Raw genomic sequence first — 57,671 nt, 5'->3', positions numbered from 1 at the left:
ATTTTAGAACATTTCCTTTAATGCCAGGCCAGTCAACGTCGATTAATGGCGTATGATCAGAACTTTGCTCTAGAAAACGCGGTGAGCTGGCAACAGTAATTAAACCTAAGACCTTCTCTGAATAAGTTAATGCCATTTCAGTTGCAACAAGGCCCCCTAATGACCAGCCTAAATATATCGCCGGCTGTTCAATAACCTTATCTAATTGTTTAACAATATTAGCGATTGAGTAAGGAGAAATACTATTATCTACATTGTCACCAAACCCAGGCAAATCAACGGTAATAATATGAAAACCTCTTTGAAGGTCTTTAGTTAACTGAGTGATAAGTGGTTGCCAAATAGCTGAATTTAATCCCCAACCATGAATCATCACCACAGGAATGCTCTTGGTATCAGCAACATTAATTGAAGGAAAATGATGGGTGGAAAAATGTAAAGTATCTGCCATGCTAATATCTTAAAGGGATGAATATTCGACTACATTTTACAAAATGGTTGACCACAATGGAATGGCAAACAAAAATTCAATCATATTTTCAAAAATTACGAAAGTTACTTGGGCAATGTGATCTGTGCGGCAATAATACCCATAGACGGCAACTAATATGTGATGCTTGTTTTCAAGATCTACCTTTGTTTAATCAAGACATTATCCAAGGTGATTTACTTAACTGGCCAGCAGTGAACCGTGCTTTACCCAATATTGCTTTTGATCAACTGTTTTGTTTATCACCTTATTTGCCACCATTTAGTCATTGGTTAATTGCATTTAAATATAAACAACGATTTGAATTAGCCGATATTTTTTCTACGTTATTAAGTGAACGTTGGCAGGCAACAAGTTTTTCTCCACAGCGCTGTCATATTGACTTGGTGTTAAGCGTACCTTTGCATATCACTAAATGGCAAGTTAGAGGCTACAATCAAGCTCACTTAATTGCTAAACCCTTTGCCAAGATGTTGAACTTGCCTTATCAGGCCTTAGCCTTAAAGCGCATTAAAGAAAATACTAGCCAAGTTGGCAAGACTGGAAAGCAACGCCGGCAGAATTTAGCGAATAATTTTGAATTAACGCAAAAGCTGGATAAAGAAGTGAAACATGTAATATTAATTGATGATGTAGTAACAACGGGGAGTACTGCTAGCGAGATAAGTAAACTTTTAAAAAAATCAGGGGTAAAAACCGTCACTTTAGTAACGGTTTGTTTAACTTTACCTAGTGGTTAATTAGTCGTTGGAGCATTAAAAGCTTTCGCAAAAAATAAGCTGTTAGCAAGTAACTTAGCACTACCTAACCAATATCCTCGAAAAGCCAAAACATCACTGCTGGCAATAACCCGACCTTGACCATAATTATGAGCGACTATTGCGGCATTATGAGCAAGACGATTGACTAAGTTTTTGTCGGTATAACCACTTAATAATGGCTTAGCGCTATATTTTGCTAAGGTAATAAATGGCTGCTGACCGGTTTCCATAATTAACGTACTGTTTCGAAATAAAGGGAGTTGCTCAGACTCATAACCGAAAGCCAAGGGGTGTGAAATATCTAATTGGGTTGCAAAAATGGCACCTGCAATACGTTTTCTTGCCGCTAACTTATCTTTATCTTGATAACTTAGTTGTTCACTATCAAACAGTTGATCAATTTGCTTATTGCTGACAAAACTTGCCGATAACACTTCTTCTTTAGCAAGCCATTTAGCACCACGTTTCTGGCCTATCACTACACCACCTTGCTTTAACCACAACTTCATATTTTCAATGAATTTTCCCGGTAGTTTTGTATAGCGACCATCCACTAGAATCACATGGGTGTAGTCGCTCAAGTCAACCTTTGCTATACGATTGTGATTAATGACACTGACGGGTATTGCCAATGTTTTATCAAAATAGTAACGCATCTCTCCCGATTCATATTGCGATATTCCTTCTCCGCCCACTAACAGTACTTTTGGTTTGGTGAGTAATTTAAATGAGCTGCTACCTAAATCGATACCTTGGCTAGTTAAGCCTGTTGTTAACGGTATTAATTCCTGTGAGTTTTGATTACTTAACTCAAACAGTATTTTGTGCCAGTCTCTATTTTTCTGTATCGCGGCAGGAATAATAATAGTGCCCGCTGAAAAAAGTCGTTTCTTACCCTGCACTTGGCTGACAAAATCACCTGTTGCCACTTTGGCTTTAATATCATGTTCTAACAATGCATTTAATAGTTTTGGTGCTAAAAAGTGATGCCATTCAAACGCATAAGCATAGCTAGCTTGTTGAGTGATAACATTTTCACTCTCTATAACATCATCTTGAGACCAAGGCTTCTTTGCTATTTCTAACCCCCAAGTACTGTCTAAACCCTGAAAGTGAATATTCATTGCTAAAGGCATTGTCCATCCAGAAACATCATAAAAAGTATTATCTGGAAAGTTGGTCTTTTGGGTAAATAAAGCTTGTATCAAACCATATTGCTCCTGTACCAGAGGTACAAAATAGCTTTGCTCACGTAAATAGCTTTTTTCTTGGTAATTAAAATCTTTAGTTAAGGGGTAAACTTTGATCTGATGTTGGGCTAACGTTTCTAAAAATGCATGTAAGCGGTATTTATCTTTACTCTCACTCAATAAATAACCATCAATTTTCTGCTTTTTAGCTTGTTTCAACGCTTGCTGATAAAAATTATGTCGATATTTTTTCAATACTTGACGGTTATCCCACGCACCTTCAATAGTCGATAACGAAGTCAGCACATGGTTTTGAATACCGTATTCTAGGGTAATAACACCGTTGACTGAATCCTGCTGCATACCTCGAGAGCTAGCCTGTTCAAATAAAATACCTATGCTGCCATTAATATCTGGATACGTAGAGCCTTTGCCGTAATAAAAGTCATCATAATGCTCTTCGCTATAATACAAACGCTGTGCCTTATCTAAAGCACTGGCATGATACTTTGCCAACTCTTTGGTAAGTTTAATATTTTGCGACGAGGTTAAGGGATTAGTTCTACTTTTTATACCGGGCTGAAAGAAATAACTGCTATTGGCTCTCATCTCATGATAGTCACCTAAGACATGAGGTTGATAACGATGAAAATATTTCAATCGCTGACGCGTTTCTTGTTGGGAAAGTAATAGCCAATCACGATTTAAATCAAACCAAAAATGATTAGTTCTTCCTGTTACCCAGCTTTGATGATGTTCAATATGATTAGCATCGCTATTATCGGCTGAGTTACGATAAGTACTTACCCAATTAACAAATCTATCCATACCATCTGGATTCATGCTCGGCTCTAAAACAATAATGGTGTTCTCAAGCATAGTGTTAATGTCAGCTTCCTGACTAGCCGCTAAATAATAAGCAACAACCATTGCGGCATTTGCGCCACTTATTTCATCTCCGTGAACGCTATATCCTAACCAAATAACGAGGGGATCAACTTTGCTTTTTTTATCCGCGAGTGGGATATGCCTTTTCTGTAAAATATTGTCTAAATTAGCTAGGTTTTCAGGGCTAGATATAGTGACAAGAAATTGATCTCGCCACTGAGCTGTTTTACCTATGGTGGTTAACTTTACTCGACTGGATTCTTTCCCTAATAAAGTAAAATATTGCTGCAATTGATCATGTCGAATATGCCGCTGGCCAATTTCAAAACCCAAAGTGTGGCTTGGTTTAGATATTTCTTGAGCAAAACTGATTTGCTTTGGTAAGTAACTTTCTACCGGCAATGCCTGTATAGCGAAAGAAAACACCAAAACAATAAATGTAATTAAACGAAGAACAGCAAACATTAAACTTTCCTTTTATGTATCTAGGGGCTGTTTAGCTTTCATTATAGCCTCTGCTATTAGCAATAGCTTTATGATAACAAGGCGAAAATAGTGATAATCTGAAAGATAAACAGACCCTCGTTTAAAATAACAAATAAAAGCATAAAAATCATTAGCACATCACTCGATTGCAGCGTAAAATAGTCATACTTGAGTAAAACACTCAAGTATATATTGTCCTATTCCAGTACAACGCGTTAACCAGTAAGAGAGTTTGAATATCATGATCACTATTTCACCTAGCGCCCAAGAGCATTTTGTTAAGCTACTTTCTCAACAAGCGGAAGGTACGCATATTCGTGTATTTGTAGTTAACCCGGGAACAGCTAAAGCAGAATGTGGTGTATCTTATTGCCCTGCTGATGCCGTAGAGCCTGATGACATCGAATTACCTTTTGAAGGCTTTTCAGCCATGGTTGATGCTGACAGCAAAAGCTTTTTAGAAGACGCTGAAATTGACTTTGTTACTGACCAAATGGGCTCACAGCTTACCCTTAAAGCGCCTAACGCAAAATTGCGTAAAGTTGCTGACGATGCACCATTATTTGAGCGTGTTCATTACTTTTTGCAAGCAGAAGTTAATCCTCAATTAGCGGGCCATGGTGGTGAATGTACACTAGTAGAAATCACTGAAGATGGCTATGCTGTTCTACAGTTTGGTGGCGGTTGTAATGGTTGTAGCCAAATTGATGTTACGGTAAAAGATGGCATTGAAAAGCAACTAACAGATTTAATGGGTGATGAAATTAAGGGCGTTAAAGATGCGACAGAGCATCAACGTGGTGATCATTCATATTACTAAGCCTTTTTTGAACATCCGTCAGACGAGTAGTGATGAATAATTTACTCGCCAAGTTAGGCCAAGACCCAAAACGTAGTTTAACTATTTTTCTTCGGGGTGTTGGTCTTTTTGTTTGCGGTATCATATTTATCGCTTTAGGATATTATCACCACCACCTATGGCAGGTCCCTGGTTTAATTATCTTAGCTTTTAGCTGCATTATTGCTATCTGGGGTTATATAGGAATTTTTGCTAACCGTTGGTTTAACATACTTAATAAAAGAACTAAAAAATAACCCTGATGATTTTCTTAATTCAAAAATACTGGCTACCTCTAACGCTAATCATATTAACGAGTATTACTACTTTATCACTTTGGCCAGCTGAACATTTACCTAGCGTACCCGGTACTGATAAAACTCATCACTTTATTGCTTACGCAGCTTTAATCTTTCCTGCTGCTTTAAGCCGACCTAAATATTTTTATGCCATTGCACTTGCCTTTATCGGCTTTAGTGGCGCCATTGAGTTAATTCAACCTTATGTTAATAGATATGGCGAATGGTTAGACATGACGGCTAATACTCTAGGCCTTGCATCAGGCTGGCTTTTAGCAAAAATAGTGTTAGTTTTATCAAGACAAAACGCTAAAGTTTAGCTTATCCCGTCCTATCTTAAATTGATCATTCTTACTGTTGCTCATAAACCAGCATTCAATTAATGATATAAAGTGAAACAATAAGTATCGCTTATATTGATTTAAACTAAATTTTTAACAAAAAATAGCGTGTTACCGCTAGGCATTTGATTAAAAAGGCGCTATTTTAAATTATTCAATTTCTAACCGGCAATCATGATGAAACATGGTTTACTAGCACTCTTCTTATCCTGCATTCACTTCACTAGCTTTGCGGCCGTTATTCTGCAATATCACCATGTCAGCGATAGCACACCTAAAAGTACCAGTATTACTCCTAAGCAGTTTGAAGTGCACTTACAATATTTACATGATCAGAAATTCAATGTAGTGCCTTTATCCGAAGTGATTGACGATATTAAAACAAAGCAGCCGCTGAAAGATAAAACTGTAGCTATCACCTTCGATGATGCTTATTTGGATGTGTTAACTCACGCTAAACCACTTCTTGATAAGTTTGGCTATCCTTACACCATATATGTCAACCCAGGCATTATTGACAGAAATGAAGGGAGAAATAATTCACATTATCTGTCGTGGGCACAATTAAAGTCTTTAGCTGATGAAGGCGTTATTATCGCTAATCACGGTTATGAACATGATTCTATGGCGCGTATAACTGAAGGGTTAACACAAACTCAATGGTTAGCTAAACAAACAGAGTTGTTATTAAAAGCAGAAGAGATAATTAAAGAAAAAACCGGACAAAGCTGGCGCTATTTTGCTTATCCATACGGAGAGTATGATCCGGCAGTTCAACAATGGGTAATCGACAATAATTTTGTTGCCTTTTCGCAACAATCTGGCGCTGTAGGTCCGTATACAGATCTTACTAGTGTGCCACGTTTTCCAGCCTCTATGCCGTATGATAAAATCTCTGGATTACGTGATAAGCTCAACTCTCTACCATTTAATATTCAATTAGATAAAGAACAAGCTGAAACTATTTTTGACTATCAACAAGCAAAAAGCATTACCTTTACAGTGGAAACAGGTGACTTTTATAAATCACAACTTAACTGTTATATCTCAGGTTTAGGTAAACAAAAAATTCAATGGCAAGGGGACGACAGTTTTACCATTAATTTCAGTGGTGACCTGCCTTCGGGGAGAGTTAGATGTAATTGTACCGCGGCGAGTATTAGTCAGCCAGGGCAATATTATTGGTACTCAAAACCCTGGTTTATCATGAAAGAAAGCGGCGATTGGTATCACCTATAGCCCGTGTTCTTTAAAATAACGCGACTATTTTTTGATAGTCGCTAACAAGCTTTTCACTATCAATACTAGGTACCTTACCCACGGCTTGTTCAGGCTTGAAAATAGCAGCAATCTGACCATTAGGATTAATTAAAACTATAGACGCGCTATGGTCAACCAAATACCCTTCTTCTTCACTACTGATAGCGTACATTAACCCTAAATTTCGTGCGAAAGGAAAAAGCGCACCATGCTCTCCTCTTAGCGCAATAAATTCAGGGTTAAAATAGGCGATGTATTGGCTCAGCTTTTCGACATTATCCCGTTTAGGATCAACACTGACTAATAATACCTGCGTGTTGTTCGCGATAGCTTTTAAATCATCATAAATAAAGCCTAAATTTTGTAGCGTTGTTGGACACACATCAGGACAAGAAGTATAACCAAAGAACACAAAGGACCATTGCCCTACTAGTGCTTCATTTCTGAATGCTTGATTATTGTGCTTAGTTAACTCAAAAGGCTTTATCTCTCTAGGTTGCTGATAGTATAAAGCGTGCTCAGGTGGTATCGTTTTATTCATCTGCTGAAATACAATAGCACCGATAATAGCAGCAAAAAATCCACCGATATAAATAAAGTATTTTTTCATTCGAGCTTAACCTACCGGTAATAAATAGTGATCTACTAACAAAATAATAAATAGCAGCATCAAATGTATTATTGAAAATTTAAAAGTATCCATCGCGGTATTTTCGTCAGCGTTGAATTTTAATTTCCACGCATAAGCGAAGAATACAATATTAAGAATGATTGCACCGACAAGATATAACCAATTGCTCATACCGACTAAATAAGGCAATAAACCAACAACAAACAATAAAACTGTGTATAGCAGTATTTGTGTTTTAGTGAAATTAACACCATGAGTTACTGGCAACATTGGGATATTAACTTTTGCGTAATCATTTCTACGATGAATAGCTAATGCCCAAAAGTGTGGTGGAGTCCAAGTAAAAATAAGTAAAACTAATAAAAGCGCGTGTGGGTGAATTTCATTAGTCATGGCTGTCCACCCAAGAAGAGGAGGAATAGCACCCGCTAAGCCACCAATAGTTATATTTTGTGGTGTCGCGCGTTTTAAGTACAAAGTATAGACAAAGCTATAACCTACTAGACCTGATAAGGTTAAATAGGCGGTTAATGGATTAACCAGCGTAAATAGAATAACAAAGCCGATAATGGCAATGCTTGCTGCAAAAACTATCGCACTGTTTACAGAAATTCGCCCCTCAGGTAGCGGTCTATTATGGGTTCGCCCCATGATGGCATCAATTTTTTCATCAACAATATGATTGATTGCCGCCGCCGAAGAAGATAACAAAGCTATGCCTAACATAGCTGGTAAAAAGATTTGCCACGGCAAACCACCCGGAATGGATAAACTCATACCAACAACAGCAGTGAGTACAAGTAAGGCAACTACTCTAGGCTTAGTTATATCATAAAATGCGCGCCATTTAGGTATGCTTACAGGCGAAATTTCGGTGTTAATAATGGCTTTACTCATAATATTTTTCCTACTATATTTTTCGACGCAAGCGATAAGTTAGTGCGATTAACGTTAGCATTAGACAGGCCGCAACAATGTTATGACCGACTGCAACTGACAAAGGTAGTGAAAACCAGATATTACTAATACCTAAAATCACTTGCGTCACTAAAGCCAAACCCACCATCACAGCTGACGTTCTAAATATTCTCGTTTGCGCTTTTAAATAAATCATGGTTAACAGCCAAGCTAAATAAACAGTGGTAACAATTGCACCAAATCGATGTACAACATGAATTGTCACCCTCTCATCGTGAGCGAGATGACCATATTCATAACTGTCTCGTTCTGGTGGAATCAAATCAAATGAACGTTCAAAATTTAACTGCTCTTGCCACCCTGATTGACATATAGGCAACTCTACGCAACTCATCGCAGCATAGTTTGATGACGTCCAGCCTCCTAGAGCAATTTGTATCGTTAAGATCACAATACCTAATAGAGCATAGCGACCATATTTTTTTACTTTCCAGTCCCCTTGATTTATCCGATGTGGTTTTAAGCGTAAATGCAAAAGGAACAATAAACATAAGGTCGTAAATCCGCCAAGTAAGTGTGCCATAACAACTATAGGCATCAATTTCATAGTAACCGTCCACATGCCTAATGCTGCTTGGAATATGACGATAGCAAGTATAAGTAAGGGTAAGCGTAATGGTGTCCCCTGATTTCGTTGCTTGAAGGATAAAAGGGCGATAGCTAAAATCAGCAACCCTAATGCACCGGCGAAATAACGATGTATCATTTCATTCCAAGCTTTTGTCGGTTCGACTTTTCGATCTGGATAAGCCTGCTCAGCTATTGCTATTTGCTCCGAAGTTTCTGGTACATCAATTAATCCATAGCAAGTTGGCCAATCTGGGCAACCTAAACCTGCATGGGTCAATCTGGTATAAGCGCCTAAACTGACTACGACTAAAGCCAGTAAGATACTGACAAAGACGAGCTTTCGTATGGTGTGATTACTATGTTCAATCATATTATCCCACCTTAGAGTATTTTAATAACTTCTTCATATCAGCCAAAATTTGTTTACCAAATTGAGGCAGCTGCTCGTTATTTCCTGGTACTTGATGACTTAAGAAAACGTTGCCAAGTGGATCAACAATATAGACTTTTGACGTTTCAATCAGTTGCTTACTTGCCGGTGGTAAAGTGAGTAATTGCCACTGACTTTTTGAAATTTGTTGACTTTGTTCTGCTGAAAAAGGTGCTTGATAAGCAACCACAGGTGTAATTCTTGGCATTTCCTTGCCTAAAGCCACGTAAGTGTTATGCACGACTTCCATTGTTTCTTGACAGCTATCATCACATTGTTCTGGCAGATTGTAGAGTATTAACCATTGTTGCTTAAATTTTGCGTTGTCTATGCCCAACTTCTGCAAAGTTAATTCATTGGTTAATAAAGTCCCTTGATTGGTGACTCCTTTCGCTAACCACTGCCCATCCAAGGCAAATTTAGCTAAAATTATCGGTAAAGCAAAGGTAGCAAGTAGTAACAATAAACTTCGGCGGTTTTTACGTTGAGTTACCTCGGGTTGTACGTTTGGGGTTTCATCTGAAATAGAACTCATACTACGTCGCCTTACTTTTATTGTTTTTATTATTGTATGCCTTAGTACCAAATTTAGCCCAGAGCATAAGTATCAACCAAGCTAACGCTAAACTGTACCATTGAAAAGCATAACCACGATGCTTCTCTGGCGGCATCACTATTGGTTGCCAATTTTTTTCAAAACCTATCTGTTCATTTTTATCTAAATATACAACAAAGGGCAAGAGCTGACGGCCAATTAATGAGGAAAATTTGTCCAATTCAATTTGTTGAACTCTTAGCGGCCATTCCACCTGTGTAAACAATTGCTCTTGCAATACAACGCCTACTTCGATTAAACGGACATTACCTTTAAATGCATACTCACCATGTAGTGCATCAACTTTGGGTAATTCTTGTCTATTGATCGAACCTTGCACCCAGCCAAGGTTAATCAATACCGCATGTTCATTGACCTCGGCTACTTGATAAGCACGATAGCCTAATCGGTTTTTGTTTACTTGGTTGTCTAGAAAAAAGAGTTTTTCACCATCAAAAATCCCCTGAATAGCAATAGGAAAATCATTTATTGTCGAAGAAGAATTAGCATCGTTAGACAGAGATAGTATTTGTTCTAGCGATAGCGCACTTTGAGTATTCAGTTTTTCAATTTTTAACAGTCGTTGTTCTTTTTCTACTGCTCGTGAACTTTGCCAGAGACCAAGCTTTACTAATGCCGAAAAAACAAGCACAGTGAGTAAAAGCCAAAAGAAACTTTGTTTATTAACAAAGCTTTCTTTAGCTGTTTCATCTTTTGAAGAAATGCTACTTGGCATGAAAAAAGAGAATCCTTACAACAAGTTAATACTTAGGATATTGAATATATGCTTTTTAAAATAGTTATTGTGACACTATTATTGTTTATGGTTTACAACCTGTTCCGCGCTTTATGGATAATGAATAAAAAGCCCGAGCCTGATCAGCCACCTATGTCCAAATTCATCGGTCGCCGATTAATGTTCTCCGTCGCCATCGTAGTGCTATTATTGATAGGCCTTTTAACCGGAATAATTACCCCTAATCCACGACCTTATTAGCGCTCAGATTTCAATGACCTTTACTAATACAGCCTTTAAACTGTTCAGACTAAGATAAATCCACTAGAGCTAAGAGAAGGCACGGAGTTGACGCTAGTCAATGAGTACCTTCGATGAAGCTGTCGTGGATTTAGCAACGTATGAACGACTAAAGAATGTAGACGAATACAAATAGCAGTACCCAAACTACATCTACAAAATGCCAATACCAGCTAGCCGCCTGAAAAGCAAAATGATTATCTGGAGTAAAGTGCCCTTTCAAAACTCTAAAGAACATTACAATAAGCATGATACAACCTAGAGTTACGTGCATGCCGTGAAAGCCCGTTAACAGATAAAAAGTATTCCCGTAAATACCACTGGTTAAATACAATTGCATTTCTTCTGAGTAACCATGTGCGTATTCTTGCACTTGGAAAAACATAAAAGTAACACCTAAAACTATAGTGATCCCTAACCATGCTTTTAACTGTGGGCGATTGTTCTTCTCTAAGGCAACATGTGCAAAATGGGCTGTGATAGATGAGGTTAATAATAAAACCGTATTCAGTAGTGGTAAACCGTACCACCCCATCGCAGTGGTTTCAGTGCCATCTGGTGTTTTAATGAGTGGCCAACTTGCAGTGAACTCAGGCCATAATACAGCAGCTGTTTCTGCGTTATTTCCGGCACCATCTAACCATGGTACTGAAAATACTCTGGCATAAAAAAGCGCGCCGAAAAAGGCTGCAAAGAACATTACTTCAGAAAAAATAAACCAACTCATACCTTGTCGGAATGAACCATCCATTTGATGGCTGTACTTACCCGCCATAGATTCATCAATTACGTTAGTGAACCAACCAATAACCATATAAACTACTAAAGCGATACCTGCTAATAATAGGTAGCCGCCATATCCACCAACTTCATTCTTAAGATCAGTAACATAAGTTGCAGCCCCAAATGCAATCATAAATAAGGCTACAGCTCCAACTATGGGCCAATGGCTCTGTGCTGGTACGTAATAACTTTCATATTCTTTTGTTGTCATTTCTATTTCCTCTTTCTTATCAAGAGTTTTATAAAGCGATTAAACTTTTACGCTATGAGTCAGCCTTGCCGCTAATATCATATAAAGTATAAGATAAGGTCAGTGTGGTTATGTCTGCAGGTAAATCGCGATCCACATAAAATTGTAACCCCATTTCCACTTCTTCACCTGCCTGTAAAGGCTGTTGTGTAAAGCAGAAACATTCTATCTTTTGAAAGTAACTTGCTGCCAAACCGGGAGAAACTGATGGTACAGCTTGACCTACAATAGCTTTTCTCGATTCATTTTTTGCGTAAAAATTAACAAATTTCATTTCACCTGGATGAACTTCAATTTCGTTTATCACTGGCTTAAATTGCCAAGGAATTGCCTTAGCGTTGCGAGTAATAAACTGCACTGTGACAGTACGAGAGGTATCAATACCATCATCATTATAAGTCACAGCAACGTCATTTGTTTTTCCATTCAAACCGGTAATATCACAAAACACATCATATAAAGGCACTAAAGCAAAACCAAAGCCAAACATGGCAAATACAACCAACACTAACTTTTTAATAACTTTGGTGTTACTTTGCTTTTGCTCTGCTTGAACATCGGTTTTAGTAGTATCTTTATCCATGATTAATCAATCTTCGGCGGTGTGCTAAAGGTGTGATATGGTGCAGGGCTTGCTACGGTCCACTCTAGGCCTTCAGCACCATCCCATGGTTTAGCAGGAGCTTTTTTACCACCTTTAATACATTTGATTACTACTGCTAAGAAAATAAGCTGCGATAAACCAAAGGCAAAGCCACCAATACTGACCCACTTGTTAAAGTCTGCAAACTGCAATGCATAATCAGGGATCCGACGAGGCATACCTGCAAGACCTAAAAAGTGCATAGGGAAGAACAGTAAATTTACTGAGATTAATGAACACCAAAAATGCCACTTAGCTAAACTCTCACTGTACATATGTCCTGTCCACTTAGGTAACCAATAATAGGCTCCTGCATAGATAGAAAATAAAGAGCCCGTTACTAATACATAATGGAAGTGAGCTACTACAAAGTAAGTATCATGGTATTGGAAATCTACCGGCGTCAGTGCCAGCATCAAACCCGAGAAACCACCTATGGTAAAGAGAATCACGAAAGCGATAGAAAATAACATCGGTGTTTCAAAGGTCATAGAACCACGCCACATCGTTGCTACCCAGTTAAAGACTTTAACGCCTGTTGGTACAGCAATTAACATGGTGCAATACATGAAAAACAGTTCACCAAATAATGGCATACCTGTGGTAAACATGTGATGAGCCCAGACAATGAATGATAACAACGCTATTGAAGAAGTCGCATATACCATAGAGCTATAGCCAAATAACTTCTTACGTGCGAACGCCGGTATGATAGTTGAAACGATACCAAATGCAGGCAAGATCATGATGTAAACTTCCGGATGACCAAAGAACCAGAAAATATGCTGGAACATTACTGGGTCACCGCCACCTGCGGCATCAAAAAAGCTGGTACCAAAATAGGTATCGGTAAGTAACATAGTCACTACCCCTGCGAGCACGGGCATTACCGCGATTAACAGATAAGCAGTAATAAAGAATGTCCATACAAATAACGGCATTTTCATATATGTCATGCCAGGTGCACGTAAATTCATGATGGTAACAACTATATTAATTGCCCCCATGATTGAAGATATACCCATGATATGAACAGCGAAAACAAAAAATGCCGTACTACCATTTGAATATGTGGTAGATAATGGAGCGTAGAATGTCCAACCAAAGTTTGGTGCGCCGCTTTCCATAAAGAATGAACCAATCAAAATAGCGAAAGCAAATGGTAAAATCCAAAAGCTCCAGTTATTCATTCTTGGTAATGCCATATCTGGAGCACCAATCATCATAGGCAACATCCAGTTAGCAAAACCGGTAAAAGCAGGCATTATGGCGCCAAACACCATAATTAAGCCATGAGTGGTAGTTAACTGATTAAAAAAATCAGGTTCAACAAGCTGCAAACCGGGCTGAAATAATTCAGCACGTATTACCATGGCTAGTGCACCACCAGTTAAAAACATGATAAACGAAAACCATAAATACAAAGTACCGATATCTTTATGATTGGTCGTATACAACCAACGCTTTATTCCCGTCATTTTATGATCATGAGAATCGCCATGATGTTCATCCGCTAGCGATTCATTAATTGTTTCTGTAGTCATTTTTTACTCCCCGCTAGCCGCATTAACATCTGAACTTTGCACCAAATCACCAGTATTATTGCCCCAAGCATTACGCTCATAAGTAACAACTGCGGCAACTTCAGCTAAACTCAATTGCTTGCCAAATGGAGGCATCATACCCTTACCATTTTGTACGATTTTGATGTGATCAATAATAGAGCCCTCTGTTGCAACAAGACTTCCTTTTAATGCTGGGAATGTTGGCGGTAAACCTAAACCAGTAGGTTGATGACATGATGCACAATGAGCAATATAAGTTGATTCACCCAATTGCATTAATTCATCTTCAGACATGGAAGCACTTAATGATGCTTTTTCTGCTTCTTTTGCCTGTGCTACTAAAGCCTTTTGCTCATCAAGCCATAACGCGTAATCCTGTTCTGACTTAACTTCGACTACAACCGGCATATAGCCATGATCTTTACCACATAGCTCCGCACATTGTCCACGATATACGCCAGGTACATCTACTTTAGTCCACGCTTCATTAATAAAACCAGGGTTAGCATCTTGCTTAACTGCAAACGCTGGAACCCACCAAGAATGAATTACATCATCAGAAGTAATAAGAAAACGAACTTTTTTATTAGCTGGTATAACGAGAGGCTTATCTACTTCAAGTAGATAATTGACATTTTTGCTTGCGCCAGTACCGTCAAAAGTACCATTTTGATTTTCGTATTCTTCTCTTGGAGTAGAAAGAACCGAGTAATACTCAATGTCCTGATCAAAATATTTGTAATGCCATTTCCATTGAGAACCGGTTACTTGAATGGTGACTTCAGAATTGTCATTGTTTTCCATGGCAATCAAAGTGTGTGTTGCCGGAACGGCCATAGCAATGAGAATAAGGATAGGTATTGCTGTCCACAGTATTTCTACTAAGGTACTTTCATGGAAATCAGCAGCTTTTACGCCTTTTGATTTTCGATGAAAAGCCATGGACCAAAACATAGCGCCGAAGACAATAACACCAATAACAGTACATATATAAAGAGCAAACATATGTAAGTCATATACTTCTTCACTAATTGCTGTTACCCCCTTGGTCAGATTTAACTGTGAATCTGCCCAAGCTGTACAGGAAAGCAGACTACTAACAAACAGCCCCCCCCCCAACAACCAACGTTGGATACTTCTACTCACTCAACCTCTCCTCTATCAATACCAATTCAACGTGAAGAGTAGTTCAGGACTTTTCATCGCTTAGAATAGGATATAAAAAAATAGAAAACAGAAACACAGTCATGTACATCACAACTCATTCAACTGATTATCTGTTAATTTTGTTATTATATTTTTAGTAAATTAACTGACGTTGAGTAGCACTCTCCCATCAGAGAAAGTTTAGATATGAAACTCAGTTATCGAATAGCGCACTAACGTCTTATTATTTTTGTACAGTTATTTTTTGTTCGATTACTGTTCTAGAATCACTCAAAATTTGATCTAGGTCAAACAATATTTTAGCTATATAAAAATAAACACTAACAATTTCAATAGAGTAAGAGCTCTAAGTTGAGCTATAGCCTTGTGTACATGGGCTGTATGAATTTTAACTATAATTTGGATGAATATTATTCATTATGACTTAAGTACTTGGACATGCTCATTTAATGACCAGATTATTTTTGATAGGAATTGAATAATTGAGGAGGTTTTAAAGGTAAGTTGAGCTCACAATGCAGCTCAACCATTTACCCATTTTTACAAAGGTTGGTATTAATTACATCCAACTGCCACTGCGAATAATGCCAACAGCAATACCTTCGATATTAAATTCTTGAGAGCTTAAATCAACTTTAATGGGTGAAAACTCTTCATTTTCTGCATGTAAATAAACGACATTTCCTTCTCGCTTAAAGCGCTTCACTGTCACATCGTTTTCAACACGAGCCACAATGACCTGACCGTTTTGTACATCCGTCGTTTGATGTACCGCAAGTAAATCACCATCTAAAATACCAATGTCTTTCATACTTTCGCCATTAACACGTAATAAGTAATCTGCTGGTGGATGAAACAGATTACCATCCATTTGATAATGATCTTCAACATGTTCTTCTGCCAAAATAGGTTCGCCAGCAGCGACACGGCCAATTAATGGCAAACCTTCTTCTTGGGTGAACTGTTCTGCTAAGCGTATACCTCGAGAGGTGCCAGGTAACATTTCAATGTAACCCTTTTTAGCCAGTGCCTTTAAATGCTCTTCTGCAGCATTGGCTGATTTAAAACCAAAAAACTCTGCAATTTCTGCACGTGTTGGTGGCATTCCAGTGTCATTAATTGCTTCTTTGATCAGATCAAATATCTGTTGTTGACGATTTGTTAAAGGCTTTAATTCATTTATAGCTGACATAAGCTTTTCCTTTCTAGGCAAAGTCCTGTATTTATTTACACTGTTAGTATATACAGTTTAGATTCAGGTGCAAGGTTTTACTAATTTACCTTTGCCTCAACTTAACTAAATAAAGTACTGGACATTATTTAGACTTAATAACTAACCTAAACACTAAAAGCTAGATTGAGTTTTCATTTTTATTTCTTGCAATGGTTACTGCGTAATCATCACCTATTTCACTATGAAGAGAGTGTTTTCGCTGCAGTTCTATAGAAGGTATCGACATTAATGTAAATATTGAAGTATTCATCAATTTTGTAACCGCTTCTTTTTCTGTCCATAATTGATAAAAACACTCCATAGGTTTTTCCGCGGCATTTATCATTTTTTGATCTGTCGCACTAAAAAACGCTTCAATTAATGGTTTAATTTTTCTCTCCGCTAATATTTCAATATCAATACCTACATTCTCATTTAGCTCACAAAAACTAAAGGCGACAAATTGGCCACTATGGCTTAATGAAAGTTTTTTCTTGAGGGTCTTTTGTAAGAATATTCCAGCGGTATTTAATTCAGCACAGTACTTTACGGTCATATTGCTGGCTTGTTCAATACTTAATCCCGCCACCTTTTTAACAATAAAGCGACTAAAAATATATTCAGCTTTCTTACGCTTTCGCTTCCCTAGCACGATTAACTCTTCGGCACTTAAATAGCCGACACATGAATCTTCACAACCCTTTATGTTCAATAATTCGGCCACATAAAAATCACGATTCAGGGCTGAAAATGTATGTAAATGATAGTTCATCATAATAAAAACTGAGTTTGTAGAACAAATGCCACTTTGATAAAATAATTGTTACTAAAATAAGAAGCTAGATCATAGCGTAAAAGCTACAAAAACTAATAATGAAAGCTTATATAAACAATTTTAAAGTCTGGCTGCAAGGAATTGACAACGAGAGTGAACTCTCGTTGTGGGCGAAAGGTGATTTAAACCTTCCTGAGGAATTTACCCCGCCTAAACCACAATTTTATCCTAAGGCACAATTAAGAAGACTGAGCCCTTTTAGCAAAGTTGCCCTGCACTGCTTGGATATTCCTAGCGTTTTTTCTCTAAATTTACCGTTAATATTTGCTTCCCAGCATGGTGACCTAGCTAAAACAGTCAAACTAATTAAAAGTGCTGCTTTGGGTGAAGACTTATCACCCACACAGTTTGCATTATCCGTTCATAATGCAACCACAGGTTTATTTAGTATTTCAACACAAAATACAGCTGCCACCACCACGGTTAGTGCTGGAGTGAATACTTTTACTGAAGGGCTAATAGAAGCTTTGATGCAATGTCAGCAAGAGAATACAGCGGTAATTTTCACGTTTTGTGACTTTGATGTACCTAATGAATATCGTCGCTTTGAGCCCCATAAACCCGCACGCTGCATAACTATGGTTATTTCCTGTGAAGAAACTAATGATAGCCTAGCCAATATTAACGTTAGCCTAGACGAAGTAATAGCCAATAAAGAAGATAGAGCAGATTTAAGTGTTGATTTTATCCGTCAATTTTATCTGCAAAGTAATACGCCACTAAATAGCGGTAACTATTCAATTTCTTTAGGTTTTCATTAATGTCGCGTATTAATTATTATTGGCGCGTTTTAGCTACCGGTTTTTGCTTTGCTACTTTCGGATTGGGCGCGTTAGTTATCTCTTCAATCATTTTCCCCATTCAATCATTAATAGTACGCAACAAAGATAAACGCAAAAAAAATGCTCGGTATACAATACATAAGGCTTTTTATTGGTTTATAAAGCTCATGCAATTACTGGGCATTATGCAGGTAAAGTTGGAAAATATTGAGCAACTTCGCACTATGCGACAGCAAGTAGTTATAGCCAATCACCCATCACTTATCGATGTAGTTTTAATTATTGCTTATGTACCCAATGCTGACTGTGTGGTTAAATCCGCCTTGTTTAAAAACCCTTTTTTACGTGGCGTGGTGAAAAGAGTTGGTTATATTGATAATACAAACTCAGATCAATTGTTCGATGACTGCAAAAAAAGTCTAAACTCTGGCTCAAATATCGTTGTTTTTCCTGAAGGTACTCGCAGTGTCAACGGCGAACCACTCATATTTAAGCGTGGTGCTGCCAATATTGCTATACGTTGCCAAGCAAATTACCAACCAATCTTCATTTCAGTAAAACCAAGTACACTAACTAAAAAAGAATCGTGGTATGATGTGCCACATAAAAAGTTTGTTGTTACTTTAACAGCGCAAGCTGCTATTGATAATAGTAAATATTTTGACCAAACGAACACTTCATTAGCAGTAAGATCACTGACTCGTGAAACCCAGCAGTATTTTTGTAAGGAATTAGGATTAAATGGCTGATACTCGCACTATTTTAAAATCATTAATCATAGAGACTCTTGATTTAGAAGATATTTCGCCTGAAGATATTATCGATGATGAACCGTTATTCGGTGAAGGCTTAGGCTTAGATTCCATTGATGCTTTAGAGCTTGGTTTAGCAATCAAAAAAACCTTTGATGTTAAAATTGAAGCTACTTCAGAAAAAACTAAAGAACACTTTTATTCAATTAACAACCTAGTTCAATTTATCGAACAACATTAGTATTGAGAACACCATGCAAAGTAAAGAAGAAATATTGTCAATGTTAACCGAATTATTGGTTGATGAATTTGAAATACCAGCAGAAGATATTAATCTGGATGCTCAATTATATGAAGAATTAGATTTAGATAGCATTGACGCTGTAGATTTGGTGGTTCGATTACGTGAAATTACCGGTAAAAAGATTGCCCCTGAGTCATTCAAGCAAGTACGTACCATTGGAGATATAGTTAACGCTTTAATCGAGCTTTCTTCAGCAGCTTAGTGTTTTTAAAGACTGCACCTCAATGTATCAAAATCTAATAATAAAAATCATTCTAGCCATAGTGACGCTGCTATACCCAATAGTAGTGTTTTATGGTTTAGCTGAGCTTTCAGTACGCTGGGTGAGTTTTTTATTATTGTCGTTATTCATCTTGCGCATTCTTATTTTAAAAAAGAACCAAAATAAAAATAACGACAGCATACTAAGCCCTTTAGCCAGTAAAATCATCTCATTATTGGTGCTGGTGTTATTGCTATTGAGTTTTGTTTTTTCTACAGATATTGGGTTATTATTTTATCCCATCATCATCAATACGGCACTTGCCTTAATCTTCGCTAACTCGTTAATCACTCCGCCTCCCATTATTGAGCGTCTTGCTAGATTAACGCAAAAAGATCTACCGCCTCATGCAGTCATTTATACCCGCACTGTGACAAAAGTATGGTTAGCTTTTTTTATTATTAATGGCTTAATTGCTAGCTACACCGCATTCTTCACCAGCCTTGAGGTTTGGACGCTATATAACGGCTTCATCGCCTATATATTAATGGCGGTACTGTTTGCTAGTGAGTATTTGGTAAGACTAAGGGTGCAAAAATTACATGACTCTTGATACAAGCACTTTTCCGGCTAACACTCAGAGTGTTTTCTATTGCGGTGAACAGCAAATTTCTGGTCAACAATGGGCAACAGAATGTTTAACATTAGCCCAAGAAATCAATCAGTATGATGAAAATAACTGGCTTTTGTATGACGATGATTTTTATCAATTTAGTCAATATTTTTTCGCTTTATTAGTCGCCAAAAAAAATATCATTTTAGCCCAAAGTAATCAGCTTGAACGTATCCGACAAGCAAGTGAATTGGCTGACATAAGTATTGGTGATTTTAATTCCACTAATGATGACCATGAGCTAGAAAACTTTACGCGTAATCATTCTGCCAACCATACCCCAACTAGTTTAGAGAAGTTAACAATTAGTGATGAGGTGTGCATTACCTTATTTACTTCAGGCTCTACGGGTCAAGCTAAGGCAATAACAAAATATTGGTACCAGCTAGCTAATGAGGTTAACTGTCTGCAGGACTTATTCTCTGAACAGCACAATATTGTCTTATCTACCGTCACTCATAAACACATATATGGCATATTATTTAAACTTTTATGGCCAATATTTACAGACAAAAATATCATTTGTGAAACCATTGAGTACCCTGAGCAAGTCGAACATCTATGTAAAACATTCAATGAGATAGCACTAGTTTCAAGCCCGAGTTACTTATCTCGCACTAGCCAGCACTTATCCAAGCCGTCATCGCAAAAAATAAAGCAAATTTTTTGCTCGGGTGGCGCGTTAAGTAATCAAGTAGCCTATGACTTTTTCTCTTTAACTCAGCAAGTGATTACTGAAATATATGGCAGTACGGAAACAGGTGGTATTGCTTGGCGACAGCAAATGAACAATACCCAATGGCAGTTGTTTCCAACGCATCAAGTTACGTTAGCTGATGACAATACCTTAATACTTCAATCTAAATTTTTGCCCCATGATGAGCGTTACAAAACTGATGATATCGTTGAGCTTAACGGACGAATGTTCAACCTACTAGGCAGGGTTGATCGTATTATTAAACTATATGAGAAAAGATTGTCGTTAGACGAAATGGAAAGTGTATTAACCTGCCTACCAATAATAACTAGCTGTCACTGTTTTATGTTAGATTCTAGCAAAAATAAAGCCTCGTTAGTTGCTGTGATAGAATTAGCACAGGATGAATTACTTCCTGAGAATATTAAGCAAAAAAAGCACTTAGTTGATGAATGTAAACAAGCATTACTCACTGTCTTTGAGGCGTCATTATTACCAAGAAAATGGCGCTTTATACAGAAACTTCCTTTTAATAAGCAAGGTAAGTTAGTAAAAGCTGAATTAGTAGAACTTTTTAATTAGAGCAAGAAAACCAATGAAAAAGCATGTACAAGACATAACCCCTAGTATCAACTCAATTGAGCAGTCCAGCGATGGCGTCGTATTAATGCTTACGATAGATGCAGGGTTACGATGTTTTAAAGGTCACTTTGACAGTGCTCCAATTGCCCCAGGTGTGGTTCAACTATCTTGGGCAGTTGAATTTGCACGTGAGTACTTGGGCATGCAAGGGGACGTACAAAATGTTAGCGTGCTAAAGTTTCAAAAATTGCTACTACCAGATATGACAGTACAACTAGAAATCATTAAAAAATCTCAGACGAAATTTACCTTTAGCTATAGTGACGGCAATGAAAAGTACTCCTCTGCACGCGTGGAAATGGCTTGATGACAACCAAACAGCTAACTTGTGCAATTATTCCAAGCTTTAACCACAGTGAGAAATTAGCTGACATTAGTCAAGCTTTGTTATCTAAAGGCTTAGCCGTCATTATTGTTGATGATGCCAGCAGCCAAGCACATAGCGACGTCCTTGATAAAATTAGTACTGCACAACAAGAAATCCATTTAATACGCCATAAAACCAATCAAGGTAAAGGTGGCGCGGTTATTAGCGGTTTATTAACTGCAGAGAAATTGGGCTACAGCCACGCCTTACAAGTGGATGCTGACGGTCAGCACGATCTTGATGATATTACCACCCTACTGAATTTGTCGAGCCAATTTCCCGAAGCGTTAATCAGTGGTCAACCCGTCTATGATGATACCATTCCCAAAGGACGACTATGGGGACGCTCAATTACTCATTTTTGGGTGCATATTGAAACCCTATCTTTACAAGTCAAAGACACCATGTGCGGTTTTCGTATCTACCCATTAGCAGCGACATGTCAGCTACTAAAACAAGTTAACTTGGGCAAGCGCATGGATTTTGATATCGAGATCATGGTGCGACTTTTTTGGCGAAATATTAAGGTGATATTTACCCCAACTAAAGTTGAATACCCTGAAGACGGTCAATCTCATTTTCGTGCGCTGCATGATAATGTGTTAATTAGTTGGCTACATACCCGCCTAGTACTAGGTATGCTTATCCGCCTCCCCTATCTTATAACCCAGCGCTTAAGTAGCATAACCATAAAGCCCGCTAAAAATAATTCCCGGGGCCACTAATGGCAAACAATCACTGGTCGTCAGTCACTGAACGCGGCTCTCACCTAGGCTTAAAGGTTATTTTCACCCTTTATCAATATGGTGGTCGCTATCTGGCAGCATTTTTCTTGTATCCGGTTATTTTTTATTTCTTTGTGAGCGGTAAAGCTAGTCGATTAGCATCCCAAAAATACTTACACAAATTGCATCAATCAGGCTATCTCAATAAAAAGCCAACTATATGGATGAGTTATCAGCACTTTCTTGCCATGGGCTTTGCTGCATTAGATAAGGTCGATGTTTGGTTGGGTAAAATATCAATGAACTCAATCAATCATATTAATTACCCTATTTTTGAACCCTTATTGCAGCAGAAGCAAGGTGCGTTGATTATTGGCTCTCACTTAGGTAATTTAGAGATATGTAGAGCGCTTTCAAAAGACAACACCGCTGCATGTTTCAATGTACTGGTGTTTACCGAACATGCTGCAAAATTTAATGACTTTATTAATACCTTAAATAATGACGTTAAAATTAATTTAATTGAAGTCACAGAAATGGGGCCAGATCTTGCTATGATACTGCAAGATAAAATAGCTCAAGGTGAATACGTTGTTATTGCCGGTGATAGAACTTCAACAACAGTAGCTGGCCGTGTAATTTATAGTGATTTTTTAGGTGAAAAAGCACCATTTTCCCAAGGGCCTTTTATTCTTGCCGGTATTTTACAATGTCCCGTTTTGATGATGTTTTGCTTAAAATCTCAAGCAAGCAATAACAAAAGATATAATTTAATTTTTGAAGAGTTAACTACTGGCGTTCAATGGACGAGAAAAACTCGTCAGACAGAGTTAACTAACTTAGTAAATAACTATGCGAAAACATTAGAAAAATATTGCGCACAATATCCGTTGCAGTGGTTTAATTTTTTTGATTTTTGGCAACAAGACAACAGCAAAAGAGCACATAAAAACTCGAATAGCTAATCGTAGTAATAAGTAGGATTGTAAGTATGTTAGAAAACAGTGCCACCACCGACTTTGGGGCAGCAGCATTAACGATTGAAGACATAGTCGCCATTGCTAAAAACAAGCAAAAAGTCGCCCTTGCTGATGATCAAGAGTTTACTAAAAAAATTGATGCCGGCGTTGCATTTTTAGATACGCTGTTAAAAGAAGATGGCGTTATTTACGGCGTAACCACAGGTTACGGCGAATCATGTACAGTAGAAATTCCTGCTCAACTGGCCAATGAATTACCACTGCATTTAACAAGGTTTCATGGTTGTGGCCTTGGTGATTACTTTACTCCTGAGCAAGGTAGAGCCATTTTAGCAACTCGATTAGCATCGTTAAGTAGAGGTTACTCAGGAGTAAGTTGGCCATTATTAAGACAGATTACCGCTTTTTTAAATAATGATATTACTCCTGTTATCCCTCAAGAAGGATCAGTGGGAGCCAGTGGCGATTTAACACCACTATCCTATGTCGCTGCCACACTTTGTGGTGAGCGTGATGTCTATTATCAAGGTAAAAAAGTCGCCGCAAAAGTCGCCCTTGCCAATGAAAATCTAACGCCAATTACGTTACGCCCTAAAGAGGGCTTGGCAATCATGAATGGTACTGCGGTTATGACAGCACTCGCTTGCCAAGCATACGACCGTGCCGCCTATTTAACCAAGCTTTCTGCCAGAATTACCGCATTAAGTAGCTTAGCTTTAAAAGGCAATAGTAATCACTTTGATGACATTTTATTTTCGGTAAAACCACACCAAGGTCAAGCTGATGTTGCCTCGTGGATCCAACACGATTTACATCATCACCACCACCCAAGAAACTCACATCGCTTACAAGACAGATATTCTATTCGTTGTGCACCACATGTTATTGGCGTTCTTGCCGACTCTTTGCCTTGGCTGAGACAATTTATTGAGAATGAACTCAATAGTGCCAATGACAATCCGATTATTGATGGTGTTGGCGAGCATGTGCTACATGGTGGTCATTTCTATGGCGGCCATATTGCCATGGCAATGGATAGCATGAAGACGGCTGTTGCCAATATTTCAGATCTACTTGATAGACAAATGGCTAGCTTAGTCGATGTCAAATATAACAATGGTTTACCTGCTAATTTATCAGCAGCCGAACCTGAACGTGTTGCCATTAACCATGGCTTTAAAGCGGTACAAATTGGCGCATCAGCATGGACTGCAGAAGCCCTAAAGTTAACGATGCCAGCAAGTGTGTTTTCCCGCTCAACTGAATGTCATAATCAAGACAAAGTCAGTATGGGCACCATTGCTGCCAGAGATTGCTTGCGTGTTTTACAACTTACTGAACAAGTGGTTGCCGCAATGCTACTCGCCAGCTATCAAGCCGTAACACTGCGCATTAAACAAAATGAGCTTAACCGTGATACTTTATCTGAGCCGGTTGCTGAAATGCTTGCAGATATTGGTGAGTTTTTTGAATTAGTCACCGAAGATAGACCACTAGAAGGTGTTTTAAGAGCCACAGTAATCCATATTCAAGAGCAACGATGGTCACTATATGAGTAAACAAAAGTACATCACTACCTCTGTTGATATCGAAATTCCCTTTCATGATTGCGATCCAATGAATGTGGTTTGGCATGGAAATTATCCCAGATATTTTGAAGTGGCTCGCTGCCAATTGCTCCGTTTATTTAATTACGACTATCTAGATATGGTTGATTCTGGTTATTTATGGCCCATTGTGGATATGCGCCTAAAATATGTCGGCTCAGCTAAATTTTCACAGCTCATTACAGTAACCGCAACTTTGGTGGAATATGAGCACAGAATCAAAATTAACTACTTGATTACTGATAAAGCCACAGGTGCTAAATTAACTAAAGGCCATACTATACAAGCTGCAGTAAGCCTTGAAGCTGAAGAGTTACAACTAGAGTCTCCGGCCATTTTAATCCAAAAATTACAGCCATTATTATTAGCGCTGGGTGATATTTAAGATGATTGCTTTCGCCAGAAATACACTTAACAACAAGAAATTATTAACATTCGTTTTTATTGGTGTTTTATTGTCTTTCTCGATATTCACTAAAGCTAAAGAAGTTGAGGTTATTGCTCCTCAACTGACCTTAGCAGTCCCCTTAAAAGGTACATTTAACCAGCATAAAGTTATTAAGCCGTTAAAACGCCCTTTTATCTCAACTGGCGATTATATTTATTACCCATCCAAAGGGCTACTTTGGCAAACAAAAACACCAGTGCAAGCAACAAAGTTATTTGCCCAAGGTGGCGTTTACAGTATTAATAAACAGGGTGAACGAGTAAAAGAAGCCCAACTTGATAATGATTTCTTTTTGGCGTTATTTTCTGCTGACGAAGAAAAATTAAATGCTTTTTTTGTCTCAGAAACTTTATCAACGGCAACCAGCTCTCAAGAACAATGTTTAGCACTAACGCCAAAAAGCGAAGCCTTAGCTAAACTATTTAAGCAAATTACACTCTGTACTTATTTAACTGATGTTGGGGAAAAGCTTCCTGCAAGCATAACGCTATTAGAGCCAAGTGAAAACAGTACTAAAATTGAATTACAGCTTTCATCAGATGACATAATGCCTGAGGAGCTAGTTTATTTTGATTAAGGATTTGTCTAAGTTAAGTGATAAATTCTATCTAGCCTTATGGCTGTTAATGATAGGAATTTGCTGTCTATTATTAACGGTTAAATTATCCAATCATGAACAAAGCTACGATGCTGGGTTATTAGCTGCACTTGAAATAGATTCTGCTAAACATCAAGCCGCCATCGCTCTAGGTAAAAACTACCAAAACAAAGTGCTTATGCTAGTTGGTCATAAGAGCCTTGCCCAAGCTGCGGATATGGCAAGTGAAATACGTGCGCAATTAAAAACCAAACCTTGGCTATCGAGCATTTACAGCAATCCATTAAATTCTGACCAGTTACAAGCGTTAATTAGCTATTACGGTGACTCTCCTTATAGTTACTTAGCTTCTAAGCAAAAAGATGAGTTAACTCAGGCATTAGATAGTAATCAAACGCAAGCGATAACTGATAATTACTTTACTTTATTAGACCAATGGGCTGACCCAATTGTTAGTCAATCGTTAACTAGTGATGCGACATTAACTTTAGCTAATTATCTTAAAGAGCGATTACTCACTAACTCTAAAGACACAGCTAATTGGAAATTTAAGCAACAAGAATTCATGCTTGCTGGAGCGGATATAAACTATATCCCTATCTTTATTACCCTTAAACCTAGCTATGCTAATATTCGAGATTCTGCCATCGTTTATCAAGATCTACAGGCAGTAAAAGCAAAGTATTCATCTTCAGTTATACAAGAGTCTTCCGATAGTGATCTACTCATGACGGGCATGATTTTGCACTCAGCATCGGCAAGCTTACAAGCTCAAGCTGAAATAAGTAGTTTTGGCGTATTATCACTTATTGGGGTGATCATCATTATCGTATTCGCCTTTAGGGCGGTTATGCCATTACTCGCTTGTTTGCTCGTGATTGCCAGTGCACTGTTGGTGGGTATTACGGCGTTACTATTATCATTTTCCTCCATTCATTTATTGGCATTAGTCTTTGCTGTCAGTATCTTAGGCATCGCCGTCGATTACGGTTTTCATGTCCTTGTCCTGCGCCAGCACAGTCAAGGCTCAGCACATGATACTCGTAAAAAAGTTGTTGTCCCCTTAACTATTGCTTTAATGTCTACTATTGCTGGCTACAGCTTATTTTTCACCACTCCGATTAACCTGCTACATCAAGTGGTTGTCTTTGTCGGTTTCGGCTTACTTGGTGCTTATTTAAGTGCTTTATTACTTCTCCCTTGTATCAAAGTAAGTCACAGTGGAACTCCTTTTGCGGCGCGCTTACCTAAACAAAATTTTAGCTACCTTGTTATAGCGTCAATTGTTTTTATCGTTACTATTCCTCAACTTAACTTTAATGACAATATAGCCAACTTAAACACCTCTTCACCGTCACTAATTCAAGAAGAACAGCAAGTCGCCGATTTAACTGGCGAAAATATATACCCATACATGGTCCTCGTTTCAGGGGATACAGCGGATAATTTACTAAAAAACACGCTACAACTATCTAAGCAATTACGTTCTCAAGGGGCTGAATTAAAAACTATTTCAGATTGGCAATTACCCAAGATTGAGCAACAACAAAATATCGATCTATTTAAAACCAATTGGCGTGCAAACAATTACCAAACCATAGAATCTTATCTGGATAAAGATGCTGTTGAATCAAAGCTAGCAACAGCAAAACCATTAGCGCTAATGCCTTCTTCTTTGCGTGACAACATTGGTTTAGATATTAAAGAAGTGGCCAATCAATATTGGACTGCACTATTACTCAGTGCGCCATTATCAACGGAGCAAAGAGAAAGTGTTAACGAAAGCGAATACGCAGACTATGTCAATTTGCCGCAAGCACTGTCTACACAATTGTCTGAAGTAAGAATTCATGTTCTGCAACTTGTTGTACCTGCAATGCTAGTGATCTTAATTATATTAAGTTTATATTTTGGCTTAACCAGCGCCATCATTATGTTGCTAGTACCTACAGTTTCTGCCGGGCTTGCTTTACTCACTAGTCAATTTTTTCAAACTAGCTTAAACATCTTCAACCTACTTGCCTGCTTACTTATTATTACTTTGGCAATTGACTATGTGGTGTTTCTTCGCGCCCATGGCGTTACAAAAACAATCAGTCATACTATTGGTTTATCGGCGCTATCATCGGCCATCACTTTTGGTGTGATGACCTATAGCACAACCCCTGCGGTAAGTAGTTTTGGCTTAACATTACTAATAGGCATCTCTTTCGCATGGCTACTAAGCCACCTAACTCCTTTAACTAAGATTAAAAATAAAAACGGAAATACTTAAATGATTAAATTACCTGAGCAAGATGAGCTTTCAGCTGTAGCAGCTAAATCTATGGCACAGCATATTGCTTTTTCTCCCTATATTTTCCAAGCAACAGTGGCAATGAAAGAGCTAGGTATTTTGCAGTTTATTGATAAAAATAGACGTAAAGGCGTGCCATTAAATGAAATAGCAACTGCGGTAAATGTCAGTGAATATGGTGTCAGCGTGCTGTTAGACTTTGCCTTAACTTGCGGCTTAGTTACAGTATCTAAAAGTGATGATGACTCAGCAAGCCTACCTCGTTATAGTTTAACTAAAGTCGCATTCTTTTTATTGCATGATGAAATGTCCGTTGTCAATTTCGACTTCACTCAACACTTTGGTTATCAAGGCTTAGCAAACCTAACTGAGTCGATTAAAACGGGTAAGCCTGAAGGGTTGAAAGTCTTTGGTGACTGGCCAACATTATATCCTCATTTACCTGAATTACCTGACAAAACTCGAGCAAGCTGGTTTGCCTTTGATCACTTTTATTCTGATCATGCTTTTGATGAAATTTTACCATTAGTTTTTGCCAATAAACCAAAACATATTGTTGATATTGGCGGCAATACCGGACGTTTTGCCACTAAATGCTTACAACATGATGACAATGTCAATGTCACCATCATGGATTTACCTCCGCAATTAGCCAAAGCGCAGCAAAATATTTCTGAAGCTGGTTTAGCAGATCGTTTCACACCATTTCCTTGCGACATGTTAGATCCACAACAAGTTTTGGCTGAAAATGCTGATGTTTATTGGATGAGCCAATTTTTAGATTGTTTCTCCGAGCCGCAAATTGAAACGATTTTAACCAATGTTGCCAACGGGATTTCAGGAGAACAACGAGTATTAATTTTAGAAACTTTCTGGGATGCTCAAAAATTTGATGCCGCTGCATTTAGTTTAAATGCTACATCATTATATTTTACCTGTTTTGCCAACGGAAATAGCCGCATGTATGCCGCCGATAAATTTATCGCCTTAGTCGAAAAGAGTGGTTTAAAAATAGAACAGCAAATAGATGATATTGGTTTAGGACATAGCCTTTTAGTTTGTACCAAAGCGGTTAGCTAATAATGTCCATAAGTGAGAGGGTATCAACATTGCTTAAGCTACGTCTGGTGCTTTTATTTGCTGTGCTACTGCTCACGGCGTGTGCTAGTCAATTAACACATGTACAAGATGTCGCACTCAACAAAGATATTAATTATACCTTACAGCCGATCCCGGAAGACTTGCATAACATAGGGATATTGGCGTTATTTAACGTTGAACAGCAAGGTAAAGAAAATGAATTTCTAGTACAAGTAGAAATGACAAAATCTCATTTGGCTATGTCAGGGCTAACCGTTGAAGGATTATCTTTATTCAACCTTGATTGGAACATTGTTACAGCGCAGCTAAACTATGATAAAAATATTGCTATTGAGCCATTAAGAGTTCTAGCTGAATTACAACTAGTACTGTGGCCAGAAGCGAGCCTTCTTCAAGGTTTGACGCAAGCAACATTAACCACAAAGGCAAATAATGAACGAGAGATACGCTTTGCTAATCAGGTTATTTATCGTATTCACCAACAAGCAGAATTCAGTCAATTGATGAACCTTGAACGAGATTATACAATCACCATCAAAGAGTTAGAGCGTTGGACGATACCTGCTAACCATATTGAATCAAAAGAACAAAAGCACATGGTGGAAAATTAAACGTGTCTGTTTATTTAAATGAATTAGGGCTGACTTGCTCACTCGGCGCAGATAAAAGCAGCGTTTTTGCTAACTTTCTAGCTGGTGAACAAGGTTTTATGCAGCCAGATGATAGTTTTGGTATTGATACCGTTATTGGCAAAGTGCAGCAACAATTACCTGATTTATCTTGCCACGGTGAATTTGAAAATACCCGCAATAACCAGCTAGCCATGTTGGCTTATTCACAAATTAGCCAGCAACTAGAGCAACTAAAAGCCAAGTTAACCACTGAGCTACAACGTACGGTAAATATTGCCGTGATCATTGGTACAAGTACTTCAGGTATTGCCAGTGGTGAACAATCTATGCAGGATTATTTAGCAACCGAAAGTCATAGCCAAGATTATCATTACAAGATGCAAGAAATGGGCGCTACCGCTGAATTCATAGCAGGTTTATCTGGCGCCAATGCGAGTGTTTACGGCATATCAACCGCCTGCACCTCAAGTGCTAAAGCTTTGATTAGCGGCAAGCGATTATTAACGGCAGGTTTAGCCGATATTGTTATTGCCGGTGGTGTCGATAGTTTATGCCGTATGACGATTAATGGTTTCAACGCGTTAGAGTCTATTTCAACAAGCCAAACACTGCCATTTCAATCTCAACGTTGTGGTATCAATATTGGTGAAGCTGCGGCTTTGTTTATTATGAGTAAATCGCCAAGTGATATTGCCTTAACAGGCTTTGGTGAAAGTAGCGATGCTCATCACATTTCAGCCCCACATCCTGAAGGAGAAGGCGCGCGACAAGCGATGCTATCAGCATTAGCGCGTGCTAATTTATCTGAGCAGCATATCAACTACATAAATTTACATGGCACTGGCACTATTCAAAATGATGCCATGGAGGCTAAAGCTGTAGCGCAAGTATTCACTGCTAGCACTCCTTGTAGTGCGAGTAAGCAATTACATGGTCATTGTTTAGGTGCCGCAGGTGCTTTAGAAGCTGGATTATGTTGGTTATTGTTGAGTGATTTTAATCAAGATAATTGTTATCCTAAAATGGCTATTTCTGGTGAAGTAGATACCGCGCTTGAAACAATAAATTTACTACAAGGGCAGCAACCAAAAGCAACAATAGAGCACTGTATGTCAAATTCATATGCTTTTGGTGGTAATAACGCCAGCTTAATTTTATCTAAGCATATTAAGTCCAATTAAGATGCGTTTAAGAGTTAACAGTTACCGATCATGTACGACATTGAAGAAATAATAAAACATAGAAAGCCCATGCGTTTAGTGGATGAGTTAGTGTCATTTGACCAAACAACTGCTTGTGTATTGGTGAATATAAATGAAAATAGTGAGTTTTATCAATCCGATAAACAAGGTGTGCCTAGCTATATTGGTATTGAATATATGGCACAATGTATTGCTGCCAAGGCTGGTGCAAATGAACTCGCCAGTGGTGGCGAAATTAAATTTGGCTTTTTATTAGGCACGCGTAAATACACACCAAATGTGAGTTATTTTCTACTCGGGCAAACCCTAAAAGTAACAGCAACACACATAATTGAAGATGCAGAGGGTTTATCTGTTTTTGATTGTACTATCGCAATAAACGATCAAGCAGAAACCATATTGGCGCAAGCAAAAATCAACGTGTATCAACCAAAAGATTCTGAAGAATACATTAGGTCTTAACCGCCCTAATCAATGACAGGAATAAAAATGAATAACTCAGTATTAGTAACTGGCTCAAGTAAGGGCATAGGTAAAGCCATCGCCATTGAGCTAGCACAAAGTGGTTTTGATGTCGTTGTACATTACCATAGTGATAAACAAGGCGCTGAAGAAACATTAGCTCAAGTGAAATCTCATCAACCCGATGGTAAAAGCCGAATCATTCAATTTGATATAGCCAATGGCGAGCAAACAAAACAAGTACTTGTTAAAGATATTGAAGATTTTGGCGCTTATTATGGCGTGGTGTGTAATGCCGGTGTACATAGTGATAATGCCTTTCCTGCGATGACAGAAGAGCAGTGGCACAAAGTTATTCATACTAATCTAGATGGCTTCTATCATGTCGTCCACCCACTCATAATGCCGATGATTCAATTAAGAAAAGGTGGTCGTATCGTCGCAATTTCTTCCGTGTCAGGTATTTTAGGCAACCGTGGCCAAGTCAACTATAGCGCTTCAAAAGCAGGACTTATTGGTGCTGTCAAAGCACTAGCATTAGAGCTAGCTAAAAGAAAAATAACCGTTAATTGTGTCGCCCCTGGCATTATCCAAACCGAAATGACTGAAGATATGCCCAAAGATATGATCAAACAAATTGTACCAATGCGCAGAGCAGGTAGTGATTTGGAAATAGCGGCAACAGTGAATTTTTTATTTTCTCAAGGTGCAAGCTATATCACCCGACAAGTGATAAGTGTTGACGGAGGATTAAGCTAATGCATCGCGTTGTCGTTACAGGTATGTCTGCCATCACAGCACTGGGGGATAATTGGCAAGACTTTTCAACAAAATTAAAAGCAGGCGAGAATGCTGTTCAGTACTATTCGCCATGGGATGGCTATGATGAATTGAATACTCGATTAGCCGCGCCTATTGTTGATTTTAGTAAACCTAAACACTACACCAGAAAACAGTGTCGTTCTATGGGTCGAGTCTCTCTAATGGCAACCACAGCGACAGAGCGAGCACTAGCTCAAGCTAACCTGTTAGAAAGTGATTTACTAACACAAGGAGACACCGGCATAGCTTATGGCTCAAGTACCGGCTCAACGGCACCATTTGTAGATTTTGCCAATTTACTGAGTGATAAGTCTATGACAGGTATCACGTCCACCAGCTATATAAAAATGATGGCACATACCACAGCAGTAAATATTGGTGTGTTTTTTGGTGTTAAAGGGCGAGTACATACCACAAGCTCTGCATGTACTTCAGGCTCACAAGCCTTAGGTTATGCCTACGAAGCCATTAAATATGGCAAACAAACCGCGATGATTGCCGGTGGCGCAGAAGAACTATGCGTAACCATTGCAGCGGTATTTGATACTTTATTTGCCACCAGTACGGTCAATGATAACCCCAAAAGCACACCAAAACCTTATGACGCTACACGTGATGGGTTAGTTATTGGCGAAGGTGCCTGTACATTTATTTTAGAAAGCTATGAATCTGCTCAAGCGCGTGGTGCCACTATTTTTGCTGAATTAGTCGGCTTTGGTACCAACTCTGATGGTCAGCATGTTACACAACCTTCAGCAGATACTATGCAAGTGGCGATGGAAATGGCTATTAAAGATGCTGATATCTCTCCTAATGATATTGGCTATGTAAACGGTCATGGTACAGCCACTGAAAAGGGTGATATTGCCGAAACTAAAGCGACAGAGCAAGCTTTAGGGAAAAACACCCCCATTAGCTCGCTTAAAAGTTATTTAGGTCATACGTTAGGTGCGTGTGGTAGCATAGAAGCTTGGGCAAGTATCAACATGATGCAAGATAATTGGTTTGCCGCGAGTGCAAATTTAGATACGGTTGACCCTCAATGTGGTGATTTACATTACATTCAAGGGGAAGGCTTAACTAAGAAAACAGATTATGTGATGACTAATAATTTTGCCTTTGGCGGTATTAATACTTCACTAATTTTCAAAAGATTCAATAGCGGCAGCTAATGGCTTAAACAGCTTTAAGTGTAGTTAATCACCGTTATTGAATCTGTATATTTTTGCTCGTTTTTATTCAGTGCTTTCCAATGCTTGCTTAACATCTTCATCATTAAAGATATCAATCAACTGATCTCTATAAGCGCGAAGTACGTTATTTTGAGGCGATTCACTCGCTGTTTCTTCAACCACATCGCGCTCTGCAATTTGTTTTTTCAATACTTTACCATGCGATTTTTCATAAACATAAACGGTAGCATCGGTATCAAAATTAAACGAAGTAACCCAGTTTAGGTTAATACTGAAATACCACTCATGTAGGTTAAGCACTAACATTTTTGAGCATCATGCTCAGTGATAATTTCTTTAGCTTTATCGCTATTCACTTGTGTATCAATATTGGCGGCCACAACATTCCAACCGCTGTTAGCTAAACCTGTGGTGATCCTGTGCTCTAAAAATTGTGAAAGGTTTTTATCTTTATCAAAATCCTCTGTCGCTAATACTTGGTCTACGTGCCAATCAACCGGAATACCAAAAGAAGCATGAGCTTTACCAACATAGTGTTTAGGTTTTCCATCTATCACGCGTTTTCTATTATCTACCACCGATATCACAACTTTATCAGCAGCTTGATATGAAAGCTTTGGTGCTTGCTCAGCTAATGGAATAGGTGTTACACAGCCAGTTAAAAATACGGCAAAAAGTCCAGCAATTAGTAGTTTTATCGTTGTCATTAAATTCTCATTATTATTGTTATGGTTTAACTTTAAAGTTCAGTACCTTAGCTAAATAACTAGTTTTAATCAAAGCTTTTTTTAAACCAATTTATCAGGCAATTAAATAGTAATTTCCTCTAAAAAAATATAAGGTAAACAAATACGTATATAAAATACCGTTATGAATGGAGAACATCAGCAATGACGCCAGTAAAAACACTTTTCCCCATCACTTTTCTAGTTTTATTTCTCTGCTCATGCTCACTAATGAAAACGAAAGAGCAAGCTAAACAATTGGAAAATATTTCATCTATTTCTGGCAAAATTGATATTGAAAATACTACAAGCTCTGTCTATGTTGTATTGCTTCAGCAATATAAAACCCATATCGAAGTACAACAACAAACCTTGGTGGATGATAATAATAATTACCAGTTTAACTTATTACCGGGTAACTACATTATTGGTGCCTATATTGATGAAAATGAAAATCAATTAAGAGAAGCGCATGAAAAATCAGCGCTGCACAGCCAAAATACGAATCTTTATAGCGTCATCAATGTTTCCTCAAATGAACATTTCATCCTTGACGATATCTCCATAACCAGCGTACTCAATACTAGCGATTTGGTGAAAGCGACTATTAATAAATCTAAAGTACACACCAATATTGGTAAAGTTACCTCACTAACTGACCCAATGTTTTCCCCGGAGAATGCTTCACTTGGATTATGGCAACCGTTAACTTTTGTGAATCAGATTGGTGGCGGTTTATTTATGTTACAGCCTTTTGAAACAGGAAAAATCCCCGTTGTATTTACTCATGGAATCCTAGGTAATCCCGCTGAATTCGAAGCAATGATTAGTACGTTAGACAGAGAGCAGTACCAACCATGGGTATTATATTATGCTAGTGGTATTCAATTAGACTTAATCAGTCAATATTTATTAAATGCGCTAAATCAATTACAAGAACAACATAAGTTTAACGATATATATTTAATTACTCATAGCATGGGAGGGCTTATGTCACGGTCCTTTTTAATGAAACATCAGCAACAAGAAACCGACTTTAACATCCCTTTTTATATGACAATTAACAGCCCTTTATATGGCATGTCGAGTGCCGCCTCAGGTGTTGAAACGTCTCCGATTGTTATTCCTTCTTGGCGTGATTTAGCCACCAATAGTGCTTACATTAAAAAAGTACATCAGTGGCAGGTGCCAGACAATATTGCTTATCACTTGGTATTTTCATTTTTACCTGAAGAAGAAGGTGATGGTGTTGTACCTATGAGTAGTCAACTTTCGTTATCTCTACAAGAAGAGGCGACGCAAATTTATGGCTTTAAAGCGCAACATGCCCAAATATTAAAAGATAAAAATTTTATAACCCTGTTCAATAAAACGCTCTCTCAACATAACGACGAATGAGTCAACAGACCCTAGTATCAGCTTTACAGACTTAAATTAACATAAAATCTTTACTTACAATCAGATACAAAACATTACACACCTGATAGTACTTTGCCTTTACACTGGAGTAAGTTAACTATTATTAGCTAACTTACTATTTTTATTTTAAGGGGTTTAGTATGTTTTCAACATCAATATCACCAACCAAGTTAAGAGTAAAAGACAGTATATTTGCCATACTTTTCTTAGCATTGTTTATCGTTTTACTGCCATTTGCTTTAATCGCCATGGCCGGTCTTGTGCTCGTTTCTTTGGTAGCATTTAAATTCAGAGCATCACAAATAAAACGTCAAAGTTATACGTTATTTGATGCGGTTAAAGGTAGAGACTATACCGTGAAATAAGCTATCTAAAACTTTCATTAATACCAGTTAATACTCTTTTTCCCGGACATAAAGCATCTTGATCGAGCTGGTTTAAAGGAGTATCACTGGTATTGTTAATTTCATGAAAGTCACTCGCTGTCGCCTCTAAATAGAACAAACCTGTTAAGATTTCCCCTTTCGCTTTGTGCGCTTCAATATCAATAATGGCTTTACTAGCATCATGGCTATCGTAATCATCACTCAGTTTCTGAATGCGCATTATAGAGCCATCATGTAAGCAAACATCTTCACTATCACCACTTTCACAATGACTGGTAATTTCGGTTTTTACTGGTACAAAATCAGTCACCGCTGCCGTAGTGATATGATCATGAACATAATCATAAGAGCGGGTTGAGCCATTATGATTATTAAAAGTTACACACGGAGAAATAATATCGATAAAGGCAAAACCTTTATGGCTCATGGCAGCTTTAATCAAAGGCACTAGCTGCTTTTTATCTCCTGAGAAGCTTCGGGCAACAAAGCTAGCTCCTAACTGCAACGCCATTACGCATAAATCTATGTCCGTAAACAAGCTCAAATCACCAGCTTTGTTTTTTACGCCCTGATCGGCTGTCGCTGCTAATTGTCCTTTTGTTAAACCATAAACGCCGTTGTTCGCTACCATATAAACCATATTCAGCTGCCTGCGCACAACATGAGCAAACTGCCCAAAACCAATTGAAGCACTATCACCATCCCCCGACATGGCTAAATATAATAAATCTTGATTAGCCATATTCGCACCCGTGGCTACTGAAGGCATTCGACCATGCACAGAATTAAAGCCATGCGCTTTATTCAAAAAGTAATTAGGCGCTTTTGATGAGCAACCAATACCCGATAATTTCGCCACTTTATGAGGCTCAATAGAGAGCTCATGGCACGCCTGAACAATGGCAGAAGTTAACGCATCATGACCACAGCCTGAGCATAAAGTGGATAACGCTCCTTCATAATCTCGGTAAGTCAGGCCTAAATCATTAACGGGCAAACGAGGATGTTTAAAGGTTGATTTGATATAGCTCATAGTTCTCTCCTACCCTGCTTTTTTATCAGTTTGTTGTGCAGACTCTTTATCCGAAAAGTGCGCTAACACACCTTGTACAACCTGATAACTTGTCATGGGTAAACCATCATAATTTACTATGCTCGTTAAATTATTTGGGTTAATTTGCAATTCATTCACCAAGACTGTTTTCATTTGACTGTCACGGTTTTGCTCGATGACAAACACGTCTTGGTGGCTTGCTATAAATTGCTCAATTTCAGCATGAAACGGAAAAGCGCGAATACGCAATGTATCGGTTGTTATGCCATGCGTGTTTAATTCATCAATAGCCTCGGTAATTGGATGGCTTGTGGTGCCATAGTAAATAAGAGCGACCTTGGCGCTTTGCTTGCCTTGAACTATGTCAGGTTTAGGAAGGTATTTAAGTGCCGTGATAAATTTTTGTGTTAACCGGTCAACATTATCCACATAATCTTTTGGCTTTTCAGTATATCGTGCGTAATGATCACGCGAGGTGCCTCGATTGAAATAGGCGCCTTTATCCGGATGAGTTCCAGGCAAAGTGCGGTAACAAATACCATCGCCGTCCACATCTAAATAACGACCAAATTCTTTTACTTCATCTAGCTGCTCTTTATTAAGTACTTTACCGTATTGGTACGCTTTATCATCTTGCCATTGAAATTCATCGCTAAGGTGATCATTCATGCCTAGGTCTAGATCTGACATAATAATCACAGGCGTCTGGCATACATCAGCAATATCAAAAGCTTGTGCTCCCATTTCAAAACATTCTGTTGGACTGTCAGGAAAGAGTAATAACTGTTTAGTATCACCATGAGAGGCATAAGCACAGCTTAGAATGTCAGATTGCTGAGTACGTGTTGGCATTCCTGTTGACGGACCTGCCCGTTGCACATTCACCAATACCATAGGAATTTCAGTAAAATAAGCTAAGCCCAAAAACTCAGTCATCAATGAGATACCCGGACCACTGGTTGCGGTAAACGCACGTGCGCCGCTCCAGCCAGCGCCAATGGCGATTCCGATGGCAGCTAACTCGTCTTCAGCTTGCACAATTGCATAATTATTTTTGCCGCTCGCGGCATCAATACGTAAACGATGACAATAACTAGCAAACTTCTCTATCACGGAAGTTGACGGAGTAATAGGATACCAGCCAACAACAGTTGCTCCCCCATAAACGGCGCCAAGCCCTATGCCAGTATTACCATCAACTAAGATACGATTATTCACCAAGTCACGAGGCTCTACCTTAATCGCTAAAGGACAAATAAAATGCTTATGTGCGTATTGATAACCTAGCTCTAGCGCATAAACATTAGGGGTGATCAGCTTTTCTTTACCTTTAAACTGATCTCTTACCAAGCCTTTAAGTAAGTTAAAATCCATATTGAGCAGTGCTGCCAATGCTCCAACATAAATCACATTTTTAAATAATTGTCTCTGTCTAGGATCGGTGTATTCTTTGAGGCAAATACTGGAAATAGGTATACCTAAATAATTAATGCCTTGTCGAATTTGGCTATCTTGTAATTGCCTACTTGAATCATAAAGTAAATAGCCCCCTTCGATCACACTGTCGATATCAGCGGCTAAACTTTGCGCATTCATTGCCACAACCATTTCTGATTTACCACCTCGGCGACCCAAGTAATTTTTCTCTGAAATCCGAACTTCATACCAAGTCGGCATACCTTGGATATTTGATGGAAAAATATTCTTGGCGCTAACCGGAATCCCCATTCGCAATATCGCTTTAGCAAACATATTATTCGCACTCGCAGAGCCAGTGCCGTTGGTATTAGCAAAACGTACCACGAAGTCATTAATAAGGCAGTCTTCATCTGCTAGCAAATAATTATCGTCTTCACTTTCTGTTATCGCTGTAGTTTTTTCCGCCATTACTTCACCCCTCCTTTGATCGTTGCATGGGTATTGGTAATTTCGAGTTTTTTCATATCCCATGCCCCTGTTGGGCAACGCTCTGCACATAACCCGCAATGTAAGCAAACATCTTCATCTTTCACCATTATTTGGCCCGTTTTCAATGGCGCAGATACCAACAGTGGTTGTTCATGATTCAGCTCAGTCACTCTAAATTGTTTGACCACTTGTTTGTCATCAATTTCTTCTTCGACAAAGTTAATACAGTCCATTGGACAAACATCTTCACATGCCGAGCATTCAATACAGGTACTCTCGGTAAATACCGTATGTACATCACAATTTAAGCAGCGACTGGCTTCTTCTAAAGCGAGTTTTTCGTCGTAACCTAACTCAACTTCAGCAGCTAATTGTTTAACTGCTTCTTCCCACGCAATATGAGGAACTAAGTTACGCTCTTGATGATCAATAGTGCTTTGATAGCTCCACTCATGAATGCCCATTTTTTGGCTGGTCAAACTAAACGAGCTATCGCTTCTGTCTTGCACAGGATCGGCATTTTGGCAAAATAAATCGATGGATATTGCCGCTTGATGACCATTAGCAACCGCAGAAATAATATTCTTAGGGCCAAAAGCAGCATCGCCGCCAAAGAAAACTTTCGGGTGAGTAGATTGTAAGGATTGTTCATTAAGCTTGGGTAATTCCCATTGGTTAAAATCAATACCAATGTCTCGTTCAATCCATGGAAAAGCAGTGTCTTGACCAACAGCGACTAACACTAAATCACAATCAACAAGTAAAGTTTCACCTGTCGGCTGCAAACTACGTTTGCCATGAGCATCATACACAGACTCCACTTCTTCAAACTTCATACCCGTAAGCTTGCCATCCTCAATAACGTATTCAAGTGGACTATAGTTGGGCATTAAAGCAATGCCTTCCGCGGCGGCATCTTCTTTTTCCCATGGTGATGCTTTCATTGCATCATAGCTTGAACGAACCAGTACTTTGACATCGGTAGCACCAAGACGTTTTGCTGTACGGCAGCAGTCCATCGCAGTATTACCACCACCGAGTACTATCACATTTTTAGGCACTTCATGGACATGATCAAAACTGACATTAGCTAAAAAGCCAATACCCGTTTTAATTTGCTCGCCGGCTTTATCATGTCCGGGTATCGTTAGCCAACGACCATTAGGAGCTCCAGTACCCACAAAAATGGCATCAAAATTTGCGTGAAGTAAATTATCTAAGCTACTGACTTCTTCACCAAAATGGCACTCTAAGCCCATGTTGATAATGTAGTTCAATTCTTCATCTAGTACCGTTTCAGGTAAACGAAAGGCAGGAATTTGGCTGCGCATCATGCCGCCAGCTTTCTCGTCTCGTTCAAACAAGACCACATCATAGCCCAGAGGTAATAAGTTTCTTGCAATGGTCATGGAAGCAGGACCTGCGCCTATAAGCGCGATACGTTTACCATTTTTCTTACGGGGGATTTTGGGTAAAAAGGGAGTGATATCGTCTTTATGATCACTGGCGACACGCTTTAATCGACAAATCGCCACTGGGGTGTCTTCTACTCTGCCGCGTCGACATGCTGGCTCACAAGGGCGATCGCAAACACGCCCTAATACACCAGGAAAAACATTAGACTCCCAATTAATTAAATAAGCATCGGTATAGCGTTTTTCGGCAATTAAACGAATATATTCTGGTACTGGTGTGTGAGCAGGGCAAGCTTGCTGGCAATCAACAACATTTAAAAAATGTTGATAGTTAGTGGTATCAGTTTTCTTCAAAGTTAACTCCTTAATCACATAAGTGAAGTATAGAGAGTTTTTCACCAAGCAAACCTTTACGGCTTGCTTGGTACTACTTGAAATAACGTCTATCTAATTTCTAATCTACTGTATTTAGTATAACTTGTTAATAAGAATTTGATTTAATAGCTTAGGGTCTGTTGAACTTTCGAGATTATTTTTGCAGTAGTTTGTTGGGTATTTATACAAGGAAGAGCTTTTGTCGTGTGGTTGTTCCACATAAAAAGGCGATAACGTCGTAAAAATGACCAACAAACACTGTCCGAAGGATTCGGCTAAAAACATTTTACTCTTTGTTGAGCAGCATTTGCTTAGAGCACTAGGCTGCACGCTACTCTCCGCGAGTAAAACGTTTTTATCACGAACAAAATTTAACCGCGAAAGATTAACAGCCCCTAGTGCTAATGATTGCCTCGTTAAAAATTTATCCTTCCTATTGTAATGCCTCTTTTTTGGCAAAATAAGTTTTAGCCAATGCCCTTACTTTAGGTGCCAGCAGTACGGTAGAAATCATGGTAGGGATAGCCATTAGAGCATACATAATATCGATTAAATTAATCACTAAGGTTAATGAAGAAATAGCGCCAATAATAATCAACAAGAGATAAAACCACACATAACCTTGTGCAAAGCGTGCTCCACCTAAAAACTCGGCACATTTACTGCCGTAATACCAAAAGGTTAGTACAGTACTGGTACTTAAAAAGAACACCACAAGTGTGAGTACATAAGCGCCAAAGTTAGGAAAAGCTTGTTCAAAAACTTGTGCGGTTAGGCTAACACCCGTTAAGCTGCTCCCCCCCAAATCTGACACTAAAATGGCCAAGGCGGTACAAGTACAAACAATTAACGTGTCTACAATGGGGCCAAGTGTAGCGACCAACCCTTCACGAATGGGCTCATTAGTTTTCGCTGCGCCATGAGCCATAGATTCTGTACCTATACCAGCTTCATTAGAAAATGCACCTCGTTGTACACCAATAAGAATAACAGAGCCGATAAAACCACCAGCAACAGAGTCACTACTGAATGCTCCTTGAAAAATAGCTAAAAAGGCTTGTGGGATCGCTGAGAAATTTAAAAACAACACGCCAAGCGTTAAGATGAAATAACAAATCACCATCACAGGCACAACATAACTGGTGACTTTGGCTAAACGTTCAAGTTTACCCATCACTATGTACGTAATCAGAACGCAAAGGGAAATTCCGGCCACTAAGTCAAAAGTGAAATGCTCTTGTGTGGTCGCTAAACCATTGGGGATTGCAATAAAGTCGCGTAACACTTGTACTAATTGGTTGATTTGAAAAATGGGTAAAGCGCCAAACATGGCTGCGACACAAAATAGCCATGCTAATGGTAACCACTTTTTACCTAGCCCTTCGCGGATCACATACATAGGCCCGCCTTGCAGTTTGCCACTGCGATCTAAGCCACGATATTGAATGGCTAACGTTGCGGTATAAAACTTAGTCGCAATACCCACAATCGCGGTAACCCACATCCAAAAGACAGCACCTGCACCACCTAAGGTGATAGCAACAGCGACACCGGCAATATTGCCTAATCCTAGTGTGCCAGAAAGTGCCACCATCAGCGCTTGAAAATGGCTTAAATCACCTGAGGCTTTTTGCTCACCGGCCAATTTTCCGGTGGTAATATCAAAAGCATGCTTCAAATAAAAATAAGGAGTGAATCGGCTGTGTATTACAAAATACAATCCGCCACCCACTAATAAAATAACTAAGGGTAAACCCCATAAAAATGAAGCAATATTGCCTAAAGTGTTCGCTAATTCATTCATGTAATTTGTCTATGTAAGTCGTATAATTTTTAAGGTAATAATAAACTTTCGTTTATTTTGTGGTATTTGTCTGCGGCATTGATTAAAGAGTTTGCCGTTAAGTTTTCAACCCCATAAACAACGGTATGTACTCCCAATTGTTGTTTAATATGTGTTAACAAAAGATCAAAATCCCCATCTCCTGACAATAACACGACAGTATCAATATTTTTGCTGGCTGCTGCAGTCATCATATCAATGGTAATACCCACATCCCAATCGCCTTTTGCTGAGCCATCAGCACGCTGAATAAAAGGTTTAAGCTTAATATCAAAGCCAATGTGTTTGAGGGCTTTTTGAAATTTATGCTGTTGATCATCGCTACGCTGAATAGCATAAGCATTGGCAAGTACAACATCTCCTTGTGCAGCTAATTCCTGCCAAAGCAATCGGTAATTAAATTGACGCTGAAAAGCATCCCTTGTGGTGTAATAAATATTTTGAACGTCAACAAATACAGCTATATTGGGCAAAATATCTCCTAATTGTGATTATTTAAACAAAAACCTTATAAAAACTGTGCTTTTTATGCTTTAAAGCCTTGTTTCAAGATAATGATGGCGTTAAAATATTTAACATAATAATAACAAGTCAACTAATGTGCTAGGGGATAACGTATGTCTTTTGAAGATAACTATCAAGTCACTTCTAAATTCAGCGAGCATACCCATGATTTTTTAACCAGTCATCAAATCGCGCCAACACCTGCAAACTATGCCGTTGTATATTTATACATTAGTAATGAAAATGAATTACTAACTGCTGCAATAGATAGACAATTACAGCAAGGCGATGCCATTAACGCCGACTTTCTTGCCAACTTATTTACTCAATTTGTTTCTTTTAGCCAACAAGTGGAAAGTACTGTTTTAGCTCCCTTTGAAGAAACATTAACTGAAACAATCAAAAAAATCAGTAATCAAGTTAGTAATGAAAATAAAGCAGCAAATAACTTACAAAAGCTCGATAAAATTTTAACTAAAACCGAGCATCATGCTTCATTAGAAAATATTGTTAATTATCTTTTTAATACTATTAATAACGCTAAATCACAGCATCAAAATTTTTCTCAAGATTTAACGTCAACACAAAAAGAAATTAATCTACTGAAAGAGAAATTAGCCGCCTCACGAGAAGAAGCGTTAATAGATTCATTAACGGGTCTATTAAACAGACGTGGTTGCGATGAAAAATTACAAGCCTTAAGCCTTAACGACACCCACTCGTCACTAGCTATAGACATAGATCACTTTAAAGCGATTAACGATAAGTTTGGTCATTTCATCGGCGATAAAGTGATTCAGCGTATCGCAAAAACCATTCAAGAATACACCGGCGATCAAGATATTGCTGTACGCTTTGGTGGCGAAGAGTTTGTTGTAGTGATGACTCATAAGTCATTATATGAAGCGAAAGAAGTCGCTGAAAAAATTCGTGATTCAATATCAAAAATGAAGTTAATATTACGTGAAACCAATACCTATTTACCGCCAATATCGGTATCTATCGGTGTAGCGCAAAATAACAACACTAACAATTGGGTAAACTTATTTGAACAAGCAGACCAAGCTCTATACGAAGCAAAAAATGCCGGACGAAATCGCTGTATTTGTGCTTAATAGTTACATCTAGTTCAAAATATATTTACTTGAACAACGTATCTTGAACCAATAAAAACGCTGGTAATGCAACACTACCAGCGCCTATAACACTTCAGTTATCAACAAATAAATTACTTTTCAGTGTGCCCTAGCCCTTGATGCATCGTATTAAGCAACGTACCACTATCGGCATCTATTTCCCAAGAGAATATACCTCCTAGTCCTTTATCATTAATATATTGTCCTTTTGACAATACTGAGCGTTTATCATCAAAAGAGATTAGTGTACCTGTCGCAAAGTTCCATAAGTAGCTTGCCTTCGCCTCCTCATCCCAAAAGAGTTGATATCCATTACTACCAGTACCGTTAGCTCCACCTAATTGGTTAGCCTCGATTCCTTTATAGTCAACAATACCAGCTTCCCAAAAACCGTTTTCACTCGTTCCGGTAATTGGTGTGCCACCGGCTGCTGTTTCAGTAAACGGACCTTGTTCGTTACCACCGGTAATGCCTGTCCACCCTCGACCGTACATAGCAACACCTACACTGAGCTTATTAGCAGGCACCTGTCGCTGTGAGGTCAAATAAGTCACCACTTCGTCAACAGAAAAACCATCAATCGGTGTCGCTAATGAATTGGTTCCATAAACTCCGGTTTGATGACCATATGTCTGACTCCAAGCACCGTAGTAGTCATAAGTCATCAAATTAACATGATCCATAACAGCAATAGCTCTTTCCCAGTCAATTTCACTGACTTTACCTACTCCACCACTAACCGCAGCCATTAACTCATAACTTCTATTCTTACGAGTCCCCAATGCATCTAAAGCGATACGTAACTCCTCCATCAAGGTGGCAAATCCTGCGCCATCTTCAGGAGAGCCTAAAGCAGGATTGGCACCTCCTCCTCCCGGAAACTCCCAATCAATATCAATACCATCGAAAAAATCATACGTATCAATAAAATCGATAATAGAGGCAATAAACGTAGCACGAGCTTCGGCATCACTACCGATGTCATACAAAGGATCAGATAATGTCCAACCACCCACAGACGGGATTATTTTCAATTCCGGATAAGTCATTTTCATACGATATAATTCAGCAAAAATGCCTTTTACTTCATCATCCCATTTAGCAGTTCCATCAAAATCATTTTTCTCTAAAGCTGCGAACTTATCATGCACAACCACTTCATAGTCTTGTTTATTCGCACACTGAGAATCTAAAGCAGCCTTGGCGGTTCCTGTTAATGATTCATTCGGACCACAAATTGGGATAAAACCGTAGATCAGGTGTGTTAAATTCGCAGCAGGAACATCTTTAGGATAAAAGTTTCTCCCATAAACACCCCATTCAACAAAATAACTAGCAACACGTTTGCCATCGTTATTCTCATAAGCAATGTTATTACCGGGTAACCCCGACTCCTTTAATGCCAGCCACTCAGAGTTATCTAGATAACCCCAAGGAGAGCTAGCTGAATTTCCTCCAGAGTCACCGCCAGTAACGTTCACAACCACCGGATTAGAAGAGCTACAAAGCTCATTACTCTCATCCACATTACAAAGTTCAATGACTAAACTGTGATTACCAGCAGTCGTTAAACTAACTGGGGCTAAAGCTGATTGCGCATTTGGGGAATTGGTTGCCAAGTCACCAGATGAAATCAAAACATCATCTGCAAATAAGCGCCATTTATTACCATTTTCGCCATACCACATGTTCCAAGTTAGTGAGAAATCCGCACTACCATTAACAAGTGCCTGCTCTCCAAGCCAAGCTATTTGAGGTATGCCCGGCGACACTAACTCGACTGTACTTTCATTTGTTACAGTAAAGTTGTTAACCATAGAGCTTGTTGAAGCTCCATCATTATCTGTGGCTATCGCTTCAAGTGTGTGATCACCTATCGTCGCCACCCAGGTATATTGAAAAGGGACTTGTGTTAGCGTTTCTATCTGCACATTATCAAGCATTAAGACTACTTGGCTAATTGAGCCATCAACATCGTTAGCATTCGCTTGCAATAACACCGAATCTCCCGATTTAATGCCACTTGGCACAGTTACCGAAACTTGCGGCGCTTCATTGCAATCGCTACAAGCCGACACAACCAGACTTGATGTTGCAGTGCTTGTTGCCCCTTGATCGTCAGTTGCTTTAGCAACTAAGGTAATAGTTCCTTCAATGGTGGCAATATAATCTACTTGATAAGGGCTGGAAGTATCACTAGCAATTAGACTACCGTCGCTATAAAAATCAACCTTGGAAATACTACCATCACTATCGCTAGCCACTGCTGTTAAGCTAATTTGTGCGCCTTTGTTCGCTGTGCTTGGCGCACTTAAAGACACTAACGGCGCAGCATTGGTAACACCTCCTGCTACGGTAAAAGTTTTATTTTCACTTATTGAGCAACCATCCATTGAACATAAGCTTACTGATAGCTCATGATTCCCAGTAGCAAAATTTGTGCTGCAAGAGCCCATCTGCTCATTTTGGCCATTAGGGGTTAAACTGCCCTGGCAAATTTGTAAGCCATTATTACTTAATGACCAACTAGTCCCATTTTCTCCCCACCACATATTCCAAACAACATTAATATTATTACCGTCATCATAGGTGTCAGGCATCCATGCAAGAATAGGAACATTTGGTACTGCAGCCGAGGTTGTCATCGAAGTAAAGCTAAATAAACAACCTAATACTAAAATTTTGATAAATTTCATTAGACTCTCCAATAGGTAAGATTGATTTGCTGCACAGCAGAAAAGCTATATTTAGCTTGTTTTTTAATCACTGTACATTTTTGAAGCTAGCACCGGCTGACAACGCTGTCAAAAACTAAAGCCTGACTGTTACACTTTAATAACAATTACCAACTATATGTGACTTTAGAGTAAACCCAAGCACCCATTAGATATAAACATTTATATTTCAATTAATTAGAGAAACACTCCAAAGTAACTAAGTAACAAAAAGTTGAATAATGATTAACATTAGTAATTTAACGTCGAAAGGTAATACGACATTAAAATAAGGTGTAAAATGGCAATTTTGAAGTCACTAAACTAAAATGCTAAACTGCGCCCTTTGATGAATTCAAACGAACACTATTAGCAATATGATGATTTTTCTGCGCTCTTTTTTCTACTCTTTCTTAAAACTACCAGTACGATTATTAGTACGTAGTAACATAGTTCTTGATGCTAATGCACCGATAGAAACAGAACAAAAACCCATTTTTTACATAATCAGTCATCAGTCTGCTAGTGACTTACTGGCTTTACAAAAAGCCTGTAAAAAACAAAATTTGCCAGATCCGCTAAGCCAAGTAACCATAAACGGTCAAAGTTTTGAGCGTACATTATGCTTAGCAAAACCTACCTCAGTTTTAGGTATTAAACGCAGTAAAACCAAAGCACTAAGCCAAGGTTTAGCCATGCTTAATCAGCATGATATAGATAAAGAGTTAGACGTTCAGCTTATACCAGTAAACCTTATTTGGGGTAGAACGCCTTCTTTAGAAAAAAACAATGCGAACGTCGCCTCATTACTTGCCGAGCAAGAATCTCCTACTTGGTTTCGTAAATTATTTATCATTTTGTTTCTCGGTCGCGATAGCTTAATTCGTTTCAGTGAAGTGCTGTCACTACGTTATATGTCTGACAATCACGGCAATGACGAAACAACAGCCCATAAATTATTACGTGTCGCTCGTTTTCACTTTCATCGTCAAAATATCGCAGCGAAAGGCCCTCGCCTTATTCACAGACAACAAATGTTTACCGCACTTTTTGCTAACCCTTCAGTAAAACGCATTATTAGTGATGAAGCGAAAAGCAAAAATATCAGCGAAGAAAAAGTCAAAAAACAAGCGCAAGCAATGATGAAAGAAATTGCCGGAGACTACAGTGTTTCGTTAATTCATCTTGGTGAGCGTATTCTGTCTTGGTTATGGGGACGACTATACAGCGACATTAAAGTAAACAACTCGCAACTGTTACGCGAATTGGCACATGATGGCCACGAAATCATTTATGTTCCGTGTCACCGTAGCCATATGGATTACCTGCTACTTACCTATATCATTTTGCAAGAAGGCTTAGTCATCCCGCGTATTGCCGCCGGTATCAATTTAAACTTTTGGCCTGCCGGACCTATCTTTAGAAAAGCAGGTGCATTCTTTATTCGCCGCAGCTTTGCTGGTAACCGCCTATATTCCACTATTTTTAGAGAATATTTAGGGCTGTTATTTGAACGTGGCTATTCAGTTAAATACTACACCGAAGGTGGCCGTAGCCGAACAGGTCGTTTATTAGCACCCAAAACAGGCATGCTAGCCATGACCATTCAAAGCTTATTGCGAGGCATCGACCGTCCATTAACACTCGTGCCAGTATATTTAGGCTACGAACATGTTATGGAAGTAGGTACTTACCATAAAGAATTAAGTGGCAGTGAAAAGAAAAACGAATCGATATTTGGTGTCTTAAAGGCAATTAAAAATTTACGTAACTATGGTAATGGCTATGTAAATTTTGGTGAGCCGATGAACATCAACGAGTACTTAAATAAACAAGTACCTAATTGGAAAGAGTCGATTAACCCTATCAATCCACAAAAGCCTAACTGGTTAACACCAACCGTTAACGACATGGCAAACCAAGTAATGCTACGAATTAACCAATGTGCGGCGCTTAATGGTGTTTCATTAGTCGCATTAGCATTGCACGCTTCTGAAAATAAAGCCTTGAAGAAGGCCGATTTAGCGGCGCAGCTAGACTTTATGTTAGAGCTACAACGCCAAGCTCCTTTTAGTGAGCAAATGACACTACCTGCTGAAACCGGTACTGAAATTCTTGAACACGTAATATCACTAAACAAGGTTACCATTTGCGAAGACAGCTTTGGCTCAATTATTTCACTGGATGATTCCGCAAGCTTAGAAATGCGTTATTACCGAAATAACATTTTACATACCTACGCTCTAATAGCCTTAGTATGTAAACTGTTAACTCATCACAGTAAAATTTCTCATGAACAAATTATCGAACAAGCCAGCAGCTTATTCAGCGCTTTAAAAGATGATTTATTCTTATGGCAAACGCCTGAGCAAATTACTCAGCAAATTGAACTAGTATTAACATCATTGCAAGCCAGTAATATCGCTAAACAAAGTAAAGCCGATTTTTGGTCATTAACCGATGACACTCAACAACTGAGTAAAATTAATTTATTAGCAGAATGCATGGATGAAAGCCTGCAACGACTAGCCATAGTCAGCTACTTAACAACCCGTTTAGCACCAACATCGAAGCGTAATTTAGAAGAAAAGGTAGTCGCGATAGCCAAACGTTTATCAGTATTAAACAACATTACGGCGCCTGAGTTTATTGACAAAAAAGCACAAGCTACGTTAATAAATACCATGAAGAATTTAGGTTACATTGTGGTAGACGAAGATGGTTTATTAGTGGCAACCAGCACTATGAATCAGTTTAAAAGTACCGTCACTAATTTAGTGTCTATTGAAGTACTACAAAGTATTGCTCGTTAAAGCAGAAAAAAAAACTTCCCACTATGGGGTAGTGGGAAGTCCCGGTAAAATTACTTTACCAACGCAGCGAGCTCCATAGAAACTTGCTCAACACCTTGCTTAGCTAGCTTGTTACCTAACTCAGCCTGCTTACTACTTAATAACGATATACCCTCAACCACCATATCAAAGGCCTTCCATTCACCTGTTTTTTTGTTTTTACGCATCTTAAACACCACATCAATGGTAGGCGCATTCATATCAACGATTTGTGTTTTTATCGCCACAATTCTTTTACCTTCCGTTGATTTCTCAGGCTCAAATATCACCTGCTGGTTTTTATATTGTTTTAATGCCGTGGCATAAGTACGCACTAAATAACTACGCATTGATGTAACAAACTTAGCGCGCTGTTCTTTAGTGGTTTTTTTCAAATGCTTACCTAAAATTCGATATGCCGCATATTTATAATCAATTGCCGGCATTAACTCTTCTTCAACAATGTCGTTCATTATTTTCGGAAACTTTTTAATTTCTTGCTGATTAGCAGCAATACGAGTAAATAGTTGATTACCCACATTCTCTAGCACTGCGTAAGGAGAAAGTTGAGCCACTTCCGCTGAAATAGCTGATACTGAAAGCACTAGCGAAAATGCTAATACTAAGCGAGAAAATAAAGACATACTATTCATCCAATAACTAAATAAGTTGATGTTTACCACACAAACCGACCGCTCGGTTTGCTTTATAGTGCTAGCATAACACCGACCGCCCGGTTTGCAACTAAAAAGATCAAATAAAAATAATTTATCTAAGATCTAATAGTGATTAAAAAGTGATAATTAGGGTGAAATTATTTTCGGAGTGCACGGATGTATAAACAAAGCTCAGTAATAACCTGTTGAAATAACTCTTTATTACGAGAGCTTTTAGTTAATGAAGTTGAACCATGAAAAGTAGCGACAATAAAATAAGCCACTTGAGTTAATTTTATTTCAGGGCGTAGGTCATGTTGAATTTTAGTGAACGCTTCAACAATGAGCTCATTGAGCTTTTGTTGCATTGACAAAATGCGTAAGCGAAAGCCTTCATCAACATTAGCCATCTCTTCACAAAGATTATTTAACGGACAACCACAAACCGCTTCACTACACACCATAGATTCACACATTTCAGTGAAAAACTCGCACAACCCTTCAATAGGATCCTCTTGCGATAAGGCAGGCTGCCAAGTATCTAAAAACATTGGCACGTAAACTTCTTCGAAAACAGCGTAACCTAACTCAATTTTGTTAGTAAAATGATAATAAAGTGCACCTTTAGAAATAGCACAACGATTAAGAATAGCCGACAAGCTAGTTGCTTGAAAACCATGCAGATGAATTTCATCGGCAGCTACTTCAAGAATTTTTTGGCGGGTTTGTTCAGCGTCACTCATGGGTACTACTCTTAGGTTTTGTCAAAAGTTTACCCTTGCAATGATAACCAACCGATCGGTTTGTTGCAAGTAAACAGAGTTTACCCAATGGTAAACTTGTGATCATTCCAATATAGAGCTAGAACGTTTCTGGTGAAGCTGGATTGGGTTTCTAAAGTAGCTATGGAGCTGAGAGTCATATCTAATCCTTGACAATTATTATTAGTCCTAAAAATTAGGCAAGTTTATGTTAACAAAGATACGTTAGCAGACATTAGCTTTGGCTTATTAACGACAATTAACCTGCTTGGGGTAGCATATCGATTTAACACATTGAGTGGTGAGAGTTTGAAGATGGGAGGTAGAGTGATATTCTATTTTTCAACGAATTAAACAGAGCGTTAGAAATTTATAAACTCCCTAACGCTCATATACTCTTATTCAGTTAAACCATATTCGATTAAAGCTTGTTACCGCTTTTATCTTCACCAATAAGTATCCAATTAGGATTATCGTTATAGTCTGGATGAGATGTCCAGTTGCTCAAATCAAAAATCCAAGGTTGTAGACATTCTCTATCTATCACACATGGGTCTGTTAACGCTCCCATAAACTCAATCACCTTTTCCGATTGTTCGGTGTTAATATCAATTTCAGGTGCAGGTGAATTCGATACGGTTTCATCAAATGTTTGTCTAAACAAAATACGCGTATTATCAAATGCATCAGGATTCATATTGTTATAAACCTGCTCACATGTTTCGCCTGTTTTATCCATAATATCGATAATAGAGGTTAGATCACAATAATCAGCATCACCCATTTCATTAAAGGTAGCATTGCCGTTAAGAATAGTGCTTATGCCAAGCAAGTCATTCATAGCTCCTCCCGGATTTCCATAAACATCCATAACCTGTCGTAAAGTAGACAAACTGCCATTGTGCATGTAAGGGCCTGTTTCTGTGACATTCAATAACGCTGATGTACGAAAATGATAGGTATCTCCTACATCTCCCGAGATATTAGCACGGCCAAAGTCAGAGTTATTCACGGGTGGGAAACTTGAACTGTCGCTATTACCCGGCCCTACTTGTCCTAACCCAATGGCATGAAATTTCTCGTCGGTGAACGCATCACCTGAGTGACATTGACTACACGCCGCGCCACCTTCGTCACCTGCGGTCATAAACAGCACCGCGCCAATTTTTTCATCTTGCGTCATTACATCAATGTTTCTGTCTGCAACTCCTTTCAAAGCAGCAACGTATTCCTGCCAGCGATTACTGGCAAACACCATAGACTCTTCAAATGCAGCTAGCGCTTCGGCAATGCGGTCAAAACTAATATTCGAATCACCATAGGCAGTTTGAAAGAGTGCTTCCCACTCTGCATCACCTTCAAAACGAGCAGCCAACATTGCACGATATGCTTGGTTGTCATCATCTGTTAATAGCTCATCACCACGCATTTCATTGTGGTTTACCGTTGGAAAACGAGACTGGGCATTGGCCAAAGAAGCTCCTTCAGGAATATTACTGTCTACGCTGTTAAAATTGGGAGAATCTGGCGTAATAATGCCTGCCTCGGTACCTCGTGTGCCTTTGCTATTATTCTCGCTTTCAATACGCAAATCCCAAAACAAGCCTCGATCCATTAATCCAATATTAAATATAGTTGGGGCATTTCGACCAATCACGGGGTACCCTGCTAGCTCGTTTGATTCGCTACCATTAAAGTAACGACCAGAACCTAAGGTGTTTGAAGAAAAATTATGAAATACATCTACGGCATCGTAACCAACAGGCCACGACAAATTATCCCCGCCACCTAGAACTGGATGATGACAAGAAGCGCAAGCGGTGTCGTACTCTCCACTTAACCGTTTTGAATAGAATAAAGCTTTACCAAGCTGAGCTTTATCATCATTAATGTTAGGCAATTCGCGTCCTGTTGTTGGGTCACCGGTATAACCTTGCTCTTCAATTAACAGTTGAGCATGTAAATCAACAGGGGCAATTTCTCCTTCAGGTGAGCCTAAGCCATCATCCATTTCAATTGCCGCACTATCTTGAAGATCAATACTCGCTAATTCATTATCACCAGAGCCACTTCGCACAAGCCTCACCAACATTTCAGAACTACGCCCTTTAAACCAGTTCAAACCAGCTTTAAAGTTTACAAACCAAGAATCCTGAGCAAAATCTATCATCGGAGACGAACTCCAAGTGTAATCAACCGTAGTGGAAGGGAAAACATTTAGGTTAATTGCAGGCTCAACACGGTTGAAATCCACTAATGAGTATAGCTCTTTAATATTGGGCAGACGCCAATCACTATAACCTACCAACTCGCTAGTTTGAGCATGCTCTAATGCGAATGCCCACTCCATGGCCTCTGCTACACCATTATCACAGTTCACACCACTAAGGCCGACAACACATTGTGCCCACATAAGATCAGTTGCTAAGTCTGTCACTGTTCCGTCGTTATGCACTTTGTAACGTTCATCAGGTGTTTGCTTTACGCTATCAACAAAAGGATCCATAACCCTAACTAAGCGCAGCGCCGACGGCTGATAACGCTGAACATTTTTATTGTTGCCAAAGGCTAATTGAAATGCCCAAGCATAAAATTCACCATGCGCTCCCTGATAAGGAGAAGCAGTCCAGTAAAAGTCTCCGGTTGCATTGGGAAAATAGGCTTGATCAATTTTATATGAGTTAGGACCAAAACCATTACCAAAATTGACTAAAGACATAAATTGAGCATTATCAGGCACCCTCCAGTCACTGTAGCCGCAGAAGTTTTCCTCATTGGTGGCGATAATCAGATTGTTCCAATCATCATAGTAATCACCATCTCTATCTTCATTATCCCTATCTTTTGCCGTTAAGCCCCCCCAACGATAAAAATTACTCGCGTCGTGGATGCTACCATCTCTGGTTTTTACTTCCCATAGCAAGCCCGTTCTATCATCACGAACACATGCCCAAGACTCTGAGGCATAGTTTCCATTGCCTCTATAAACACTGCCATCAGCATTGATACGAGTAAGGTCAAAACCACCGTCGCCATCACTATCAGAGTTAATAGTCGCACTTCTTCCTTGACTACAATCTTGTTCAAGTAGCGAGCCATTTGTACCTGTGATAGTTGTATTGCAGTTAGTTCCATTATTCGAATCATTTGAGCCAAATGTTATTCCAGTATCATTGAGGAAAGCCATGCCCGTATTAAACTTTTCTACAATCTCTGCATCATCTTCCGTTACCGTTGCTTGAATTCCAGCCTCAGTGGTTCCTCCATCTCCTGTGCAAGTGAGTTTAAATTCGTAAGTTCCCGCGGTTTCAAATATCGTGCTTTCCTCACCACCTGCTAATGATTTGTCGCCACTCCAAGCACCAGAAGCAGAACAACTTGTTGCTGAGCTAGATTCCCATTCAATTAAGGTTTTCTCACCAACTGAGATGCTTTCAGGGCTTACTGACAAAGTAACGGTAGGTGTTGCGGGTGTAGTATCTTGAGCTTCCTCATTCACTTTATTGCCGCCGCCTCCACCACCACAAGCAAACAGAAAAAGTAAGTGTGGTGCAAAACAAAATGCGAGAAACGTATTCTTATTTCTTATTTTTATCATAACAATGCTGATCCAAAGTTTTTAAATTTAACCATTAATATCGAGATAATAATTAAAGAAAGATGAGCGGAAGATGAGGATAATAAATTAATATTTAAATGGATAATCGTTATGCAAAAATGAATGATTCAACATACTTTTAAAGGAGTTATAAAAACAGCTCCACTGTTCGATTTATTCGTCAGTCAAGCTCATTATTAACATTTGCTTATCATCTAGCTCTACAGTTAACTTTAACGATATTGCTGTAGCAGCCGAATGCGCGATTGAAAGGCCTAAACCAACGTGTTTAGTACCCGTTCGTGAACTGTCTTTTCTCCATAAACGATCAAACATTGTCGAGAGGTCACTTTTGTCTAGGTTAGGGGCAAGATTAGCGCTCGTAAAAATTGAATGACTGTTTTTATAGCTAAAAACAACTTCACTGTTTTTAGGTGCATACTCAACAGCATTACTTATCAGATTGGAAATAATAATACGCAAAAGATGAGGGTTACTCTCTATTACATGTTGTTCATTCAAGGACAAAACAATTGTTATCCCTCGCTCTTTTACAAGCGTTGATTGCAAAGCAATACATTCTTCAATAACGGTGGAGGCATTCACCTTTTCAATGAGTATTTCAGAGTCAGAGTTCTCTATTCGAGCTAAAGAGAGCAAACTATCTATCGTATTTTGTAGTTGTATAGAAGATTCAGCAATGTAACGATAATCATCAACTGATGACTGCTCAGGCCATTTCATTGCGACTTCACTTGTTGTACGAATGGCTGCTAACGGGGTGCGTAACTCATGAGCTAGGTCGTTATTGAATTGGCGCTCTCTTTCAAAACTTTTTTCTAATCTTGCAAGCAATTGATTAAGCCTACTGATTAAAGGGTTGATTTCCGTGGGCACATCTTCAACATCCAATCTATTATGCAACGAACCTGCTTCTACTCCCGCAACTTTTTCAGACAAATGTTTTATCGGCGCTAATGTTCTTCTTATGGTAAAAACGAGTATGAATGACAGTAAAAAGCAAAAAAGCGCACCACCTATTATCAATTTATAAGTGAGTGTCGCTAATTGTTGATTAACTTCTGTTTTAGTTATTGCAACTGAAACTGTTATTTCATCGCTTCTGGGCCCAAGACTCATCGCAAACGAGAGCATGCGAATATTTTCACCGGAGGCTAATTGACTATTGTAGTGTCTTTGCTGATGCTGTTCTTTTTGATAGCTAAGTTGATACTTCGCAAGGTTGTCAGACTTGCTTAATGTTGTTCCTGTTTCATCCCAAGCTTGTATATAAAACGTGTTATTTTCACCATTAAGCAGGCGCTTGGTGTTTTCGGCAATATTGCTTGGTTTCTTCATCATTCCACCAAATCGTCGAGGAGGCATTGGCATTCTATTGGCTATCTGAACTGCGCGAGCAAGCTTATTGAGTTCATTATCAAGACCACCATTAAGCCTACGTTTTTCAGATAAGTACAACGTTGTTCCTGCTAAAATAGCAATAACAATAAAACTTGGCACTAACCACATTAACAGCTGAGAGCGGATACTTTTCATGGTTTTTCTACACTAATTACGTAGCCCATACCTCTTCGGGTATGAATTAGTGCACTATTACTCTTTGATACATTAATTGCTTTTCTTAATGCGCAGATAGCTGTATCAACTACGTTGCTCATTGGCGACACTTGTTCGTCATATATGTGCTCTTCTATCTGGGTACGAGAAATAACACTTCCTTTGTGCAACATGAGGTATTCTAATAAAGAAAACAATTGAGAAGATAAGGAGACACTATGACTTCCTCGGGTAACGGTTTTGGCTGAACGATCTAAGGTCAAATCACCAACCGTTAATTTCGGAGAACGAGTTTGGTACTTTCGTCGTGCAAGTGCTTCAACCCTAGCAATAAGTTCTTCGATAGCAAATGATTTAACCAAATAATCATCTGCGCCTAATCGCAAACCAGCAACACGATCTTCAATAGAGTCTTTCGCTGTCAAAAATAAAACCGGCGTTTCATTGTTAGCTTCCCTCAATTTTTTAAGCACTTCTCGACCATCTAACCCCGGTAGCATAATATCGAGAATAATCACGTCATAGTCATTCTCTAAAGCCATCCATAATCCATCTTGGCCATTATCAGTTGCGTCTACCGCAAACCCAGATACTTTCAACGCTTTAACGACAGCCCTAGATAGTGCTTCGGAATCTTCAACCAATAATAATTTCATCTTACAGCTCTTCTACAATAAAGGGTTTAGTGGTAAAAGTTTTTCTACTAGCAATTAACTGTGAAATTTTCCTCACACACCCTCAAATATATACAAGTTAACATGGGGAGAAGATGAAGGTGTATCAACAAATTATAAATAGCGCAAATAGTTAAAATGATTATTATTGGGAATATTAAACCCATCAACTACCTATCTACTTTAATTAATTTTTGGCTAGCCAATAGTCGCAGTCCGCCCCATATTAACCTTGTATCAAGCTCTACTAAGTTTGAAAAAGCTAATGTCCACTTTTGGCTAGCTGCGGACGGTTTGGTTTTGAGACCAACAGCTTCCGCTTTGCACACTGAAAAGTCGTTAGTATATATTTTGAAATAA

56 protein-coding genes and 1 pseudogene (1 of these 57 running past the window's edge) are annotated in these 57,671 nt (G+C 38.7%); 29 read left to right on the top strand and 28 right to left on the bottom strand.

Annotation, left to right across the window (positions count from 1 at the left end):
* Positions 1-451: the 5' portion of a pimeloyl-ACP methyl ester esterase BioH gene (gene bioH, locus AC27IF_RS12485; RefSeq protein ID WP_487054667.1), read on the bottom strand. The gene continues 401 nt to the left of window position 1, outside the view; only the first 451 of its 852 coding nucleotides appear in the window; it begins with the start codon at positions 449-451; its stop codon lies off the left edge, out of view.
* Between the two features lie 56 nt (positions 452-507).
* Between bioH and AC27IF_RS12480 the strand changes: the two genes are divergently transcribed.
* On the top strand, positions 508-1,230 hold the full coding sequence (locus tag AC27IF_RS12480) for a ComF family protein (RefSeq protein ID WP_487054666.1): 723 nt from the start codon (positions 508-510) through the stop codon (positions 1,228-1,230).
* Here AC27IF_RS12480 and AC27IF_RS12475 read toward each other — a convergent pair.
* Complete coding sequence (locus AC27IF_RS12475; RefSeq protein WP_487054665.1) at positions 1,227-3,794, bottom strand: M14 family zinc carboxypeptidase; 2,568 nt, start codon at positions 3,792-3,794, stop codon at positions 1,227-1,229. The genes AC27IF_RS12480 and AC27IF_RS12475 overlap by 4 nt on opposite strands.
* Positions 3,795-4,056: 262 nt before the next feature.
* Here AC27IF_RS12475 and nfuA point away from each other — a divergent pair, with 262 nt between their 5' ends.
* The 4 genes from nfuA to AC27IF_RS12455 all read left to right on the top strand — a co-directional run bounded on the left by nfuA (position 4,057) and on the right by AC27IF_RS12455 (position 6,532).
* Positions 4,057-4,635, top strand: coding sequence for a Fe-S biogenesis protein NfuA (gene nfuA, locus AC27IF_RS12470; RefSeq protein ID WP_487054664.1), 579 nt, complete (start codon positions 4,057-4,059; stop codon positions 4,633-4,635).
* Positions 4,636-4,667: 32 nt separating this feature from the next.
* Positions 4,668-4,910: a hypothetical protein gene (locus tag AC27IF_RS12465; protein ID WP_487054663.1), complete on the top strand. Its 243-nt coding sequence runs from the start codon at positions 4,668-4,670 to the stop codon at positions 4,908-4,910.
* A gap of 5 nt (positions 4,911-4,915) precedes the next feature.
* Positions 4,916-5,272: a VanZ family protein gene (locus AC27IF_RS12460; RefSeq protein WP_487054662.1), complete on the top strand. Its 357-nt coding sequence runs from the start codon at positions 4,916-4,918 to the stop codon at positions 5,270-5,272.
* A 195-nt stretch (positions 5,273-5,467) separates the two neighbouring features.
* Positions 5,468-6,532: a polysaccharide deacetylase family protein gene (locus AC27IF_RS12455; RefSeq protein ID WP_487054661.1), complete on the top strand. Its 1,065-nt coding sequence runs from the start codon at positions 5,468-5,470 to the stop codon at positions 6,530-6,532.
* 10 nt (positions 6,533-6,542) lie between these two features.
* Here the strand turns inward: AC27IF_RS12455 and AC27IF_RS12450 are convergent, their stop codons facing one another.
* From AC27IF_RS12450 to AC27IF_RS12430, 5 genes are read right to left on the bottom strand one after another with little or no spacing between them, the layout of a single operon-like run.
* Entirely contained in the window at positions 6,543-7,163 is a 621-nt protein-coding gene (locus tag AC27IF_RS12450; protein WP_487054660.1) for an SCO family protein, read from the bottom strand.
* Between the two features lie 6 nt (positions 7,164-7,169).
* Entirely contained in the window at positions 7,170-8,081 is a 912-nt protein-coding gene (gene cyoE, locus AC27IF_RS12445; protein ID WP_487054659.1) for a heme o synthase, read from the bottom strand.
* Between the two features lie 13 nt (positions 8,082-8,094).
* Positions 8,095-9,102 carry a COX15/CtaA family protein gene (locus AC27IF_RS12440; protein WP_487054658.1) on the bottom strand — a complete coding sequence of 336 codons (1,008 nt, stop codon included), beginning with the start codon at positions 9,100-9,102 and terminating at the stop codon, positions 8,095-8,097.
* Between the two features lies 1 nt (position 9,103).
* Entirely contained in the window at positions 9,104-9,697 is a 594-nt protein-coding gene (locus tag AC27IF_RS12435; RefSeq protein ID WP_487054657.1) for a hypothetical protein, read from the bottom strand.
* A 1-nt stretch (position 9,698) separates the two neighbouring features.
* Positions 9,699-10,493, bottom strand: coding sequence for an SURF1 family protein (locus AC27IF_RS12430; protein WP_487054656.1), 795 nt, complete (start codon positions 10,491-10,493; stop codon positions 9,699-9,701).
* Between the two features lie 48 nt (positions 10,494-10,541).
* On the opposite strand from AC27IF_RS12430, the gene AC27IF_RS12425 reads away from it, so the two are divergent.
* Entirely contained in the window at positions 10,542-10,754 is a 213-nt protein-coding gene (locus AC27IF_RS12425) for a DUF2909 domain-containing protein (protein WP_487054655.1), read from the top strand.
* A 148-nt stretch (positions 10,755-10,902) separates the two neighbouring features.
* Here the strand turns inward: AC27IF_RS12425 and AC27IF_RS12420 are convergent, their stop codons facing one another.
* The 6 genes from AC27IF_RS12420 to AC27IF_RS12395 form a co-directional block, all read right to left on the bottom strand.
* Positions 10,903-11,787 carry a cytochrome c oxidase subunit 3 gene (locus AC27IF_RS12420; RefSeq protein WP_487054654.1) on the bottom strand — a complete coding sequence of 295 codons (885 nt, stop codon included), beginning with the start codon at positions 11,785-11,787 and terminating at the stop codon, positions 10,903-10,905.
* A 52-nt stretch (positions 11,788-11,839) separates the two neighbouring features.
* Positions 11,840-12,409, bottom strand: a complete 570-nt coding sequence (locus AC27IF_RS12415; protein ID WP_487054653.1) for a cytochrome c oxidase assembly protein — start codon at positions 12,407-12,409, stop codon at positions 11,840-11,842.
* A gap of 2 nt (positions 12,410-12,411) precedes the next feature.
* Positions 12,412-14,013 (bottom strand): cytochrome c oxidase subunit I, encoded by a 1,602-nt coding sequence (gene ctaD, locus AC27IF_RS12410; RefSeq protein WP_487054652.1) that lies wholly within the window; start codon positions 14,011-14,013, stop codon positions 12,412-12,414.
* Between the two features lie 3 nt (positions 14,014-14,016).
* Complete coding sequence (gene coxB, locus AC27IF_RS12405; RefSeq protein WP_487054651.1) at positions 14,017-15,180, bottom strand: cytochrome c oxidase subunit II; 1,164 nt, start codon at positions 15,178-15,180, stop codon at positions 14,017-14,019.
* A gap of 580 nt (positions 15,181-15,760) precedes the next feature.
* A complete protein-coding gene (lexA, locus tag AC27IF_RS12400) occupies positions 15,761-16,393 on the bottom strand; it encodes a transcriptional repressor LexA (protein WP_487054650.1) in 633 nt (210 codons plus the stop codon).
* Between the two features lie 160 nt (positions 16,394-16,553).
* Complete coding sequence (locus AC27IF_RS12395; RefSeq protein ID WP_487054649.1) at positions 16,554-17,189, bottom strand: 4'-phosphopantetheinyl transferase family protein; 636 nt, start codon at positions 17,187-17,189, stop codon at positions 16,554-16,556.
* Between the two features lie 98 nt (positions 17,190-17,287).
* Between AC27IF_RS12395 and AC27IF_RS12390 the strand changes: the two genes are divergently transcribed.
* From AC27IF_RS12390 to AC27IF_RS12300, 19 genes are read left to right on the top strand one after another with little or no spacing between them, the layout of a single operon-like run.
* Positions 17,288-18,010, top strand: a complete 723-nt coding sequence (locus AC27IF_RS12390) for a beta-ketoacyl synthase chain length factor (RefSeq protein WP_487054648.1) — start codon at positions 17,288-17,290, stop codon at positions 18,008-18,010.
* Positions 18,010-18,780, top strand: coding sequence for a lysophospholipid acyltransferase family protein (locus AC27IF_RS12385; RefSeq protein WP_487054647.1), 771 nt, complete (start codon positions 18,010-18,012; stop codon positions 18,778-18,780). The genes AC27IF_RS12390 and AC27IF_RS12385 overlap by 1 nt, the downstream gene beginning before the upstream one ends.
* Positions 18,773-19,024 carry a phosphopantetheine-binding protein gene (locus tag AC27IF_RS12380; RefSeq protein ID WP_487054646.1) on the top strand — a complete coding sequence of 84 codons (252 nt, stop codon included), beginning with the start codon at positions 18,773-18,775 and terminating at the stop codon, positions 19,022-19,024. Before AC27IF_RS12385 ends, AC27IF_RS12380 begins: the two co-directional genes overlap by 8 nt.
* A 13-nt stretch (positions 19,025-19,037) precedes the next feature.
* Positions 19,038-19,289: an acyl carrier protein gene (locus tag AC27IF_RS12375; protein WP_487054645.1), complete on the top strand. Its 252-nt coding sequence runs from the start codon at positions 19,038-19,040 to the stop codon at positions 19,287-19,289.
* 22 nt (positions 19,290-19,311) lie between these two features.
* The gene (locus AC27IF_RS12370) at positions 19,312-19,902 is read left to right on the top strand and encodes a COG4648 family protein (protein WP_487054644.1); all 591 of its coding nucleotides are present in this window, start codon (positions 19,312-19,314) and stop codon (positions 19,900-19,902) included.
* Complete coding sequence (locus tag AC27IF_RS12365) at positions 19,892-21,241, top strand: AMP-binding protein (protein ID WP_487054643.1); 1,350 nt, start codon at positions 19,892-19,894, stop codon at positions 21,239-21,241. Before AC27IF_RS12370 ends, AC27IF_RS12365 begins: the two co-directional genes overlap by 11 nt.
* Before the next feature lie 13 nt (positions 21,242-21,254).
* On the top strand, positions 21,255-21,608 hold the full coding sequence (locus AC27IF_RS12360; RefSeq protein ID WP_487054642.1) for an ApeI family dehydratase: 354 nt from the start codon (positions 21,255-21,257) through the stop codon (positions 21,606-21,608).
* Positions 21,608-22,393: a glycosyltransferase family 2 protein gene (locus AC27IF_RS12355; RefSeq protein WP_487054719.1), complete on the top strand. Its 786-nt coding sequence runs from the start codon at positions 21,608-21,610 to the stop codon at positions 22,391-22,393. The genes AC27IF_RS12360 and AC27IF_RS12355 overlap by 1 nt, the downstream gene beginning before the upstream one ends.
* Positions 22,393-23,358 carry a lysophospholipid acyltransferase family protein gene (locus tag AC27IF_RS12350; RefSeq protein WP_487054641.1) on the top strand — a complete coding sequence of 322 codons (966 nt, stop codon included), beginning with the start codon at positions 22,393-22,395 and terminating at the stop codon, positions 23,356-23,358. The genes AC27IF_RS12355 and AC27IF_RS12350 overlap by 1 nt, the downstream gene beginning before the upstream one ends.
* A 26-nt stretch (positions 23,359-23,384) precedes the next feature.
* Positions 23,385-24,932, top strand: a complete 1,548-nt coding sequence (locus AC27IF_RS12345; RefSeq protein ID WP_487054640.1) for an HAL/PAL/TAL family ammonia-lyase — start codon at positions 23,385-23,387, stop codon at positions 24,930-24,932.
* Complete coding sequence (locus tag AC27IF_RS12340) at positions 24,925-25,365, top strand: acyl-CoA thioesterase (protein WP_487054639.1); 441 nt, start codon at positions 24,925-24,927, stop codon at positions 25,363-25,365. The genes AC27IF_RS12345 and AC27IF_RS12340 overlap by 8 nt, the downstream gene beginning before the upstream one ends.
* Before the next feature lies 1 nt (position 25,366).
* Entirely contained in the window at positions 25,367-26,005 is a 639-nt protein-coding gene (locus AC27IF_RS12335) for a LolA family protein (protein WP_487054638.1), read from the top strand.
* Positions 26,006-26,054: 49 nt separating this feature from the next.
* Positions 26,055-28,301 (top strand): MMPL family transporter, encoded by a 2,247-nt coding sequence (locus AC27IF_RS12330; protein ID WP_487054637.1) that lies wholly within the window; start codon positions 26,055-26,057, stop codon positions 28,299-28,301.
* Positions 28,302-29,402 (top strand): SAM-dependent methyltransferase, encoded by a 1,101-nt coding sequence (locus tag AC27IF_RS12325; RefSeq protein WP_487054636.1) that lies wholly within the window; start codon positions 28,302-28,304, stop codon positions 29,400-29,402.
* Between the two features lie 29 nt (positions 29,403-29,431).
* Complete coding sequence (locus AC27IF_RS12320) at positions 29,432-30,034, top strand: DUF3261 domain-containing protein (protein ID WP_487054635.1); 603 nt, start codon at positions 29,432-29,434, stop codon at positions 30,032-30,034.
* Between the two features lie 2 nt (positions 30,035-30,036).
* Positions 30,037-31,236, top strand: a complete 1,200-nt coding sequence (locus AC27IF_RS12315) for a beta-ketoacyl-ACP synthase (protein ID WP_487054634.1) — start codon at positions 30,037-30,039, stop codon at positions 31,234-31,236.
* Positions 31,237-31,266: 30 nt separating this feature from the next.
* Positions 31,267-31,719, top strand: coding sequence for a hotdog family protein (locus tag AC27IF_RS12310; RefSeq protein WP_487054633.1), 453 nt, complete (start codon positions 31,267-31,269; stop codon positions 31,717-31,719).
* A gap of 27 nt (positions 31,720-31,746) precedes the next feature.
* On the top strand, positions 31,747-32,478 hold the full coding sequence (gene fabG / locus AC27IF_RS12305) for a 3-oxoacyl-ACP reductase FabG (RefSeq protein WP_487054632.1): 732 nt from the start codon (positions 31,747-31,749) through the stop codon (positions 32,476-32,478).
* Positions 32,478-33,713 carry a beta-ketoacyl-ACP synthase gene (locus AC27IF_RS12300; RefSeq protein ID WP_487054631.1) on the top strand — a complete coding sequence of 412 codons (1,236 nt, stop codon included), beginning with the start codon at positions 32,478-32,480 and terminating at the stop codon, positions 33,711-33,713. Before fabG ends, AC27IF_RS12300 begins: the two co-directional genes overlap by 1 nt.
* A gap of 63 nt (positions 33,714-33,776) precedes the next feature.
* Here AC27IF_RS12300 and AC27IF_RS12295 read toward each other — a convergent pair whose 3' ends face one another.
* Both AC27IF_RS12295 and AC27IF_RS12290 read right to left on the bottom strand, forming a co-directional pair.
* Positions 33,777-34,040 (bottom strand): hypothetical protein, encoded by a 264-nt coding sequence (locus tag AC27IF_RS12295; protein ID WP_487054630.1) that lies wholly within the window; start codon positions 34,038-34,040, stop codon positions 33,777-33,779.
* A complete protein-coding gene (locus AC27IF_RS12290) occupies positions 34,034-34,441 on the bottom strand; it encodes a YajG family lipoprotein (RefSeq protein WP_487054629.1) in 408 nt (135 codons plus the stop codon). The genes AC27IF_RS12295 and AC27IF_RS12290 overlap by 7 nt, the downstream gene beginning before the upstream one ends.
* A 183-nt stretch (positions 34,442-34,624) precedes the next feature.
* Between AC27IF_RS12290 and AC27IF_RS12285 the strand changes: the two genes are divergently transcribed.
* Together AC27IF_RS12285 and AC27IF_RS12280 are read left to right on the top strand one after the other, a co-directional pair.
* A complete protein-coding gene (locus AC27IF_RS12285) occupies positions 34,625-35,857 on the top strand; it encodes an alpha/beta hydrolase (RefSeq protein ID WP_487054628.1) in 1,233 nt (410 codons plus the stop codon).
* A gap of 161 nt (positions 35,858-36,018) precedes the next feature.
* A complete protein-coding gene (locus tag AC27IF_RS12280) occupies positions 36,019-36,243 on the top strand; it encodes a hypothetical protein (RefSeq protein ID WP_487054627.1) in 225 nt (74 codons plus the stop codon).
* A 1-nt stretch (position 36,244) separates the two neighbouring features.
* On the opposite strand, the gene AC27IF_RS12275 is transcribed toward AC27IF_RS12280, so the two are convergent.
* The 6 genes and pseudogenes from AC27IF_RS12275 to AC27IF_RS12250 all read right to left on the bottom strand — a co-directional run bounded on the left by AC27IF_RS12275 (position 36,245) and on the right by AC27IF_RS12250 (position 43,332).
* A complete protein-coding gene (locus AC27IF_RS12275) occupies positions 36,245-37,297 on the bottom strand; it encodes a 2-oxoacid:ferredoxin oxidoreductase subunit beta (RefSeq protein ID WP_487054626.1) in 1,053 nt (350 codons plus the stop codon).
* Positions 37,298-37,306: 9 nt separating this feature from the next.
* Positions 37,307-39,205: a 2-oxoacid:acceptor oxidoreductase subunit alpha gene (locus AC27IF_RS12270; RefSeq protein WP_487054625.1), complete on the bottom strand. Its 1,899-nt coding sequence runs from the start codon at positions 39,203-39,205 to the stop codon at positions 37,307-37,309.
* Entirely contained in the window at positions 39,205-40,995 is a 1,791-nt protein-coding gene (locus AC27IF_RS12265) for an FAD-dependent oxidoreductase (RefSeq protein WP_487054624.1), read from the bottom strand. The genes AC27IF_RS12270 and AC27IF_RS12265 overlap by 1 nt, the downstream gene beginning before the upstream one ends.
* A gap of 114 nt (positions 40,996-41,109) precedes the next feature.
* A pseudogene (locus AC27IF_RS12260) lies at positions 41,110-41,375 on the bottom strand (hypothetical protein).
* A gap of 74 nt (positions 41,376-41,449) precedes the next feature.
* Positions 41,450-42,820 (bottom strand): alanine/glycine:cation symporter family protein, encoded by a 1,371-nt coding sequence (locus AC27IF_RS12255; protein ID WP_487054623.1) that lies wholly within the window; start codon positions 42,818-42,820, stop codon positions 41,450-41,452.
* Positions 42,821-42,849: 29 nt separating this feature from the next.
* The gene (locus tag AC27IF_RS12250) at positions 42,850-43,332 is read right to left on the bottom strand and encodes an NYN domain-containing protein (RefSeq protein ID WP_487054622.1); all 483 of its coding nucleotides are present in this window, start codon (positions 43,330-43,332) and stop codon (positions 42,850-42,852) included.
* A gap of 144 nt (positions 43,333-43,476) precedes the next feature.
* Between AC27IF_RS12250 and AC27IF_RS12245 the strand changes: the two genes are divergently transcribed.
* A complete protein-coding gene (locus AC27IF_RS12245; RefSeq protein WP_487054621.1) occupies positions 43,477-44,478 on the top strand; it encodes a GGDEF domain-containing protein in 1,002 nt (333 codons plus the stop codon).
* Positions 44,479-44,591: 113 nt separating this feature from the next.
* Here the strand turns inward: AC27IF_RS12245 and AC27IF_RS12240 are convergent, their stop codons facing one another.
* Positions 44,592-47,195, bottom strand: a complete 2,604-nt coding sequence (locus AC27IF_RS12240; protein WP_487054620.1) for a glycosyl hydrolase family 18 protein — start codon at positions 47,193-47,195, stop codon at positions 44,592-44,594.
* Positions 47,196-47,590: 395 nt separating this feature from the next.
* On the opposite strand from AC27IF_RS12240, the gene plsB reads away from it, so the two are divergent.
* Positions 47,591-50,026 (top strand): glycerol-3-phosphate 1-O-acyltransferase PlsB, encoded by a 2,436-nt coding sequence (gene plsB, locus AC27IF_RS12235; RefSeq protein ID WP_487054619.1) that lies wholly within the window; start codon positions 47,591-47,593, stop codon positions 50,024-50,026.
* Positions 50,027-50,076: 50 nt separating this feature from the next.
* On the opposite strand, the gene AC27IF_RS12230 is transcribed toward plsB, so the two are convergent.
* The 6 genes from AC27IF_RS12230 to AC27IF_RS12205 all read right to left on the bottom strand — a co-directional run.
* Positions 50,077-50,688: an MlaC/ttg2D family ABC transporter substrate-binding protein gene (locus tag AC27IF_RS12230; RefSeq protein ID WP_487054618.1), complete on the bottom strand. Its 612-nt coding sequence runs from the start codon at positions 50,686-50,688 to the stop codon at positions 50,077-50,079.
* 170 nt (positions 50,689-50,858) lie between these two features.
* Positions 50,859-51,443, bottom strand: coding sequence for a TetR/AcrR family transcriptional regulator (locus AC27IF_RS12225; protein ID WP_487054617.1), 585 nt, complete (start codon positions 51,441-51,443; stop codon positions 50,859-50,861).
* A 439-nt stretch (positions 51,444-51,882) separates the two neighbouring features.
* Positions 51,883-55,059 (bottom strand): Lcl domain-containing protein, encoded by a 3,177-nt coding sequence (locus AC27IF_RS12220; protein WP_487054616.1) that lies wholly within the window; start codon positions 55,057-55,059, stop codon positions 51,883-51,885.
* Positions 55,060-55,233: 174 nt separating this feature from the next.
* A complete protein-coding gene (locus AC27IF_RS12215; RefSeq protein WP_487054615.1) occupies positions 55,234-56,616 on the bottom strand; it encodes a histidine kinase dimerization/phospho-acceptor domain-containing protein in 1,383 nt (460 codons plus the stop codon).
* Positions 56,613-57,293 (bottom strand): response regulator, encoded by a 681-nt coding sequence (locus tag AC27IF_RS12210; RefSeq protein ID WP_487054614.1) that lies wholly within the window; start codon positions 57,291-57,293, stop codon positions 56,613-56,615. The genes AC27IF_RS12215 and AC27IF_RS12210 overlap by 4 nt, the downstream gene beginning before the upstream one ends.
* 188 nt (positions 57,294-57,481) lie before the next feature.
* Positions 57,482-57,671, bottom strand: a 190-nt coding sequence (locus tag AC27IF_RS12205) for a hypothetical protein (RefSeq protein ID WP_487054613.1), incomplete at its 5' end; no start/stop codon positions are given.

This window comes from Colwellia sp. KS18-150 (genome assembly GCF_057551365.1).
This window is presented reverse-complemented; position numbering and strand designations above follow the sequence as displayed.

Bases quoted from the DNA above. Each gene is read 5' to 3' on its own strand.
- AC27IF_RS12480 (WP_487054666.1), top strand. From the start codon at position 508: ATGGAATGGCAAACAAAAATTCAATCATATTTTCAAAAATTACGAAAG.
- AC27IF_RS12475 (WP_487054665.1), bottom strand. From the start codon at position 3,794: ATGTTTGCTGTTCTTCGTTTAATTACATTTATTGTTTTGGTGTTTTCT.
- nfuA (WP_487054664.1), top strand. From the start codon at position 4,057: ATGATCACTATTTCACCTAGCGCCCAAGAGCATTTTGTTAAGCTACTT.
- AC27IF_RS12465 (WP_487054663.1), top strand. From the start codon at position 4,668: ATGAATAATTTACTCGCCAAGTTAGGCCAAGACCCAAAACGTAGTTTA.
- AC27IF_RS12460 (WP_487054662.1), top strand. From the start codon at position 4,916: ATGATTTTCTTAATTCAAAAATACTGGCTACCTCTAACGCTAATCATA.
- AC27IF_RS12455 (WP_487054661.1), top strand. From the start codon at position 5,468: ATGATGAAACATGGTTTACTAGCACTCTTCTTATCCTGCATTCACTTC.
- AC27IF_RS12450 (WP_487054660.1), bottom strand. From the start codon at position 7,163: ATGAAAAAATACTTTATTTATATCGGTGGATTTTTTGCTGCTATTATC.
- cyoE (WP_487054659.1), bottom strand. From the start codon at position 8,081: ATGAGTAAAGCCATTATTAACACCGAAATTTCGCCTGTAAGCATACCT.
- AC27IF_RS12440 (WP_487054658.1), bottom strand. From the start codon at position 9,102: ATGATTGAACATAGTAATCACACCATACGAAAGCTCGTCTTTGTCAGT.
- AC27IF_RS12435 (WP_487054657.1), bottom strand. From the start codon at position 9,697: ATGAGTTCTATTTCAGATGAAACCCCAAACGTACAACCCGAGGTAACT.
- AC27IF_RS12430 (WP_487054656.1), bottom strand. From the start codon at position 10,493: ATGCCAAGTAGCATTTCTTCAAAAGATGAAACAGCTAAAGAAAGCTTT.
- AC27IF_RS12425 (WP_487054655.1), top strand. From the start codon at position 10,542: ATGCTTTTTAAAATAGTTATTGTGACACTATTATTGTTTATGGTTTAC.
- AC27IF_RS12420 (WP_487054654.1), bottom strand. From the start codon at position 11,787: ATGACAACAAAAGAATATGAAAGTTATTACGTACCAGCACAGAGCCAT.
- AC27IF_RS12415 (WP_487054653.1), bottom strand. From the start codon at position 12,409: ATGGATAAAGATACTACTAAAACCGATGTTCAAGCAGAGCAAAAGCAA.
- ctaD (WP_487054652.1), bottom strand. From the start codon at position 14,013: ATGACTACAGAAACAATTAATGAATCGCTAGCGGATGAACATCATGGC.
- lexA (WP_487054650.1), bottom strand. From the start codon at position 16,393: ATGTCAGCTATAAATGAATTAAAGCCTTTAACAAATCGTCAACAACAG.
- AC27IF_RS12395 (WP_487054649.1), bottom strand. From the start codon at position 17,189: ATGATGAACTATCATTTACATACATTTTCAGCCCTGAATCGTGATTTT.
- AC27IF_RS12390 (WP_487054648.1), top strand. From the start codon at position 17,288: ATGAAAGCTTATATAAACAATTTTAAAGTCTGGCTGCAAGGAATTGAC.
- AC27IF_RS12385 (WP_487054647.1), top strand. From the start codon at position 18,010: ATGTCGCGTATTAATTATTATTGGCGCGTTTTAGCTACCGGTTTTTGC.
- AC27IF_RS12380 (WP_487054646.1), top strand. From the start codon at position 18,773: ATGGCTGATACTCGCACTATTTTAAAATCATTAATCATAGAGACTCTT.
- AC27IF_RS12375 (WP_487054645.1), top strand. From the start codon at position 19,038: ATGCAAAGTAAAGAAGAAATATTGTCAATGTTAACCGAATTATTGGTT.
- AC27IF_RS12370 (WP_487054644.1), top strand. From the start codon at position 19,312: ATGTATCAAAATCTAATAATAAAAATCATTCTAGCCATAGTGACGCTG.
- AC27IF_RS12365 (WP_487054643.1), top strand. From the start codon at position 19,892: ATGACTCTTGATACAAGCACTTTTCCGGCTAACACTCAGAGTGTTTTC.
- AC27IF_RS12360 (WP_487054642.1), top strand. From the start codon at position 21,255: ATGAAAAAGCATGTACAAGACATAACCCCTAGTATCAACTCAATTGAG.
- AC27IF_RS12355 (WP_487054719.1), top strand. From the start codon at position 21,608: ATGACAACCAAACAGCTAACTTGTGCAATTATTCCAAGCTTTAACCAC.
- AC27IF_RS12350 (WP_487054641.1), top strand. From the start codon at position 22,393: ATGGCAAACAATCACTGGTCGTCAGTCACTGAACGCGGCTCTCACCTA.
- AC27IF_RS12345 (WP_487054640.1), top strand. From the start codon at position 23,385: ATGTTAGAAAACAGTGCCACCACCGACTTTGGGGCAGCAGCATTAACG.
- AC27IF_RS12340 (WP_487054639.1), top strand. From the start codon at position 24,925: ATGAGTAAACAAAAGTACATCACTACCTCTGTTGATATCGAAATTCCC.
- AC27IF_RS12335 (WP_487054638.1), top strand. From the start codon at position 25,367: ATGATTGCTTTCGCCAGAAATACACTTAACAACAAGAAATTATTAACA.
- AC27IF_RS12330 (WP_487054637.1), top strand. From the start codon at position 26,055: ATGATAGGAATTTGCTGTCTATTATTAACGGTTAAATTATCCAATCAT.
- AC27IF_RS12325 (WP_487054636.1), top strand. From the start codon at position 28,302: ATGATTAAATTACCTGAGCAAGATGAGCTTTCAGCTGTAGCAGCTAAA.
- AC27IF_RS12310 (WP_487054633.1), top strand. From the start codon at position 31,267: ATGTACGACATTGAAGAAATAATAAAACATAGAAAGCCCATGCGTTTA.
- fabG (WP_487054632.1), top strand. From the start codon at position 31,747: ATGAATAACTCAGTATTAGTAACTGGCTCAAGTAAGGGCATAGGTAAA.
- AC27IF_RS12300 (WP_487054631.1), top strand. From the start codon at position 32,478: ATGCATCGCGTTGTCGTTACAGGTATGTCTGCCATCACAGCACTGGGG.
- AC27IF_RS12295 (WP_487054630.1), bottom strand. From the start codon at position 34,040: ATGTTAGTGCTTAACCTACATGAGTGGTATTTCAGTATTAACCTAAAC.
- AC27IF_RS12290 (WP_487054629.1), bottom strand. From the start codon at position 34,441: ATGACAACGATAAAACTACTAATTGCTGGACTTTTTGCCGTATTTTTA.
- AC27IF_RS12285 (WP_487054628.1), top strand. From the start codon at position 34,625: ATGACGCCAGTAAAAACACTTTTCCCCATCACTTTTCTAGTTTTATTT.
- AC27IF_RS12280 (WP_487054627.1), top strand. From the start codon at position 36,019: ATGTTTTCAACATCAATATCACCAACCAAGTTAAGAGTAAAAGACAGT.
- AC27IF_RS12275 (WP_487054626.1), bottom strand. From the start codon at position 37,297: ATGAGCTATATCAAATCAACCTTTAAACATCCTCGTTTGCCCGTTAAT.
- AC27IF_RS12270 (WP_487054625.1), bottom strand. From the start codon at position 39,205: ATGGCGGAAAAAACTACAGCGATAACAGAAAGTGAAGACGATAATTAT.
- AC27IF_RS12255 (WP_487054623.1), bottom strand. From the start codon at position 42,820: ATGAATGAATTAGCGAACACTTTAGGCAATATTGCTTCATTTTTATGG.
- AC27IF_RS12245 (WP_487054621.1), top strand. From the start codon at position 43,477: ATGTCTTTTGAAGATAACTATCAAGTCACTTCTAAATTCAGCGAGCAT.
- AC27IF_RS12240 (WP_487054620.1), bottom strand. From the start codon at position 47,195: ATGAAATTTATCAAAATTTTAGTATTAGGTTGTTTATTTAGCTTTACT.
- plsB (WP_487054619.1), top strand. From the start codon at position 47,591: ATGATGATTTTTCTGCGCTCTTTTTTCTACTCTTTCTTAAAACTACCA.
- AC27IF_RS12230 (WP_487054618.1), bottom strand. From the start codon at position 50,688: ATGTCTTTATTTTCTCGCTTAGTATTAGCATTTTCGCTAGTGCTTTCA.
- AC27IF_RS12225 (WP_487054617.1), bottom strand. From the start codon at position 51,443: ATGAGTGACGCTGAACAAACCCGCCAAAAAATTCTTGAAGTAGCTGCC.
- AC27IF_RS12220 (WP_487054616.1), bottom strand. From the start codon at position 55,059: ATGATAAAAATAAGAAATAAGAATACGTTTCTCGCATTTTGTTTTGCA.
- AC27IF_RS12215 (WP_487054615.1), bottom strand. From the start codon at position 56,616: ATGAAAAGTATCCGCTCTCAGCTGTTAATGTGGTTAGTGCCAAGTTTT.
- AC27IF_RS12210 (WP_487054614.1), bottom strand. From the start codon at position 57,293: ATGAAATTATTATTGGTTGAAGATTCCGAAGCACTATCTAGGGCTGTC.